The 57,671-nt window shown below is 59.9% G+C and carries 42 protein-coding genes and 2 tRNA genes (2 of these 44 running past the window's edge); 32 read left to right on the top strand and 12 right to left on the bottom strand.

From position 1 onward, the window contains the following. The 3 genes in view from NMA52_RS17015 to NMA52_RS17005 are tightly spaced (at most 29 nt apart) and all read left to right on the top strand, a layout consistent with a single transcriptional unit that may run on beyond the window. On the top strand, positions 1 to 2,492 hold the 3' portion of the coding sequence (locus NMA52_RS17015) for a leucine--tRNA ligase (RefSeq protein WP_254828905.1). Its footprint begins 415 nt before the window's first position; 2,492 of the gene's 2,907 nt are visible here — the last part of the coding sequence; its start codon lies beyond the left edge, outside the window; its stop codon occupies positions 2,490 to 2,492. Continuing rightward, positions 2,489 to 3,067: a hypothetical protein gene (locus NMA52_RS17010; RefSeq protein ID WP_254828904.1), complete on the top strand. Its 579-nt coding sequence runs from the start codon at positions 2,489 to 2,491 to the stop codon at positions 3,065 to 3,067. Before NMA52_RS17015 ends, NMA52_RS17010 begins: the two co-directional genes overlap by 4 nt. Positions 3,068 to 3,096: 29 nt before the next feature. Further along, a complete protein-coding gene (locus NMA52_RS17005) occupies positions 3,097 to 3,597 on the top strand; it encodes an Lrp/AsnC ligand binding domain-containing protein (RefSeq protein ID WP_254828903.1) in 501 nt (166 codons plus the stop codon). An 8-nt stretch (positions 3,598 to 3,605) separates the two neighbouring features. Here NMA52_RS17005 and NMA52_RS17000 read toward each other — a convergent pair whose 3' ends face one another. Beyond that, positions 3,606 to 4,412, bottom strand: coding sequence for a PhzF family phenazine biosynthesis protein (locus tag NMA52_RS17000; RefSeq protein WP_254828902.1), 807 nt, complete (start codon positions 4,410 to 4,412; stop codon positions 3,606 to 3,608). Between the two features lie 186 nt (positions 4,413 to 4,598). Between NMA52_RS17000 and NMA52_RS16995 the strand changes: the two genes are divergently transcribed. The 13 genes from NMA52_RS16995 to NMA52_RS16935 all read left to right on the top strand — a co-directional run bounded on the left by NMA52_RS16995 (position 4,599) and on the right by NMA52_RS16935 (position 20,736). Further along, positions 4,599 to 4,916: a LytTR family DNA-binding domain-containing protein gene (locus tag NMA52_RS16995; protein ID WP_254828901.1), complete on the top strand. Its 318-nt coding sequence runs from the start codon at positions 4,599 to 4,601 to the stop codon at positions 4,914 to 4,916. 45 nt (positions 4,917 to 4,961) lie between these two features. Next, complete coding sequence (locus NMA52_RS16990; protein WP_254828900.1) at positions 4,962 to 5,504, top strand: exonuclease domain-containing protein; 543 nt, start codon at positions 4,962 to 4,964, stop codon at positions 5,502 to 5,504. 137 nt (positions 5,505 to 5,641) lie between these two features. Further along, complete coding sequence (locus NMA52_RS16985; RefSeq protein ID WP_254828899.1) at positions 5,642 to 8,884, top strand: VCBS repeat-containing protein; 3,243 nt, start codon at positions 5,642 to 5,644, stop codon at positions 8,882 to 8,884. A gap of 38 nt (positions 8,885 to 8,922) precedes the next feature. Further along, entirely contained in the window at positions 8,923 to 9,480 is a 558-nt protein-coding gene (locus tag NMA52_RS16980; protein WP_254828898.1) for a hypothetical protein, read from the top strand. 3 nt (positions 9,481 to 9,483) lie between these two features. After that, positions 9,484 to 12,798: a VCBS repeat-containing protein gene (locus NMA52_RS16975; protein ID WP_254828897.1), complete on the top strand. Its 3,315-nt coding sequence runs from the start codon at positions 9,484 to 9,486 to the stop codon at positions 12,796 to 12,798. 38 nt (positions 12,799 to 12,836) lie between these two features. Further along, positions 12,837 to 15,509 carry an FG-GAP-like repeat-containing protein gene (locus NMA52_RS16970; protein ID WP_254828911.1) on the top strand — a complete coding sequence of 891 codons (2,673 nt, stop codon included), beginning with the start codon at positions 12,837 to 12,839 and terminating at the stop codon, positions 15,507 to 15,509. Positions 15,510 to 15,511: 2 nt separating this feature from the next. Continuing rightward, positions 15,512 to 16,729 carry an MFS transporter gene (locus NMA52_RS16965; protein ID WP_254828896.1) on the top strand — a complete coding sequence of 406 codons (1,218 nt, stop codon included), beginning with the start codon at positions 15,512 to 15,514 and terminating at the stop codon, positions 16,727 to 16,729. A gap of 107 nt (positions 16,730 to 16,836) precedes the next feature. Continuing rightward, positions 16,837 to 17,220, top strand: a complete 384-nt coding sequence (locus NMA52_RS16960) for an STAS domain-containing protein (protein ID WP_254828895.1) — start codon at positions 16,837 to 16,839, stop codon at positions 17,218 to 17,220. Between the two features lie 8 nt (positions 17,221 to 17,228). Then, the gene (locus NMA52_RS16955) at positions 17,229 to 18,164 is read left to right on the top strand and encodes a ribonuclease Z (RefSeq protein ID WP_254828894.1); all 936 of its coding nucleotides are present in this window, start codon (positions 17,229 to 17,231) and stop codon (positions 18,162 to 18,164) included. 43 nt (positions 18,165 to 18,207) lie between these two features. Next, positions 18,208 to 18,942 carry a DUF1080 domain-containing protein gene (locus NMA52_RS16950; protein ID WP_254828893.1) on the top strand — a complete coding sequence of 245 codons (735 nt, stop codon included), beginning with the start codon at positions 18,208 to 18,210 and terminating at the stop codon, positions 18,940 to 18,942. 19 nt (positions 18,943 to 18,961) lie between these two features. Beyond that, a complete protein-coding gene (locus NMA52_RS16945; protein ID WP_254828892.1) occupies positions 18,962 to 20,434 on the top strand; it encodes a DASS family sodium-coupled anion symporter in 1,473 nt (490 codons plus the stop codon). A 133-nt stretch (positions 20,435 to 20,567) separates the two neighbouring features. Continuing rightward, a tRNA-Ser gene (locus NMA52_RS16940) sits at positions 20,568 to 20,658 on the top strand. Continuing rightward, a tRNA-Pro gene (locus NMA52_RS16935) sits at positions 20,659 to 20,736 on the top strand. Between the two features lie 49 nt (positions 20,737 to 20,785). Here the strand turns inward: NMA52_RS16935 and NMA52_RS16930 are convergent. Beyond that, positions 20,786 to 23,725, bottom strand: coding sequence for an aminotransferase class III-fold pyridoxal phosphate-dependent enzyme (locus tag NMA52_RS16930; RefSeq protein WP_254828891.1), 2,940 nt, complete (start codon positions 23,723 to 23,725; stop codon positions 20,786 to 20,788). A 2,814-nt stretch (positions 23,726 to 26,539) separates the two neighbouring features. Between NMA52_RS16930 and NMA52_RS19260 the strand changes: the two genes are divergently transcribed. The 3 genes from NMA52_RS19260 to NMA52_RS16915 are packed head-to-tail and all read left to right on the top strand — an operon-like array spanning position 26,540 to position 30,280. After that, a complete protein-coding gene (locus NMA52_RS19260) occupies positions 26,540 to 28,390 on the top strand; it encodes a sensor histidine kinase (protein WP_254828890.1) in 1,851 nt (616 codons plus the stop codon). A gap of 56 nt (positions 28,391 to 28,446) precedes the next feature. Beyond that, complete coding sequence (locus NMA52_RS16920) at positions 28,447 to 29,160, top strand: LytTR family DNA-binding domain-containing protein (protein ID WP_254828889.1); 714 nt, start codon at positions 28,447 to 28,449, stop codon at positions 29,158 to 29,160. Between the two features lie 52 nt (positions 29,161 to 29,212). After that, positions 29,213 to 30,280 (top strand): methyltransferase, encoded by a 1,068-nt coding sequence (locus tag NMA52_RS16915; RefSeq protein ID WP_254828888.1) that lies wholly within the window; start codon positions 29,213 to 29,215, stop codon positions 30,278 to 30,280. Here NMA52_RS16915 and NMA52_RS16910 read toward each other — a convergent pair. Both NMA52_RS16910 and NMA52_RS16905 read right to left on the bottom strand, forming a co-directional pair. Continuing rightward, a complete protein-coding gene (locus tag NMA52_RS16910) occupies positions 30,277 to 30,738 on the bottom strand; it encodes a hypothetical protein (protein ID WP_254828887.1) in 462 nt (153 codons plus the stop codon). The genes NMA52_RS16915 and NMA52_RS16910 overlap by 4 nt on opposite strands. Before the next feature lie 145 nt (positions 30,739 to 30,883). Then, positions 30,884 to 31,393: a hypothetical protein gene (locus tag NMA52_RS16905; protein WP_254828886.1), complete on the bottom strand. Its 510-nt coding sequence runs from the start codon at positions 31,391 to 31,393 to the stop codon at positions 30,884 to 30,886. A gap of 247 nt (positions 31,394 to 31,640) precedes the next feature. On the opposite strand from NMA52_RS16905, the gene NMA52_RS16900 reads away from it, so the two are divergent. Next, positions 31,641 to 32,123, top strand: coding sequence for an ankyrin repeat domain-containing protein (locus NMA52_RS16900; protein WP_254828885.1), 483 nt, complete (start codon positions 31,641 to 31,643; stop codon positions 32,121 to 32,123). On the opposite strand, the gene NMA52_RS16895 is transcribed toward NMA52_RS16900, so the two are convergent. From NMA52_RS16895 to NMA52_RS16880, 4 genes are read right to left on the bottom strand one after another with little or no spacing between them, the layout of a single operon-like run. Further along, entirely contained in the window at positions 32,120 to 33,394 is a 1,275-nt protein-coding gene (locus NMA52_RS16895; protein WP_254828884.1) for a DUF3570 domain-containing protein, read from the bottom strand. The genes NMA52_RS16900 and NMA52_RS16895 overlap by 4 nt on opposite strands. Continuing rightward, a complete protein-coding gene (locus NMA52_RS16890) occupies positions 33,381 to 33,566 on the bottom strand; it encodes a DUF4266 domain-containing protein (protein ID WP_254828883.1) in 186 nt (61 codons plus the stop codon). The genes NMA52_RS16895 and NMA52_RS16890 overlap by 14 nt, the downstream gene beginning before the upstream one ends. Before the next feature lie 19 nt (positions 33,567 to 33,585). Next, positions 33,586 to 34,578 carry an FAD:protein FMN transferase gene (locus tag NMA52_RS16885; protein ID WP_254828882.1) on the bottom strand — a complete coding sequence of 331 codons (993 nt, stop codon included), beginning with the start codon at positions 34,576 to 34,578 and terminating at the stop codon, positions 33,586 to 33,588. After that, on the bottom strand, positions 34,578 to 35,015 hold the full coding sequence (locus tag NMA52_RS16880; protein ID WP_254828881.1) for a thioredoxin family protein: 438 nt from the start codon (positions 35,013 to 35,015) through the stop codon (positions 34,578 to 34,580). Before NMA52_RS16880 ends, NMA52_RS16885 begins: the two co-directional genes overlap by 1 nt. 111 nt (positions 35,016 to 35,126) lie before the next feature. On the opposite strand from NMA52_RS16880, the gene NMA52_RS18915 reads away from it, so the two are divergent. Beyond that, positions 35,127 to 35,258 (top strand): hypothetical protein, encoded by a 132-nt coding sequence (locus NMA52_RS18915; RefSeq protein ID WP_256534348.1) that lies wholly within the window; start codon positions 35,127 to 35,129, stop codon positions 35,256 to 35,258. 12 nt (positions 35,259 to 35,270) lie between these two features. On the opposite strand, the gene NMA52_RS16875 is transcribed toward NMA52_RS18915, so the two are convergent. Next, entirely contained in the window at positions 35,271 to 36,074 is an 804-nt protein-coding gene (locus tag NMA52_RS16875) for an SH3 domain-containing protein (protein ID WP_254828880.1), read from the bottom strand. A gap of 111 nt (positions 36,075 to 36,185) precedes the next feature. Here NMA52_RS16875 and uvrC point away from each other — a divergent pair, with 111 nt between their 5' ends. Continuing rightward, positions 36,186 to 38,024 carry an excinuclease ABC subunit UvrC gene (gene uvrC / locus NMA52_RS16870; protein ID WP_254828879.1) on the top strand — a complete coding sequence of 613 codons (1,839 nt, stop codon included), beginning with the start codon at positions 36,186 to 36,188 and terminating at the stop codon, positions 38,022 to 38,024. 278 nt (positions 38,025 to 38,302) lie between these two features. Then, complete coding sequence (locus NMA52_RS16865) at positions 38,303 to 41,674, top strand: hypothetical protein (RefSeq protein WP_254828878.1); 3,372 nt, start codon at positions 38,303 to 38,305, stop codon at positions 41,672 to 41,674. A 55-nt stretch (positions 41,675 to 41,729) separates the two neighbouring features. Here the strand turns inward: NMA52_RS16865 and NMA52_RS16860 are convergent, their stop codons facing one another. Continuing rightward, complete coding sequence (locus NMA52_RS16860) at positions 41,730 to 42,740, bottom strand: mechanosensitive ion channel family protein (protein ID WP_254828877.1); 1,011 nt, start codon at positions 42,738 to 42,740, stop codon at positions 41,730 to 41,732. A gap of 186 nt (positions 42,741 to 42,926) precedes the next feature. Between NMA52_RS16860 and NMA52_RS16855 the strand changes: the two genes are divergently transcribed. The 9 genes from NMA52_RS16855 (at position 42,927) to NMA52_RS16815 (ending at position 55,964) form a co-directional block, all read left to right on the top strand. Then, positions 42,927 to 46,004 carry a CHRD domain-containing protein gene (locus NMA52_RS16855; protein ID WP_254828876.1) on the top strand — a complete coding sequence of 1,026 codons (3,078 nt, stop codon included), beginning with the start codon at positions 42,927 to 42,929 and terminating at the stop codon, positions 46,002 to 46,004. A gap of 162 nt (positions 46,005 to 46,166) precedes the next feature. Continuing rightward, positions 46,167 to 48,089: a molecular chaperone DnaK gene (gene dnaK, locus NMA52_RS16850; RefSeq protein WP_254828875.1), complete on the top strand. Its 1,923-nt coding sequence runs from the start codon at positions 46,167 to 46,169 to the stop codon at positions 48,087 to 48,089. A 156-nt stretch (positions 48,090 to 48,245) separates the two neighbouring features. Next, entirely contained in the window at positions 48,246 to 49,622 is a 1,377-nt protein-coding gene (locus NMA52_RS16845) for a glycosyl hydrolase (protein ID WP_254828874.1), read from the top strand. An 8-nt stretch (positions 49,623 to 49,630) separates the two neighbouring features. Next, positions 49,631 to 50,452, top strand: a complete 822-nt coding sequence (locus NMA52_RS16840; protein WP_254828873.1) for a sugar phosphate isomerase/epimerase — start codon at positions 49,631 to 49,633, stop codon at positions 50,450 to 50,452. A gap of 22 nt (positions 50,453 to 50,474) precedes the next feature. Further along, positions 50,475 to 51,668, top strand: coding sequence for a Gfo/Idh/MocA family protein (locus NMA52_RS16835; RefSeq protein ID WP_254828872.1), 1,194 nt, complete (start codon positions 50,475 to 50,477; stop codon positions 51,666 to 51,668). Then, positions 51,668 to 52,453, top strand: a complete 786-nt coding sequence (locus NMA52_RS16830; RefSeq protein ID WP_254828871.1) for a 3-ketoacyl-ACP reductase — start codon at positions 51,668 to 51,670, stop codon at positions 52,451 to 52,453. The genes NMA52_RS16835 and NMA52_RS16830 overlap by 1 nt, the downstream gene beginning before the upstream one ends. Before the next feature lie 12 nt (positions 52,454 to 52,465). Beyond that, positions 52,466 to 52,690, top strand: a complete 225-nt coding sequence (locus NMA52_RS16825; RefSeq protein WP_254828870.1) for a hypothetical protein — start codon at positions 52,466 to 52,468, stop codon at positions 52,688 to 52,690. Between the two features lie 6 nt (positions 52,691 to 52,696). Continuing rightward, the gene (locus NMA52_RS16820) at positions 52,697 to 54,118 is read left to right on the top strand and encodes a sodium:solute symporter (RefSeq protein ID WP_254828869.1); all 1,422 of its coding nucleotides are present in this window, start codon (positions 52,697 to 52,699) and stop codon (positions 54,116 to 54,118) included. Between the two features lie 187 nt (positions 54,119 to 54,305). Beyond that, a complete protein-coding gene (locus NMA52_RS16815) occupies positions 54,306 to 55,964 on the top strand; it encodes a hypothetical protein (protein WP_254828868.1) in 1,659 nt (552 codons plus the stop codon). Here NMA52_RS16815 and NMA52_RS16810 read toward each other — a convergent pair. Then, complete coding sequence (locus NMA52_RS16810) at positions 55,939 to 57,072, bottom strand: amine oxidase (RefSeq protein ID WP_254828867.1); 1,134 nt, start codon at positions 57,070 to 57,072, stop codon at positions 55,939 to 55,941. The two genes, NMA52_RS16815 and NMA52_RS16810, sit on opposite strands and share 26 nt — an antisense overlap. Beyond that, positions 57,069 to 57,671, bottom strand: the 3' portion of a protein-coding gene (glf, locus tag NMA52_RS16805) for a UDP-galactopyranose mutase (protein WP_254828866.1). It continues 561 nt past the right edge of the window; the window shows 603 of its 1,164 coding nt (coding positions 562–1,164); its start codon lies beyond the right edge, outside the window; its stop codon occupies positions 57,069 to 57,071. The genes NMA52_RS16810 and glf overlap by 4 nt, the downstream gene beginning before the upstream one ends.

Genomic DNA, 57,671 nt, shown 5'->3' with positions numbered 1-57,671 from the left:
TCGGCCAGGTCTTCGATCACTGGTACGATCGCGACGCCGACCGCGCCCGGCCCATTGCGGAACTAGTCGAGCAACTCAAACAGCGCGGTACGGATGGGTTGAACGCCGCCGAGACGGAAAGCCTGGACGTATCGGCCGAGGATTTCCGCGCGATGAACGAAAAGGAGCGCAGTGATCTCTTGATGAATTACCGGCTCGCCTTTCGCAGCGTCAGCTACGTGAACTGGTGTGAGGCGCTGGGCACCGTGCTGGCGAATGATGAGGTGAAGGACGGACGGAGCGAACGGGGCAATCACCCCGTGGAGCAGCGGCCCATGTTGCAGTGGAGCCTGCGCATCACCGCCTACGCCGAGCGCTTGCTGGCGGGGCTGCAGGAAGTAGACTACAGTGAAGGCCTGAAGGCTCAACAGGTCAACTGGATCGGTAAATCAACCGGTGCCCTGGTTCACTTCGACATTGAGGGTCACGACCATCAGCTCGATATTTTCACCACGCGGCCGGATACGATCTTCGGAGCCACCTTCATGGTCATCGCTCCGGAACTGGAGTTAGTAGACCAACTCACGACACCGGAACAGCGCCAGGAAATCGACGACTACCTCGCCTACGTCGGTCGCCGCAGCGAACTCGATCGGATGAGCGAGAACAAGGTGACGGGTGCCTTCACCGGAGCCTACGCCACCAATCCGCTCAACGGACAGCGACTGCCGATCTACATCGCCGAATACGTGCTCAAGGACTACGGCACCGGTGCGATCATGGCCGTACCCAGCGACGACGATCGGGACAAACGCTTCGCCGAAAAATTTGGCATCGAGATAATCGACGTGGTGGATAAAAGTAACTATCCCGGCGCCACGCTAAAGGATAAACTGGGCATCCTCATCAATTCGGACTTCCTCAACGGAATGGAGGTTCCCGAGGCCATCCTAGCGGCCACCGAACGGATCGAAGCTCTCGGTCGGGGAAAGGCGCAGGTGAACTACCGCATCCGCGACCTGGTCTTCAGCCGGCAGCGGTACTGGGGGGAGCCCTGGCCGATCATTTATGATGAGCACGACGTGCCGCGACTAGTCCCCGTAGAGGATCTGCCGGTTACCCTGCCGGAGATGGAAGATTTCCGGGCCGTCAGTGGGGTTTCTCCCCTGGAGCGGGCGCAGGAGTGGGTGAACACTCCCCTGGGCCGACGGGAGACCGACACCATGCCCGCCACCGCCGGATCGAACTGGTACTACCTCCGCTACATGGATCCCCACAACGACGGGGCGTTCGTGGGGGCGGAGGCCGTCGACTACTGGAAGGACGTGGACCTGTACGTGGGGGGCGCGGAACATGCCGTCAGCCATATTTTGTACAGCCGGCTCATCCACAAATTTCTCTACGATCTCGGACGCGTACCGACCAGCGAACCTTACAAAAAGCTACTGAACCAGGGAATGATCGGCGGACCCATCAGCTACATCCACCTGGGGCTACTATTGACCCAGGACGGTCAGCGCCATCCCATCTGGGTAAGCAGCGACGTGGCGGAGGGTACGCCCCTTACCGTCGATGGCGTCGGGAGTGGTCACCTAGTGCTTGATGAAAGTACCGGCCAACGGCTCACGCCCCTGCGCTTCGTTACCGAAACGTCGGTAAACAACGAGACCAGCTTCCGTCTCTACCACCATTCCGTCGAGGAAGCCCAGCGCATGGAGCACCAGGATGCGGCTTACTTCCGGACCATTCTGCAACAAGCGAATGCCTTTGCCTGGAAAACTGACCGGGAGGGTAAAGCATACCTCGAGCTCAGCGTAGAACAGGGTAAGATGTCTAAGCGCAAGTACAACGCGGTGAACCCCGACGACATTTGCGCGCGATACGGGGCCGACTGCTTCCGTATGTACGAGATGTTTCTGGGGCCGATCGATCAGGCCAAACCGTGGAGCGTTTCGGGCATCGACGGCGTGTTCCGTTTCCTGCGGCGTTACTGGAACCTCTTCGTGGGCGAGGGCGACCGTCTGTCGGTGACGGACGAGGAACCCAGCCGGGAAGAACTTAAGGTGCTGCACACCCTCATTAAGAAAGTGACCGAAGATATTGACAAGCTCAGTTTCAACACCTGCGTGAGTGCCTTCATGGTCGCGACCAACGAACTGATCAAGCTGAAGTGCGGGAAGCGTAAGGTTCTGGAGCCCACCGTCCGGCTGATAGCTCCCTTCGCTCCCCACCTGGCCGAGGAGCTTCACCAGGCACTCGGTGGATCGAACAGCGTGCACCACGCGGACTGGCCGGAAGTCGTGGAGGAGTACCTTAAGGAGGATACTTTCACTTACCCCATCGCCTTTAACGGAAAGACCCGGCTGACGCTGGACATTTCGGCTGACGCGACCAAACAGGACGTGGAAGATGCGGCGCGGGCGGATACGCAGGTGCAGGGATATCTGGAGGGCAAAACCGTGCGGAAGGTTATCGTGGTACCCAGACGGATGGTGAACTTCGTCGTGGGATGAATACCTTCTCGGAGAGCGGTCTGAGCATCATCTTTCCGGAGGACTGGATCGTCCGTAAATTCGATGCGTCCCCTGCCTACCAGAGCGTTAGCGGACGCGGACTGAAGGGGGTGGACTTTCTCTGCCTGTCGCCCGAGGGCGAACTGTGGATGGTAGAAGTCAAGAACTACCGGTCACGGAGCCGTGCCCATAAGGCCAAGCGACGCAACCCGGAGGGCCTCGCCGCCCACGTCGGAAAAAAGTTCTCCGACACGAAGCGACTCATACGAATCGTCAACCGGGCCATGCGCCGCAAGTGGTGGATCGAACTGCAACTCCTGTACTTTCGGTACTTTAAGCGCTCACGGTCCCGGTCCAACTACTGGTTCTGGGCCGAGGCGGAACGCCGGTTGGCCCAACCCCGGAACCTGGTGTGCCTCCTGTGGATGGAAACCCCGGAGCGGGGGAGCAACTTCGAGGAAGCTACCGCCGATGCGCTGGACGAGTGGCTCGAACCGGGTAACCGTCTGAGAATCGGTGAAATCGACCACCCGGGTGATCTGCCGCTACGGGTGACCTTCCTCCCTTCCGAATAGACAAACGACCAGTTAGTAATTCATACCCCATGCCCGCGAAATACGAACTTGACGATCTGGACCGCAAAATACTGGCGTTGCTCATGGAGAACGCCAAACGCCCCTATACGGAATTAGGAGCGCGGCTATTCGTGTCGGGTGGTACCATCCACGTACGCATGAACAAACTCATCGCCGCCGGGGTGGTCAGGGGACAGACCCTCACCGTGGATCACACGCGACTGGGGTACGACGTGTCCGCCTTTCTGGGCATTTATCTGAAGGGTAGCGGATTGTACAATCAGGCGGCGGCCTACCTGAAGGGAATCCAGGAGATCGTTTCGGCCCACTATACGACGGGGGTGTACAGCATCTTCGCGAAGGTAATCTGCCGGGATACTGATCATTTGCGCGACGTACTCCAACGCATTCAGGCCTTCGAGGGCATTCAGCGCACCGAGACTTTCATTTCGTTGGAGGAAACCATCGACCGCCCGGTACAGGTTATTTCCGCCGCGGAGATGGACGAGTTACGCGATCCGTCGGAATAGCTTCCCGGTTATCGGTCGAGAAGGATTTGTCCGGCCAGATAAGTGACCGCCGAACCGCCAATCCGTACTTTCTTTCCTCGGAGTTCGCACCGGAGTTCCCCCCCTCGCTTGGAGAGTTGGCGGGCGGTGAGGGTTTTCTTCTTGAGTCGTTTGGCCCAGTAGGGGGTCAGGACGGTGTGGGCCGAACCGGTAACCGGATCTTCACTGATGCCATAGGCGGGGTAGAAGCAGCGACTTACGAAGTCTACTTCGTCTCCCGGAGCCGTAACGATGAGTCCCCGACGCTTCAGCTTAGCGACGATGTGAAGATTGGGTGCGAGCTTGCGCACCTGACGCTCACTCTCGAGCACGACGAGCAGGTCGTCCTCACCGGCGTAGACCTCCACGGGTTTGATTCCTGCGAGTGCTCCCCGCAGCTTTTTGGACGAGCGTACCTTCTTGGGTTTGTCAGTAGGTAAGGACAGCGTGTAGGCCCCCGCCTCGCCCTGGGGTTGGACCACGAGCGTACCGGCGTGGCGGGTTTTGAAGCGCAACTTTTCCAGGTCTTTCCCGCCGGATCGGTACAGCACGTGGGCGGCCGCCAGGGTGGCGTGACCGCAGAGCCGTACTTCGGTGGTAGGGGTAAACCAACGAATATCGAATTTTCCCTTGCCGCGAATAACGACGAAGGCCGTTTCGGAGAGATTGTTCTCCGCCGCGATCTCCTGCATCAGGGAATCGGACGGGAAATCGGGGACGGGCACCACCGCGGCGGGATTGCCCCCGAAAATTGTACTCGTAAAGGCGTCGACTTGGTAAAGTGGGAGGTTATGCATGTGCGAAAAGAAGAATTTTAACGTTATGGCGGGGTCGGCACAATCCGCAAAAGCCAATTTATCGTATAATAAGCTGGCGATCAGCGTGACTAATTTGGTGACGGCGCGTCCGTAGTTATGTGACCTAATTATTTTGGGCCACAATGAAATAAACCTAAAGTTATGAACTCATTCAATTCACAGCCAATGGATCACCTTTTCCTCCGGGAGGGAACCACCTACATAAAGATCCCGCTGACCGACATCCACTACATCCAGGCCGACGGCAACTACGCCTACATTCAGACCCGCGATAAGCGGTTCGCCGTGAAGCGCAGCTTGGCCACCATCGCCGAGGAACTGGAGGCCGGTGACTTCGTACGCGCCAGCCGGGGATTGCTCGTCAACTTCAGCCAGGTGAATCGGATCAGTTTCGCCGACGGCGTGATCGAGCTGGACGATCACCAACTTAAAATGGGCAAAGCGTACCACGCCGACATCAAAAGTCGCATGCCCCGACTGTAAGCGCTTACTTTTTGAACGTAGCGGGAGGCTACCCGTTCATAGCGTGTGAGATTCATCGTCTATGACATTGAGGCTACCTGCTGGGAAGGCCGCCCCCCCGGAATGGTTCAGGAGACCATCGAAATTGGTGCCTACGAGGTAGATGCTTACGGGCAGGTCGGTGCCGGCTTCAGTAGATTGATCAAACCGATCCTGCATCCGCAACTCAGTCACTTCTGCCGTCGCCTGACGCAAATCGATCAGTCGGACATCAACCGGGCCCGGGATTTTTCCCGCGTCATAACCGCTTTTCAGGACTGGATCGATGTCAACGGTGAGCCCTACATCCTGGCGGCCTGGGGTCGCTTCGACGAACAGCAGCTGCGGCGCGACTGCCGGCTGCACGGCGTATATGACGACTGGCTCGACGCCTCCATCGATCTGAAGGCCCAGTACCGGGAACTGCGGGGCCTGCCCAAAAAACGGGGCCTGGCGTCCGCCGTGCGCCACGAAGGATTTACGTGGAGCGGCGAACAACACCGCGCCCTCGACGATGCCGAGAATACCGTAAAAGTGTTTCGCAAATTGCTGGACGTATGGCGGTATTGAGCTGACGGCCCTACGCCCATGATTATCTTTGTGGTCCCTTGCTGAAAACCTCGACCATATTATTTTCTATCCTGTGTCTAACTTCCTGTCAATCAGAGGTAGAGACACACGTCGGTAGCGATCACCGGTTCTCCTGGATGACCGCCCCCGGCGTGAACATCACCGGCATCGACTTTCGCAACGATCTTGTCTACACCGACGAGCTAAACCCCTACACCTACCGAAATTTTTACAACGGCGGCGGGGTCGGCATCGGGGATTTCGACAACGACGGACTTCCCGACATTTACTTCACGGGAAACCTCGTGGACAACCGCCTGTACCGCAATCTGGGGGATTTTCGCTTCGCGGACGTGACCGACGAGGCGGGGGTCGCCTGTTCCGGTAGTTGGAGTACGGGAGTTGCCGTAGCCGACGTCAACGCGGACGGCTTTCCCGACCTCTACGTCTGTAAAGCCGGGCCGCCCGCAGGCGAAAGCATCGCCGGCATGGCGGGGGTTCGCTACAACGAATTATTCATCAATCAGGGAGACGGCACCTTCGTCGAGTCGGCCCGGAGCTACGGCCTGGACGTTACCGGACTTTCCGTACACGCCGCCTTTTTCGATTACGACGACGACGGCGACCTCGATTGCTACCTCCTCAACAATTCCACCCGGGCCACTACCGGCTATGACCTCGAGGAGGGCCTCCGCGACGTGCCCGACCCGGAGGGGGGGAATAAATTGTTCCGTAACCTGCTGAGCGAAACCGGACAGACCCGGTTCGAGGATGTCACCTCCGCGGCGGGCATTTACTCTTCCCGGATCGGCTTCGGACTCGGCGTGACCGTCGGCGACGTGGATCTCGACGGCCTTCCGGACCTTTTTGTCAGTAACGACTATTTCGAGCGGGATTACCTCTACTACAACAACGGCGACGGAACCTTCCGCGAAGAACTGGTCGATCACCTGCCCGAGATCAGCAAAGGGAGTATGGGAGCCGACCTGGCCGATCTGAACAATGACGGGCTGCCCGAACTATTCGTCACCGAGATGCTTCCCCCGGACGAGCGGCGGTACAAAACGAAGGCGGCCTTCGAAGGGTGGAACCGGTACCAACTGTACCGCGACCGGGGCTACCACCAGCAGTTTTCCCGCAATGTCCTGCAACTCAACCTCGGCAACGGCCACTTCTCCGAAATCGGCCGGCTGGCCGGCGTGGAGGCAACCGACTGGAGCTGGGGCGCCCTGCTCTGTGACCTGGACAACGACGGCAACCGCGACATCTTCGTCGCGAACGGAACGGGCAAGGATCTGCTGGACCAGGATTACATCAACTTCAACGGCAGTCCCGCCGCGGTGCGCCGCATGATTTTCGGGGAGGGTAAGGGCATTACCGAACTGATCGACCAGATTCCCAGCGAGGCCCTACAGAATGCCGTCTTCCGCAACAACGGAAACCTGACCTTTACCGATGTCGCCGCGGAATGGGGGCTGGACCAGCTGACCTTCAGCAACGGCTCCGCCTACGCCGACCTGGACAACGACGGGGACCTGGACCTGGTCGTAAACAACGTGTACGACCGAGCGGGGGTGTACCGTAACAATACGACCGTCCCCTCCCGGATGGTACGTTTACGATCTGACCAGGCCGGCAATCCGAATGCCATCGGCGCGGAAGTCACCGCGAAGGGGGAAGGGGTACTTACCTACACGCAACTGTACCCGATGCGCGGATTTCAGAGTACGGTCGATACCCGCATTCATATCCCCTTCCGTGTAGATAGCATTACGGTACGGTGGCCGGACGGGCTTCGGGAAATCTTTCCGGTCGCACGGGACAGTAGCCGCATTCTGGAACTGCGGCGGGGGAGTGGACGGCGCGCCGGGTCGGCCCCGGAAGATTATCTATCCGACCCGCCCGAGCGCATACAAACGGCGGAGGTAGCCGATCAGCACGGAATCGTCACTACCCGCGAGGACCCCGCCACGGACTTCGACCGCGACCCGCTGCTCTTCCTGGGCATCAATAATGAAGGTCCGGCGCTGGCAACGGCCGACGTGAACGGTGACGGTCGGCCGGATCTGTTTTTGGGCGGCGCGGCCGGGCAGCCCGGACGCCTGCTGATTGCCAACTCCGACGGCACTTACCGTTCCGTAAGCGAGGCGGTCTTCGCCGAAGATGCCGTAGCGGAGAACGTGGATGCGGTATTTTTCGATGCGGATGGCGACGGAGATCCTGACCTTTACATCGCCAACGGCAGCAATCAGTTCGGAGCCGCTTCGGCCGCGCTCTTCGACCATCTCTACCAGAACGAGGGCGGTGACCGGTGGGTAAAGATGCCCTGGATCCTGCCGAGCAGTAAGCGACCCGTGGCCAGCTCCTGCGTCCGCGCCCACGACTTCGACGGCGACGGTGATACCGACCTGTTCGTGGGGGGACGTCTGCGCCCGGGGACCTACGGCGTACCGACGGACAGCTATCTACTCCAGAATCGCGGCGCCGAAGGCTTCCACGCCATCACCGTACCCACGCTGGGTATGGTCACCGATGCCGCCTGGATCGATGTCGACGGCGATGGGAACTCCGAACTGGCCGTAGCGGCCGAGTGGGGGACCTTACGGTACCTGCACTTCGATCAAAAAGGCCAGGTGACCCGTACCGACACGATACCCGGGACGACCGGCCTCTGGCACGCGCTTGCGGTGGCCGACTTTGACGGAGACGGCACTCCGGATCTGGCCGCGGGCAATCACGGACTGAACTCCCGGTTGCGGGCCAGCGCCGATCGCCCGCTGCGTATGTACATCAACGACTTCGACGGAAACGGAAAGGCCGAACAGATCGTGACGCGCTATGCCGAAGATGGACGCTCCTATCCGCTGGTCCTACGCGACGATCTCGTCAAACAGCTACCTGGACTACGCAAATCCGTACCCGGCTACCACGATTACCAGGGCAAGACCATGGGGGAATTATTTCCCCGGGAAATATTGTCGCGCTCGGTAGTCTACGAGGTGACGGAACTACGGTCGCTGATCGTGCTCAACGAAGCCCGGGCACCCAGGATCGTATTCCTGCCCGACGAGGCTCAGCTCGCCCCGCTGTACGCCCTGCAGGCTTTCGGTCCGGCCGGACAACCGAGCGATCTGCTGGCGGGGGGTAACCAAAGCGTCGGGCGACCGGAACTCGGGATCTATGCCGGGGACTTCGGTCTCGTACTCCGTAACCGGGGGGACGGGCACTTCATGGCGGAGGATCCGCGCGGCACCGGTATGTATCTGCGGGGCGACCTGCGTGGAATCGTTGACCTGGGGACGGACGGTAATTCGGCTAGGTCCTTTATCATTGCACGATCCCAGGGTCCGGTGCTTAAACTAAAAGTCGAAACCGAATGAAGCAATATATTCTTATCGCGATTATTACATCCTTTAGTTTGATTGGATGTCAGAAGGTAGATGACTCCCCACTGGGACAGTACCGGCGGGCGGTGGCGGCCGGGCTGGAGGCGGACCCCTCGGGGGGCGAAGCGGTGTTCGGCATTCACCTGGGGGATACGGACCGTGCCTTCTTCGATCGCTGCACCGAGCTGAACCGCCAGCAGATCGTGACCATGGCCGGTGGCGGCAATCTGGTTGGCCACCGACTGGAAAATGACCTCGACCGCCCGGCGAATATGACCTTCCGCCCGGTCTTTACCGAGGAAACCCCGCGCAAGATCGGGGCAATGGACCTGACCTTTATGTACGACGACTGGTCGCCCTGGAACAAGGCCGCCTATACCGACAAACTGCTTCCCGAGGTAGCCGACTACCTGAGCCGGACCCTCGGCGTCAATTTCCTGGAGATCGAGCATCCCCGCCTCAAACGTATGTACGTGCACGTTGACGGGAGCCGGCACGTAGCGGTGTGGGCCGACGACGTAAGCCTGGTCAAGGGAAGGATCACGGATCTGTCGGAACTGGATGCCGACCCACTCGGACTTACCCCCTAACGTATGCATACACTGACGATTCGTTTCATTCAGGCGGGTACGCTGGTGCTGTGCCTGTTAGCGGGATGCAGCGAACCCAGCGTAGAAAACAATGCCCCCCCATGGGATGGCAAGACCCGGTTCGAGGCCCTGCCCCCCGAGGTGTCGGGCGTGGAATTTGCTAATACCCTTGACTTCGATGAGGACTTCAACATCTACACCTACCGCAATTTCTACAACGGAGGCGGCGTAGCCCTCGGCGACGTCAACAACGACGGACTCACGGATATCTACCTAAGCGGCAACCGGGTAGCTAATCGGCTGTTCCTGAACCGGGGCGGAATGAAATTCGAGGACGTCACCGAAGCCGCCGGGGTCGGGGGGCAGGCCGCCTGGAGCACGGGCGTCACCATGGCCGACGTGAATGCCGACGGGTGGCTGGACATTTACGTTTGCAATTCCGGAGATATCGCCGGCGATAACCGCCGCAACGAGCTGTACATCAACCAGCAGGACGGCACCTTCACCGAAGCGGCCGCAGACTACGGACTGGACAACGAGGGGCTCAGCACCCACGGCGTTTTTTTCGATTACGACCGCGACGGTGACCTGGACTTCTACCTGCTCAATAACAGCTACCAAGCCATCGGCTCCTTTAACCTGGAAAAAAACGAGCGCCCGAAGCGTGATTCCGTGGGCGGCGACCGGCTCTACGAAAACCGCGACGGCTACTTTTACGACGTCAGCGAGACCGCGGGCATCTACGGCTCCATCATCGGCTTCGGGCTGGGGGTGACGGTGGGAGACGTCGACCGCGACGGCTGGCCCGATATCTTCGTCAGCAACGACTTCTTCGAGCGCGATTACCTGTACATGAACAACGGCGACGGGACCTTCCGTGAGGTGCTCACCAACGCCATGAGTTCCATCAGCGCCGCCAGTATGGGGGCCGATCTGGCGGACATCAATAACGACGGTTATTCCGAGCTCTTCGTGACCGAGATGCTACCCGCCAGCAACCGGCGAATGAAGGAAGCCACCACCTTCGAAAACTGGAACCGCTACCAGTACAACCTGAAAAACGACTACTTCCACCAGTTCACCCGCAACGTCCTGCAACGGAATAATGGCGACGGGACCTTTACCGAAATCGGGCGGCTCAGCGGAGTGGAAGCCACCGACTGGAGTTGGGGCGCCCTCATCTTCGATATGGACAATGACGGCTACAAGGATATCTACGTCGCCAATGGGATCTACCAGGATCTGACGAACCGCGATTTTCTGGACTACATCGCCGACGATGAGTTCAAGCGCAAGGTGACGGAGTCCGGGGAAGTTGATTTCCGGGTACTGGTGGACGCCATTCCCTCCAATCCAGTGCCCAACGTCGCCTACCGCAACCTGGGGCCCTCCAAAAACTTCCGCTTCGAAAACGTGGCCGCCAGCTGGGGACTCGACCTCCGGGGGTTCACCAACGGGTCGGCCTACGCGGACCTGGATAACGACGGCGACCTCGACCTCGTAGTCAACAACACCAACGCCGCAGCCCTCGTCTACCGCAACCACACGGAAGGGCAGCACTACCTGCAACTGGAGTTTAGAGGAAAGGGCGGCAATACCTTCGGCGTAGGCACCAAGGCGACCGTCGTGGCCGGCGACCGTAAATTTTACCTGGAGTTTATGCCCATGCGGGGCTTCGAGTCCAGCATGCAGTACCGTCTGCACTTCGGACTCGGGGAGATCGCGGTGGTAGACCGGATCGACATCGAGTGGCCCGACGGCAAGCAGTCTTCCATCGTCAGTCCGGCGGTAAACCAGCTCCTCACGGTCGCCGAGGACCAGACGGGAAGTCAGCTGCCGCCGCCCGCCGCACCCACCACACCGCCCCCCCTGATAACCGGGTCCGCCGCGGCGGACGGAATCGACTTCGAGCACCGCGAAAACCGCTACAGCGACTTCGACCGGGACCCCCTGACTTACTTCATGCTCAGCGCCGACGGTCCCGCGCTCTGCTCCGGCGACCTGAACGGAGACGGCCGGCCGGACGTCTACCTCGGAGGCGCGCGCGACCAAGCTGGCGGACTGTTTCTCTCCCGGGGTGATCAATTCGTCCGGGCGGCTGAATCCCTACTGGAGGCCGACCGAACCAGTGAAGACGTCGCCTGTACCTGCTTCGATGCGGACGGCGACGGCGATCTCGATCTGTACGTAGCCAGCGGCAGCAGTGAATTCGGTGCCGCATCCTCGGCGCTCTTCGATCGCCTGTACCTGAACGACGGCAACCGCTGGACGAAGAACGCTCAGATCTTGCCGAGCGCCCGCCAACCGGTGGTCAGCAGTACGGTGGCGGCGCATGACTTCGACGGCGACGGGGATACGGACCTGTTCGTCGGGGCACGGATGCGCCCGGCCCTCTACGGAGCTCCGGCCGACAGCTACCTGCTCGTCAACGACGGTTGGGGTCGTTTCACCGAGCGCCAATTTGAGGCCCTCGGTATGGTCACCGCGGCCGCCTGGGTGGACGTAAGCGGCGATGCCGTCCGCGAACTCGTCGTGGTCGGAGAGTACATGGCCCCCCGGGCGTTTTCCGTGTCCGCCGATTCCATCACGGAGGTCGCGCTGCCGGGTCTGAATGGGCTGATGGGTTGGTACACCGCCCTGGCCACCGCGGATCTGGACGGTGATGGCCGCGAGGACATCATTCTCGGAAACCACGGCCTGAACAGTCGCTTTCGGGCCAGTCCCGAACGGCCCGTCATGATGCACGTAAACGACTTCGACGGCAACGGCACGGCGGAACAGGTCGTGTCCACTTACGAAGACGGCAAGGCATATCCCACGGCCCTGCTCCACGATCTGGTGAAACAGATGCCGGGCTTACGCAAACGATTCCTCAAGTACACCGAGTTCGGAGACAAAACGATGGAGGACATCTTCGGGGCCGAGGCCCTGGACCGGTCCATCTACTACGCCGCTACCGAGCTGCGCTCGCTGGTGATCATGAACCGGGGCGCGGACAGCCTCGAGGTGCGCTACCTTCCCTTCGCCGCCCAGGAGACACCGGTACGGGCAATTCTGGCGGACGATGTGGACGGCGACGGCGATACGGACCTTTTGCTGGGCGGCAACTTCGACTACGTAAAACCGGAGATCGGCCGCTTCGATGCCGGTCGCGGACTACTACTGACGAACGACGGCCGGGGCCACTTTTCCGCGGTCCGCGCACCGGAAAGCGGGATCGACGTCGCGGGGGAAATCCGCGGCATTGCGCGCCTTTCCGGTGGCCGCTACCTGCTGGCCCGCAACAATGCCGTACCCATCATGCTTCGTCGCCGATGAATGCCGGGGGGTACACCATACCCGGTCTGCTGTTGGCCGTGTTACTTGGCACCTGCGCCCCCGCCCCGGAGCAGTCCTACTTCGTGGAACGGACGGACACGGGAGTCGGTAGCGCCAATACGCTGCAGCCGACGGAGTCCCTCAACATCGTCGATTACCTGTACTACTACAACGGTGGGGGTGTAGCCGCAACGGACATCAACGGCGACGGACTCCCGGACCTGTACTTCACGAACAATCAGGCCCCTAACCGCTACTACATCAACGAAGGCAACTGGCGCTTCCGGGACGCTACGGAGGAAGGCGGGGTCGCGGGAGCGGGCAACTGGTCGACCGGAGTAAGCGTAACAGACGTGAATGCCGACGGGCTTCCCGACATCTACGTTTGCAACGTCGGCGGTTACGGAGAGCTGTCCGGGCGCAACGAGCTGTTCGTACAGCATGCGGACGGAAGCTTTACCGACCAAGCAGCGGCTTACGGACTGGATTTCAGCGGATTCAATACCCAGGCTTACTGGTTCGATTACGACCGGGACGGGGACGAGGATATGTACCTGCTGCGCCACTCCGTCCACAATGATGCTACCTACGGCGAGGCGGGCGAGCGCTACCGATCCGATTCTCTCGCGGGCGACCGGCTACTGCGACGTGACGATGACCGTTTTACCGACGTGACCGCCGAGCTGGGCCTGTACTCTTCCAAGATCGGCTACGGACTCAGCGTAGCGATCAGCGACTTCGACGGCAACGGCTATCCGGACATTTACGTCTGCAACGACTTTTCCGAGAACGACTACCTCTACCTGAACCGCGACGGTGAGCGATTTGAGGAACGGATCCGCGAACGGACCGGTCACACCTCCAACTTCAGCATGGGCAGCGACGTGGGTGACCTGGACCGTGACGGCTGGCCCGATCTGGTGACCCTGGACATGCGGCCCGGCGACGAGCGCGTACTGAAGTCGACCGCCAGCGCCGATGCCTACAATGTGTACCGGATCAAACGCCGGTCCGGCTACTACGACCAGCTGCCTCGTAACAACGTACAGTGGAACCGCGGCGGCGGCCATTTCTCGGAGATCGGAGAGCTGAGTGGGTTGGCCGCCACCGACTGGAGCTGGTCGGTGCTCCTCGAAGACTTTAATCTCGACGGCCACCAGGAAGTATTCGTAGCCAACGGCATCGAACGCCGGCCGAACGATCTCGACTATCTGAAATTCATCAGTTCCTCCCTGGCGCGCTCGGCCAGCGATCTGGCGGTAGTGGACCAGATGCCGACCGGCCGCGTGGCGAACCAACTGTTCGTGCGCACCGCCGACCTGGCCTACGCGGAAGCCGACTGGGGGCTTGGGTACGTGGGGAGTTCGACCGGAGCTGCAACGGCCGACCTCGACGGAGACGGGGACCTGGATCTGGTGATAAATAACGTGAACGACACCGCCCGGCTGTACGAAAATACCAGCTGGACGGCCACCACGGCGCCGTATTCCGTCGCCCTGGAGGGTGGGGGAGCGGCCCTTACGCCCTACCGGCGGGGTGACTCCACCGTAGCGGTGCGTATCGACGATCCGCAACTCGTACGGGGGCAGGTGCGCTACGTCTGGCTGCACGCCGACGGTAGCCGGCAGGGCGTGGAGCGAATTGCTCAGCGCGGATTCATGTCGCAATCCACGCCCGGATATCTGGTTCCCATACGTCCCGACCGGGATTCGGTGATTACCCTGTTGCGGTACCCGGCAGGAGAAGGGGCGGTCCGGAGTTACCGCCTGTCCATCGACGACGGTCGGCTGATCGCGCGGGTCGGCGCAGAAATTGCCGAACCGAACGTACTGACCTACAACATCCGCGTAACGGACTCTACGGACCACTGGCCGGACCGGTCCTACACCTTCGACCGCGAACCCCTGCAGCCCTTTGCCGGGGCCGATACGGGCGATAGTACCCTGTTCGTGGAGCTGCCCGACGGCAGTCGCGTGACGGGAGGCATGTGGCAGCCGCTGCGGTACGGTAGCCGGGTGGACGGGGAGTGGCTGTACGAAGAAATTCCGGGCACGGCGGGCTGGTGGCAGTCGCTGAGCCTGATCCAGCGCGATGGGCAGGTGGAAATCATTGCCGGCAACTGGGGACTCAACAGCGCACTGGGAGCTCCCACCGAGGACGAGCCGCTGCGCCTGTACCTTACGGATATCGACGGTAACGGCCGGCTGGATCCCCTCATCACCTACGTGCGCCACGGTGCGGAATACACCCTGGCCGATAAGGATGAACTGGCGCGGCAGTTTCCTTCCTGGCGCAGGAACAATCTGAGTTACGGCGATTTCAGCCGGCGATCCTTCCGGGAAAATTTTCCGGATCTGCGGGAGCCGACCCGCGTGGCTGCTACTCTGGCCCACCTGCGGCTGCGCCGGGATAAGGACGGCGTATGGACGGCTACGGAATTACCCGCGGCCACCCAGATTACTACCCTGAATGAGGCCGTCGCTACCCCCGCGGGCTTACTGCTGGGGGGTAACCGTCTGGAAGTCTTGCCACGCATCGGACGGCAGGATGCAGCTGCTTTGCAGCTGCTGCGCCCCGATGGTTCGGTGAGCTTCGTTGACCTCGGGGGTGACCGCAACCGGCGGGAGGTAACCGCCCTGCGCAGGGTCGGGGAGGGCGGGTGGTGGATTTCGTTGCGTAACGCCCCCGGTGTAGTGGTGACCCTTCCGTAATTTTGCGCGCAAATCGCAACCGCATCGAACGCCCCGCTTCCCTGCTGCGCTCCCGGCTCGCCGTGGCGCTGGCCTTTGCCATCAATGGATTCCTGTACGCGAACTGGACGAGTCGGCTCCCGCGCCTGCAGGAAATCTATGCCATTGACAATGGAGAGACGGGGTTCGTACTGACCGCGCTGGCCCTTGGTGCCCTGGTGGCCATGCCCCTGGCGGGTTTTCTCATCGTGCGGAGCGGAAGTTACCGGCTGTCCGTGGTATCCACCCTGGCCTTCATCGTCACCGTGCCGGCGATGGCCTATATGCCCGGTTACCTGGGGTTACTCGTGGTCATGCCCCTCATCGGGGTGGCTACCGGCGTGATGGACGTGGCGGTCAACGCCCAGGCGGTGGACATCGAACGTCTGTGGGGTAAGCCCATCACCAGTTCCTTCCATGCCTGCTTCTCCGGGGGAATGTTCGTCGGGGCCGGGGTGGCCGCCTTATTCATCTATCTCGGTTTTGATCTGGGACAGCACCTCGTGGCGGTATCGGTCCTCGCCCTTACCGTAGCGATCGGGGCGTTGCCGTACTTTTTACGCGACGACCCGGCCGCGGGAGTCACGGAAAATTTCAACGGCAGTAAATTCAGCACGGCCATCATTCTCCTCGGGCTGGCTTCGCTGTGCACCATGATCGGGGAGGGGTCGATGGCCGACTGGACGCCCCTGTACATGACCCGGGTGACCGGTAGTCCGGAAGCGCTGGCGCCGGTGGGGCAGGCGGCCTTCAGCGGGGCGATGCTGCTGGGGCGGTCGGTAGGGGATTACGTGCGGGCGCGCATAGGATCGCTGGCGGTGGTCCGTCTGGGTGCGTTGCTGGCCCTGGTGGGCGTAAGCGGAGCGATCGTACTGCCGACGGCGGCGGTGAGCATCCTGGGCTTCGGGCTGGTGGGGCTGGGGCTTTCCAACATCGTGCCGGTGGTCTTCAGCGAGGCGAGCAAGGTGCCCGGACTGCGCCCCGGCGTAGGGATCAGTTCGGTAAGCACGATCGGCTATTCGGCCTTTCTGTTCGGTCCACCACTGATCGGCTTCGTGTCCGATTACCAGAATTCGCTCCTGCCCGAGGGCATGATCTTTTTTCCCGGCGTCGCGGGGCTGCGGGTGGGCCTGGGCGTGGTGGCTTTGCTCATGGCCGTACTCCTCGGGCTGGCGGTATTCTACCTACGGGTGGAAGACTGAGGCGGCGGGTACGCGGGAGCCGCGGACGAACACCGATAAGCCGTGGGGTCCGGACTACCTTAGTATTACATACATTTGCGGCGGGGAACAAATAAAATACACCATCAATGAAATTCAGTATTGACAAGCAGGAACGGTACAGCGTAATCAAGCCCGAGGAAGAAAACCTCAACTCGGCCGTTGCCCCCCAGCTTAAATCGGAATTCGTCATTCTGGCCAACGAAGGGATCAATAACCTCATTCTGGACCTGAGCGGCGTCAAGTACGTCGACTCTTCCGGCCTCAGTGCCATCCTGACCGCCCGCCGGCTGTGGAGTAACCTGGGCACCTTCGTCGTTACCGGCGTGGAGCATTCGGCGGTGAAGCGACTCGTCGAAATCAGCAAAGTCGATACCGTACTCACCATCCTGCCCACCATGAGCGAGGCGGTGGACTTCATCTTCATGGAGGAGCTCCAGCGCGATATGCAGGCCGAGCCCGGCGAGGAGTAGCTCCCCGGGTGCGCTTCGAAGTAACGATCCTCGGCTCCAACGGAGCGGTACCGACCGCCGACCGCCACGCCTCCGGTCACTTCCTACGCTCCGAAACCACCGACGTACTGATCGACTGCGGTGAAGGCACGCAGATGCAACTGCAGGCCGCGGGCTACGGACTCGGGCGTCTTGACCTGATCCTGATCACCCACCTTCACGGGGATCACTACTTCGGACTGCCCGGCCTGCTCACCAGTCTTGCCCTGACCGGCCGTACGGCCCCCCTGCGGATCGTAAGTCCGCCAGGTCTGCGGGCAAAGCTCGCGCCTCTCCTGGAACTCGATCGCTGGAAGTTGCCCTTTCCCCTGACCTTCACGGAACACGCGGCTACCGAAGCCGGTCCGCTCACCACCACCGGGGAGCTGGAGGTGATCAGCTTTCCCCTGCGGCACCGGGTTCCCACCAATGGGTACCTGATCCGGGAACGGGTGCGGGAGCCCAACATCCTGCGCGAACAGATAGAACGATACGGGATTCCCTGGCAGCAGATCGCCGCGATCAAGGCCGGCGGTGACTTTACTACGCCGGGGGGCAGGGTAGTGCCCAACGCCGAGCTTACGGCTCCCGCGGCCCCGCCCCGCTCCTACGCCTACTGCTCCGATACGCTCCACTTTCCCGAACTGGCCGACTACGTCCGACAGGTCGATCTGCTGTACCACGAGGCTACCTTTCTGCACGACCTGGTCGCCGAGGCCCACGCCAAGGGACACTCCACCGCCCGGGAAGCCGCCGAAACCGCCCGGGATGCTCACGTCGGAACCCTGCTGCTCGGACACTACAGTTCCCGCTACCGGGGAGTTGAAGGACACGAAGCCGAGGCCCGTAGTGTATTTCCGCGTTCCTACGCCGTCCGGGACCTCCAGCGGTACGCCGTTCCGTTCGTCGCGCGCGGCCGGGAATAAGTGCGCGCCTTGCATTAACTTGGCCGGCCTAATAAATCTGATTATGCGTAACCTCTTCATTCTGTTCTGCCTCTGCCTGACGGGCACCGCCGCCTGCCAGATCACTGATCCTAAAGCCACCGAATTCTACGAGCCCGTGCCCCCCAAGGTCAAACCCGGTGCCACATTGGGTGATCCTCCCGCCGACGCGATCGTACTGTTGGGAGAAGGGGCCGATCTGAGTGAATGGAAATCCGCTAAGTCGGACGGTAACGCCGAGTGGACCAAGGAAGGCAACGCGATCGTGGTTAAACCCGGCAGCGGCGACATCATGACCCGGCGCAAGTTCGGCGATATGCAGCTGCACGTCGAATGGCGCTCGCCGAGCGAGCCGGACAAGGAAGGACAGGGCCGCGGAAACAGCGGCATCTTTCTGCAGAACCGCTACGAGGTGCAGGTGCTGGAAAGCGAAGGCAGCGACACCTATACCAACGGACAGGCCGGTTCGATCTACAAGCAGTCGCCGCCCCTGGTCAACGCCCTGAAGCCCCAGGGAGAGTGGCAGAGCTACGACATCATCTACGACGCCCCGGAATTCAATAAGGACGGCATGCTGATCCGCCCCGGTTACGTCACCGTACTGATGAATGGCGTGGTGGTGCAGAACCACACGGAGATCAAGGGAACGACCGAGTACATCGGCCTTCCCCGCAACATCGCTCACGGCGACGACGTGATCAAGCTGCAGGACCACGGTAACCTGGTGGCCTACCGCAACATCTGGGTGCGCGAGCTGTAGGCTCCCTCCCCAAGCGCTTATGACCACCAGACGTGTCGGACTGTTACTCGGTCCCCTGCTGTTTATCCTGATCCAGCTGTTTTTCCACCCCGCCGGCTTACCGACGGGTGGTACGGCGCTGCTGGCGGCGACGGCGTGGATGGCCGCCTGGTGGATTACGGAAGCCGTCCCCATCGCAGTCACGGCGCTGCTGCCCATCATTCTCTTCCCCCTCACCGGCGGCATGGAGCTGGAACCCACTACGGCGGCTTACGGGCACCGGTATGTCTTTCTGTTTCTGGGCGGATTCCTCATCGCCATGGCCATTGAAAAGTGGAATCTGCACCGCCGGATCGCGCTGGGCATCATTGCCTTCATCGGTACGAACGTGCGGATGATCATTTTGGGAGCCATGGTGGCTACCGCCCTGCTCTCCATGTGGATCTCCAATACGGCTACTTCGGTGATGATGCTGCCGATCGCGACGGCCATCGTCGCCCAGCTGCGGGACGACCCGGCCACGCCGGAGATCGACGAGAACGACGAATTCGGCAAGGCTTTCATGCTGGCCGTCGCGTACAGTGCATCGATCGGTGGAATGGCCACGCTGATCGGTACGCCCGTGAACCTAGTGTTCGCCGGCGTGGTGCGGGAAACCTTCGGGGTGGAGATCAGCTTCGCCCAGTGGTTCATGATCGGATTCCCGGTATCCATGGTGCTTCTTGTGCTATGCTGGTGGTACCTCACGCGGGTGGCCTTCACCTTCGAACGCCGCACCTTTTCGGGGGGGCGCGAGGAGGTGCGCCGGCAGCAGCAATCCCTGGGGCCCCTCTCGCGGGAGGAGAAGAAAGTATTGATCGTGTTCGCGGTGACCGCCCTGGCCTGGATATTCCGTACGAGCGTGCTGCAGGCTTTCATCCCCGGACTCGACGATCCGATCATCGCGATGGCGGGTGGGATCGCGTTGTTCATCATCCCGGGAGACCGGCCCGGGCGTGCGCTGCTGGAGTGGTCGGAGGCGGTGCGCCTGCCGTGGGGGATCATCCTGCTCCTGGGGGGAGGCTTCGCCCTGGCGGCGGGATTTTCGGCCAGCGGACTGGCGGACTTTATCGGGGCCACCCTGACCATTCCCGAAGGTGTCGGCCTGCTCGTAGTGATCCTCATCATCACGGCCGCCGTTAATTTTCTCACCGAGATTACCAGCAACGTAGCGACCACTTCGATGCTGATGCCCGTGTTTGCCGCGGCCGCCCTGCCGTTGGGGATTCATCCCTACGCGCTGATGGTGCCGGCGACCCTGGCGGCCACCTGTGCCTTCATGCTGCCGGTAGCTACGCCCCCCAATGCCGTCGTCTTCGGATCGGGCTACCTGACGATCCCGGACATGGCGCGCGCGGGGCTCTGGCTGAATCTGCTGTCCGTAGCCGTCATCGCGCTCTTCTGCTACTTCCTTCTCCCCCTGCTGTGGGGCTACGATCCGAACATCGTCCCGGAATGGGTCGTGCCGGGCTAGGTGAAAAGGGGCGGGAAAAAATCTCCGGCAATGCTTTCGTAACCGAACTATCCAGCGTAAATTTGCGTCGCTTTAGCACCAACGGCAGCCGATTCCCTTAGGGGTTTATGATGGTCGTTGCGAGCAAAAACCCGGAGACGTGGGTGAGTGGCTGAAACCACCGGTTTGCTAAATCGACGTACCCTAACAGGGTACCGCGGGTTCGAATCCCGCCGTCTCCGCCACGGGGCATAGCGCAGTCCGGTTAGCGTGCCTGCTTTGGGAGCAGGAGGCCCCAGGTTCGAATCCTGGTGCCCCGACCAGGAAAGGAAAGGGATGATCACTAGCAGTGATCATCCCTTCTTTTTTTGCCTAGTCTCTCCACTGCGTACCGTCTTCCTGCAGCACGCGATTCAGGTATTCGGTCAGTTGGTCGGCATTATCCTGCGTAAAGCACAGGGGTGGTTTGAGCTTAAGGACGTTCTCGTGGGGGCCGTCAGTACTCATCAGGAAGCCCAGCTCGCGCATGCGCTCCTTCAGGTAGTTGGCCTGCGGGGTCGCGGGAGCAAGGTCCGGGCCACACAGCTCAAATCCCAGGAACAGGCCCGGTCCCCGTACGTCGGCGATGAGCGGGAAATCGGTCCGCAGAGAGTTTAGCCGTCCGCTCAGGTAGGCACCGGTACGCCGCGCGTTGTCCTGCAGACCTTCGTCGTCGATCACAGTCAGCACGGCGAGTCCTACGGCACTGCTCACGGGGTTCCCTCCGAAAGTATTGAAGTATTCCATGCCGTTGGCGAATGCCTCCGCTACGGCTTCCGTACAGACTACGGCGGCGAGGGGGTGACCGTTGCCGAGGGGCTTGCCGATGGTGACGATGTCCGGTACTACTTCCTGGAGCTCGAAGGCCCAGTAGTGGGTACCTACCCGGCCGAGTCCTGTCTGCACCTCATCGGCGATGCATACGCCGCCGTTCGCACGCACGTGGGCGTACACCCCTTGCAGGTATCCGGGCGGAAGGGGGATCTGTCCGCCGCAGCTGAGAATGGCTTCCGCGATGAAGGATGCGCGGTGGCGGGGGAGGTGGGGAGCCGGGTCCAGGTGACGACCGCGCAGGGCATCGGGCATAGGCAACAGCGTGGTCGTGGGGGGTTGTCCGCTACCGCCCCGCCGGGCAAATTTGTAACTGCTCACCTCGATGGTGCGGTTTGAATTGCCGTGGTACCCCATTTCCATCGCCAGGGTGTCACGGGTGCCGGTCACCGCTTCCGCCATCCGTAGCGAGAGCTCGTTGGCTTCGCTACCCGAATTGACGAAGTGTACGACGGAAAGTTTATCCGGAAGGGTCGCGCGCAGGCGATCGGCAAACTCCAGAACGGTGGCGTGCAGGTAACGGCTGTTGGTGTTGAGAACGGCCATTTGCCGCTGTCCCGCCTCCACCACCCGGGGGTGTTCGTGACCTACGTGCGCCACGTTGTTCACCGTATCCAGGTACCGCCGGCCCGTGTGATCGAATAAGTACTGTTGGGAGCCGCGCAGGATGTGAAGCGGACGGCGGTACGACAGGCTTAGGCTGTACCCTAAACGCGATTCTCGTCGGGATAGAAGCTGCGGTACCGGGTCGGGCGGCGGGCTCTCGGCGGGAACGCTTAGGGGGAGGAGGGAGCGGGGGTCCGGACAGATACCCAGCCAGATATCCGCCTCCTCGGGGTAAGCGACGCCGGGAAAATTCGTGCCGTAGTCATAGGTATCGAGCAGAACCTGAAAGTGGAGGTGAGGCGGCCAGCCGCCGTTTGTTTCTCTGCCACCAATGGTAGCTATCGCTTGCCCTGCCCGTACCCGCGTCCCCGCCCGAAGATTCTCGTCGATCGGGCCCAGATGGCCGTAGAGGGTATAGAAGGTCAGGTCAGGGGTGGGGTCGTGGCGTAAAATGAGGGTGTTTCCGTAGCCGCCGACGGTAGTGTCTGTGCCTACGTCATGTACGGTGGCGTCCAGTGGAGCTACGATCGTGGCTCCCGCGCGGGGCGACCAGCAGTCTAGTCCCAGGTGTACGCTCCGCCAACGGGGGCCGTCATTCCCGGTTCCCTGAAAATCATCCGTAGTGTATACGGGGCGGGTCTCCCCGTAACCACCGATGGCGAAGTCCGCTTCCCGGTCTTCCAGGTGACGGCGGACCAGGGTAGAAAATTTGTTGGGTTCCGCGTAATTGCGAGTAAGCCCGAGCGTAGGGCTGCCGACACCCAGATCGATGGAAACCATGGTGGAGTCCCGCAACGGAAGTAATGCCAGCGGATTGGCCGTACGAGCCCAAGCCGCGTAGGCGGACGCTCGCGGATGGGGGGCAATTCCCGCGGCATGGCGGAAATGAGCAGTGGCCAATGCGGGAGGGAGAGTACGCAGATAGTGCAATAAGGTCCACGCCGGCGCCTCGGAAACCGATAGGTATGGATTGTCGGGGTGAGCGTGACGGTTTTCGGCTGCGGCGGTGACCGTCAGCAGTAAGCGTGCGGCGATAAGATCGTACAGTACCCCCAGTTCGGATTCGGTGACGGGGAATTCCGTCCGGAATCCCGCGATGACCATCCGCATCGAATCTAGGGGATCGGCCTGCTGCATTCCCGCATATGCGCAGGCGATGGCCAGCTCACAAATGGTAGCGGTGTAGACGGCATCGCCGAAGTCGATGACGCCGCTCACCCGACCGTCGCGCACCAGCAGGTTGTGCTCGTGGGCATCATTATAATTTACGGAGCGGCGGAGGCCGGCGGTATCCAGCAACTCTTGTCTGTCGAAGAAATACTCCGCCAGCATTTTCTCACTATTGCTAAGATATTGTAGCAGGGGACGGGCCGTTGGTGCCCTCACGGGATCCCACTTGTAGGGACGGTGGGCGTACGGGTGATCGAAATCCGCCAGCGCCGCACAAAGCCTGCCGGAGGTGGCTCCCCACGATTGCCACAGGGCGGGGGTACGCGGCTTCACCTCGTCGAGTATGCGTCCGTCGACCCAGGCGTGTAATCGTACCTGCCGGTTGCCGTCCGGTGTCGGTAGCGACATTTCTTCGACGATGGCGGGGATTTGGAAGGGGAGGCTTGACGCACGGAGGTGGTTCAGGATCGCGCGCTGAAAATCCACGGCGGCGGGGTCGGCTCCGGGGGGACTTATTTTCAGTACGTAGGGCATACCATCCGTTGCGACTACCCGGTAGTTTTGATCCACTTCTCCGGGTAGGGACCGGGCCTCGGCAGTGGCTGGGGGGGAGAAAGGGATGGTAAATCGGGCGAGGAGGTCCGCCGGGAGGGAGGTTGCTGACATGCGGCTAACATACGAAAGGGGGACTCTCAGGTAAGCTACCTACCCGGACAAAAGCACTTTTCGGCGCGGAAATCCAGGGGAATGTGGAAAAAAATGACGGTTCAGAACACGACGGTGGTCAATCAGAACATGAGGGGGTGTAAACGCTACATTATGCCAGCCGTGACCCTATGTTTGTTCCATAATCATGTGAAAGCGGTGAGCGGTTTAAATGTAAACGCGGTACGTTTTGACTGACGATAGAATTATAATCCCATTTTAGCTTGACGTTGTGAGAGACGTGATTTTTTGAGAGAAGACGATAATTGAACAGCACACTTACGGGATTCGACATCAATATAACCATGGGATACTGACATTTCAGTATTCATTCAAGAACTAATTGTTGGTGCGATCTTATGAACCCGGCCCATAACGTGGCCGGGTTTTTTTATGCCCCCAAGTGCCGGAAGCGTGTCGCCCTTGTCGACAAGGGCCGGCAGTCGTTGGCAAAATAATTCACCAGTGGAGTATACCAGGACAGGTCCGTTTCCGTTCGGAACATGCTCGCGGTAGTCTAGAACATCGGCCGGCGTGATTGCCGGGTTCGGTGTCCACTTGCCGTATCTATGCCGTCGCGTAACTCATGTTAATAACCTAAATACCCAGTTTTGATTGAAGATGCAGTGTTTCACCGGTGAGTCCGGTGAACAGTAACCTACGGTAGGGGTGCTCCCGCTGTCGGTGACCGACTGTTTAGCAGCTGACCCGACGCGTCGAATCTACTCCTTACACCAAACTCCGGAAAGACAATTTCCGTACGAACCCATCAAGACCTGAGCATTCCGTGCTCGGGTCTTTTTGTGTGTGCGGCACTCACCGCTTGCGGGCCACAGTCCGGTTGGGAAGGGAGTCATCGCCCGAAAATACCATTCAGAACATCTGCGGTGCCGTTAAGAACAAGGCCCTGCCCGGAGCAAATTTATTGGCTGCTTACCGCATTATATCCCCGACATCTATAACGAACGTTGTGAGAGACGTTGACTAATTCTTTTATTTTTTGCATGTATCCCGCTGACCGTTGTGAGAGACGTAAGCATATATCAAATTACATATAGAGGAGCGCGGTATCCACCGAATTGACGTCCGGCGAATAACCCACCCTCTACGAACAAGCTTTTACTGTAGTATAACGAGCCCGGCGCGCCTGCGACCGGGCTTTTTTTGTATCTGGCTAGCTTTCAGTCAGTTGAGCGTACGTAATCGTAAAGAGGAGCGGGAACATTGCCGTTCAGAACACGGATCGGGCCATTGAGAACAAGAAGGTAATTAATTGAAATTTCTCTCTCCGGCAATACATTATCCCTCCGACATCTGTAACGAACGTTGTGAGAGACGTTGATTTTATATTGTATTTAATTCGTTAAGCCTACCGTTGTGAGAGACGTAAGCTCATTTTCTACTCATCCGGTTTAGTGTACCGTATCGATCGGCTGATTCCCGATCTGCCTCGCGCACTCACCATGAACAAAGCGCTAACCGTGATGTAGTAAGCCCGGCACGAAAGTGACCGGGCTTTTTTTTAACTGTCTGAATTTCAGCAATATATACTGGAACTATCCGGATCAGGAGCGGCACATACCGTTCAGAACACGGAGCGCGCTGTTAAGAACATGACCCGTCGGAAAGTCAATTTTCTCAAATTCGGGGCATTATCTATGTGACATCAGCAACGAACACGGTGCTACAGCACGCAAAGATCTTAACTACCGTTTTCTGGAATTGTAATCCCAAGTATTGTTTTACGTTGTGAGAGACGTTTGTTCGACCTAAATAATTTGTGTTCACGAAGCTACACCAGACCTAATACCGTGTAGACCCCTACTGGGGGAGCAGGGTGACAAGATTTAAATGTTGGTGTGATTTTACAAACCCGGCCACCTTGGTGGTCGGGTTTTCTTTTGGTCGGCCCGGTCGGCCTCGCCCTACCCGCTGACCGCTCGGTGCCCGAAAATTACCATTCAGAACACAAACCGTACCGTTCAGAACAAGAAGGGTTAAGGTCAAACTTCGACGGTAGCTCGCCGCATTCTTTCTACAACAAAGATGGCCGCGGTATTTGTCAATTGACTGGGTACCGTAAGTCCCGATCACCAACAGTTTCCCTGTATGTACTCAAGTATTCGATAAGAGATCACTGACCTTCGCACCAATTTATATACGCCACCACCAACATTCTTGCACGCAGGCGTGATCGGCAAGAACGACAACATGGACCTGGTGAGCGTTCCACGGACCCGGCATTCAGCGGCCGGGTTTTCCTGAATTTTGATGATACACTCCGACATTTTTACACCACGGTGTGGACCCCAAGGGCCTACGACTGTACCTTATTCAGAACACAAGCCACCCCGTTCAGAACATAGCTTCGGCATTGTTGGAAGAGGCACTTCCGAAGGCCCTACATTTAGTATATGCAAAGAGGGGATGGACCGGAATTTGCGCCCTGGCCACGGAGGAAAAAGGACCCCGGCGAGGCGACGCAGGAACAATTTCGGTCCGAGTAATATCCGTACTAACCCGTCAGCCGCCCGCATGGGTGCCGACGGCCGGCTGGATGCATACGATTCATTTCCCCGATCAAGCCCATACGGAGAGACCATAACGGGCCGGCCAATGTCCGCTCCCTAAGCTTATCGTCTCTCAGTTTAGTCGCCTGGCTAGCGGCATTATCATTTTGGATGGTGGATGCGACGGTGTCCGCCACCCTTTTGTTCCATCACCGAATCCGCAGGCCGTATCTTGTGCTGTCTGCGTCACGAAATACTGACTATCGTGTTTTCCCTTATTAATCCGAGAAACTGGCTGATGCTGATGCTGCTGTTGCTGGTTTCTGTAACGGCGCAGTCGCAGACGGAAGCGATGTGGCGGCAACTCCTCCGGGCCGAGGAGCTCATTACCGCTTCGCGCAACGATACGGCAATCTACCTTCTGAATAATCTGCTCACGTCGCTCGACGACGAGGACCCCCGTCACCGGGCTTTTGCGCTGCGCGTGAATCTGGAGCGATCCCAGGCGCTCACCAAACAACGTGCCTACCCAACTGCAACCGCGGAGCTCCTGCGCCTGATCGACGCGGCAAACTCCATGGGGGAGCACCACATAGAAGCCGAGGCGGCGATCGGAATGGCCTACATCCTGCAGCGGCAGGACAGCCCGGAGGAATGCCTTGCCTACCTCAAACACGCCGAGCGACTCATCCAGGACCACGCCCTACACAACCTCAACGCCCGGCTCTGGAACCGAACCTCCGCCTATCACTACCGCTACGGAGACCCCGAGGTCGCGCTACGGCTCGCAAACCGTGCCGTCATCGTAGCCCGGGAACAGGACGACCGCCATCAACTGGCTCTGGGACACTACATCATCAGTTTACTGAAGCGGACGAGCAATCCGCGATCCAGCGAACAACATCTGACCAAAGCGGCCGAATATTACCGCAACACGGGTAGTATGGTAGACTATTTGGTCATGACCCTGGCCCTCAACCGCTTGCAACTCGACCGGGGAAAGATCGAGCAGGCGCTGGTGTCGAACGATTCGGCCATGGTATACGCATCACGCGTGGAGGACCGGGACAGCACCTACGCCAGTCGTGTCTACGAGTACCGCGCGGAACTGATGCGCCACATGAATGAGCCCGACTCTGCGTGGCACTACCTGACCATGGCCCACAACTCCGAATTGCAGCACCTCAGACGCGTCAACGACGAACGGGCGGTGGAGATCGAGGCTCGTTACCTAAACGAAAAGAACAGCCAGCTCATCGCGGAACAGGAGCGGATGCTGCTGGAGGAGCGCAACCGTCTCATGACCCTGCTCGGCATTGCTCTGGTCAGCATCGCCGGCCTCGCGCTGCTAGGCTACTTCTACACCCGGCTTAAGCGTGCCAAGACCGCGCTGGAGGAGCAGTACCTCATCGAACAGGAGAACGAAGAGCTGACGCAGTCCCTTACGAAGCAGAAGATCCTACAGGGGGAAGTGCACCACCGGGTCAAGAATAACTTGCAGGTCATCATCGGCCTGCTGGAGTTGCAAACGCAGGAGTTAGCCGATCCCCACGCCCGGGCGTGTCTGGAAGCCATGTCCGGTCGCATCTTCAGCATGGCCGCCGTCCACGAGACCCTCTACCAGGATGGGCGCGGCGGCGAAATTGATTTTGAACTGTATACCCGCAAGATCTGTCAGCACTTCAGCCAGCTCTACTCCCTGCCGAACGGTTGTGAGTTCTACATCGAGATCAAGGACTACTGGTTCAATCTGGAGACGGCCATTCCCCTCGGTACCGTGCTCAACGAGCTGCTGACCAACAGCTTCAAGTACGGCGTCCCGCAGGACGGACCGCTACGGATCTCCATCGACATGGTGAAAATCGACGACGAAATCTGCCTGACCTACCACGACAACGGCCCGGGATTCCCCGAAGGCGCCCTCGCCGAACGGGAGGGTGGCCTCGGGACCTACCTGCTCAATGGTATGAGCCGTCAGCTGCGCGGGCGGATGGAATCCCTGAACGATGAAGGGGCTCTCACCCGTGTTTACTTCAAACGTAAAAACCAGTCCGCACTTCCCAAACGTAATAAAAAGAGAATGAAGCGGAAGCGCGTCGCCAACGGCACGGTTTAGTTTTAGGTGCGATTGGCGTACATTCGCAAAGTCGCACCATTTAGTATTATACTCTCATGACATCTGAATCCGCCACTCCCGGCTATCGGGTCCTCGTGCTCGAGGATGAGTTCATCATTGCCGATAGCATCGAAAGGAACCTGCGTCGCAACGGTCACACCGTCACCGGAAAACCCATTTCGTACGAGGAAGCCGTCGAACTATACGAGGCCGACCGCCCGGATTTGGCGCTGATCGACGTACGGCTCAGTGGCGAACTTACCGGCATCGACTTTGCCCACTATCTCAACGAACAGCCCGACCCGATCCCCTTCGTCTACCTGACTTCGCAGATGGACGGCCATACGCTCGACCTCGCTAAGGAGACCTTCCCGGCGGGCTACCTTAGTAAGCCGGTTCAGATCCCTTCGCTTCTCTCCACGATCACGGTGGCCATGCACAACCACCAGTCGGATACGGGCGCGGCCGAAACCGTCACGCTGCGGGACGGTCGCGAAACCCACGTGCTCGATACCTCCACCATCACGTATCTCGAGGCCGACCACGTCTACCTGAAGCTTCATCTGGTCGATCGCGCCCCCCTGGTCCTGCGTAGTTCACTCAGCGATCTGCTGCACCAACTGCCCGATACTGATTTCGTGCAGACCCACCGCAGTTACGCGGTTAACCTGAAATCGGTCACCCGCTACAACAAGGATCGCCTCCATATCGGTAGCGACGAAATTCCCATCAGCCGCTCCCGCCGGCAGGAGGTCTTCGCCCGCCTCTGATCGCTAACCAAAAGTGCGAACATTTACCGTCACCGGACCTTGGTTGATGGAAATGAATGGACTACACCGCTATCCCCCCACCAGCGACCACTCGCTGCAGGTGGTCAGTGCCGCCGATGAGTTACTGTTGGCGTGGGCACAGGAGCAACCCCCCGCCCGCCGGGGCACCATAGTCGCCCACGACCGCTTCGGTGTACTGGCCCTGGGCGCACCCGCTCCAACGCACTTTTTGGCGACCTTTCACAGTCAGGAAGAAGCCCTGCGTCGCAATGCTTCCGCGGACCGGTACCCTCAAGTGTATTCGCTGTTCGACACGCTCCCCGACGTCGACCGGGCGCTCATGCGCATTCCCAAGTCCGTTGACCTTTTCGAGGTATACCTGTCGCGGTTGGCCGCCCAGGTAACCGGTGAGCTTACCGTAGCCGCGGGATTTATGACCCGGCACTTCACTCCCCGCTGGCTGGAGGTTGCCAACCGCTACGCCGCGGCGGTGACCCAAACCCGGGCACGGAAAAAGGCCCGGCTGCTTCTTATGCAAGAGTTCAGGCCGGCGGGTCCGCAGGTGCCGTGGAGTGAAGTAAGCTATGCCGGCAAAACCTACCGACAGTATCACGGCGTATTTTCCGCCAAGCATATCGATTACGCTACCCAGTTCTTACTCGGCGAGTGGGATTCATTCGCGGCCACCCTCCCCCCGCCGGCCCACATTCTGGATGTAGCCTGCGGGAACGGGGTCATTGGCGACCAATTACTCGGCCGCTATCCGGACGCGCGCCTGACGGCAACCGACGATAGCCGCCTGGCGGTGGAAAGCGCTCGCCTGAATCTGCCCACCGGTCGATCCCGGGTGTTGTACGATCACACCCTGGGGGAGATCGGCGACGGGAGTGTAGATCTGGTGGTTACCAATCCCCCCTTTCATTTTGGTTACGAGAATAATCTGGACGTCAGCCTGGGCTTATTCCAACAAGCCCGGAGAGTACTAAGGGTAGGGGGGCAGCTGATCGTGGTCGCCAATCGCCACCTCAATTACCGTACCCATCTGGAGCGTTGGTACGGCGTGGATACGGTGAGACAGAACGAGAAGTATGTCATTTACCGTTGTGATCGCCGGCGCTAGCCAAAGGATTTATAGTCCGTCAAGTAAGATAAATTGGCCCCGAAATCCGGAGTACGGCCCCGCGCAACCTGCCACCGCCACCGCCAGAGGGTTCCGAAACTGAGGGTCCAGAGGCGTCGGCAGGCCTCGAGATAGCGAAGCACGGCGGAGCGTTGTCCGTACGCCAGAAGTTTATCGGCCAGGAGCATGTTGGGCCCCAGGAGCTTGATCTGGGGAGACCCCGGCGTACGCGCCGAATGGAGCAGATAGTCCGTCGCTCGGTCCACCCGATCGTGCTCCAGTTCGATAAGCCCTAACATGGTATTTGCCTGGTGAATCGCGTTGCCGTAGTGAGCACTGTCGCGGTTCCTTTCGGCCGCCGCCAGGTAGTCGATCGCCATTCGGCTGACGGCCAGATAGTCGCGGCGGGCGTAGGCCTGCAGCAGGCGACGCCCCAGAAGAACGAGTTCATTTTCCATGGCAAGCTTGGTTTGCACGCATCATGCAGCAACAACGCAACCTAAATTGGAAATGGTACTCCCCACCGTAAAATATTCCGTAGGATAACGCTTCCGTAATGCGTATTGCGAGTACTGTCCGCCCGACGGCCTATTTAATTCGGGATTATCCGAAAGATTTAGGATCGAGCAGGTGACTCAGGTTAGCTCCGAAATCGGGTACCCGTCCGCTGCGAATGGCAACTTTCCACAACCACAGGCGGCCGAAGCTCAATTTCCAGAACTTGCCGCAGCGGTCCAGATACCGCAGCACGGCCCGGGTACGACCGGCCACGAGCAATTTCTGCGCGAGGAGCATGTTCGGGCCGAAACCGCGGAGCTGGGAAGAGCCCGGCGTGCTGGCCGCGGCATTCAGGTACTCTACCGCGTGATCGATCCGGTTCTCCTCCAGGGCCAGTAGGCCGAGAATGGTGTTGGCCTGGTGAACCGCGTTGCCGAAGGAGTTACCGTGGGGGTTAGCCTGCGCCAACCGGAGGTATTCCCGGGCCTGGAAACGGACCGTATCGGCGTCGTTGCAGCGAAAGGAGCGGAGCAGAAGATCGCCCCGGCGTACGAGGCACTGACCCGCAATAGCGGGGTCCGGTCGGGTAGGGACCGGCATGGAAAATACGTTCATGAGAGACAGACTTACCCCTTAATCGTATACACTACCCGGCCTGGTGTGCCCGGATATAATCTTAACACATATCCGTACCTAATGACCAGGAAATTTTCGTGATTCGACGTGGTAAGCTGATTGGGAGCCGGGATTTCTGGTGAAGTCCGCTCCCGCGTCCCCGCCCCATAGCGGCGCTACACACGCACGTCTGCATCCCTTTCCGTAGCGCCGCTAACTTTTGCCCTCTCTCCGACCTTATGTAGCCATGAATCCATCCGAACAATTCTTTGCCGCTATCCGCAACGGCGATGTAGCCGAAGTCAAGGATATGCTCGCCCGCCAGCCCGAGCTGCAGCACGCCCGCGACCAACGCGGTTCCACTCCGCTGGTGCTGGCCACCTACCTGGAGAACCTGGACACTACCCGTGCACTGGTGGAAGCCGGTGCCGATCCGGATACTAAAGACGGTACCGGCAATACTCCCCTGATGGGCGTTTGCTTCAAGGGTAATCTGGCGATCGCACGCTACCTGCTGGAACGGGGAGCAAACCCTTCCGTCCGGAATGCCACGGGGGGGACCGCACTGACGTTTGCCGCCATGTTCAATCGCCCCGAACTGGTCGAATTGCTGCTCGAACACGGCGCCGATCCGGGAGTGCGCGATCAGCGGGGACTTTCGGCGGCCGATTACGCCCGCGAGCAGGGACTCGAAGATCTTACCGCCCGCCTGGAAACCGCGCGGAATTAGTCGTTGACGATCTTGACGCCGAACGACACTTGGTTGGCCCGTAGTCCATTGTCGCGCCGGTAGGCACTCAGGTTTAGGTCCAGGCTCTTGAAGCCCCAGCCCAGCAAACGCCACCGGGTCAGGATGTCGGTGTACGAAAGCCCCAGGCTATACTGGTTTGCCACGAATTGCGCGAGGTCGTAGTCGGAGGTATAGTGGAGGTCGGTCGAAAGGTGCAGGTTGAAGGGAGCGAAGTAGTCGGCCGCCGACTGCCGGTAGTACCGGTAGGCCGGTCGCAGGGTAAACTGGCCACTGATCTTCACCGGCACTTCCAGGTTCAGCGTGTGGGAGGTCACCCCCCAGTCGTCGGTGTAAAAGCGGTAGAACGTTCTGACGACGATCCGCTCGTTTACGTAGGCGTGCAGGCGTCCGCCCAGGGCCAATTTATTGCGGTCGTGGGGCAAACGCTCGATGTCGTCGGCCAGGGGGAAGTTGCCCGTGAACCGATCCTCGCGGTCGGCGAAGTAGACCCGCTGAAAGGGGGTGGAGAGTAATCCTGACTGGCGGACCAGATCCAGGGACAGCATTCCCTGCAGATTACGGGAAAGGATCTGGGAGACGTTCAGCCCTACGTTATAACTGTCGCGATTGCTGCGGTCGAGGAGGTCGGAACCGTCCCGGAGCTCGACGGGATAGATCAGCGTCCAGTTGTCCAGGTAGGCATTGACCCGCAGGCCCACTTCCGTATTCTTTTCGTTGAATAGTCGGGTGATGCCGCCCCCGAAGCCGAAGGAGCGGTAGTCATATTCATTGGAGCCCGAGACGTTCACGGTCCACACCGTATTGCGGTCGTCCGAGCTGTGGGCGTAGCTCAGCACCCCGTTGATCCACACGTCTTCCCGGGAGGCCCCCGTAGAGGCCTGGAAAGGGTCGGCGACGCCCCCGTTGCCGTCGAAGGGGTTTACGTTGCTGGAGGAGGCGGAGGTGTAGGCCGATACGCCGACGTTGGCGGTGAGTACGTCGTCGTCGTTGAGGGGTACGGCCAGGATCACGGTGGGGTGGACGTCGGTCAGTTCCTCCGTTCCTCTCCCCCCAGTCACGGCGGCGTTACTGCCTTCCTGCCGGTAGTAGCTTCCCAGAATCTGCAATTCGGCACCTTCCAGTACCCGTTTCTTGTAAACGCTATTTTCCGGCGTAACCGTTTGGGCGGGAACGCAGGAGCCCAGTAGAAGCCCGAATAGCAACATTTGCCGGCGGAGCCCTCCGACGAAGATTCGCTTAATTGCAGCCACAGCCCCCGCCGGTTTTACCGCCGTTCGCGCCGGAAGCCGCCTCCCGGTAGCTCTGGAAATCGGCCTGTTGTACTTCGGTGGACGTGGGGTTCAGGACCATATCCGGATCGCTCAGACGCACCATCTCGAAGCCCCTCACCGTCGTACAGGAAGCAAGAACGATACCCAGCATAACCACGGAGATCGAGGCCCTAATGATCGCTACGGGGCTTTTCCAGCGTGATTCCATCGGTAGTGTGGACTTGGTTTTCCCGGTCGACGATAACGAGTTCGACTCCGGGGAGTTGGTTGATGAAGTGAAGGCCTACGTCGACCCCCATAACGAAGACGGCCGTTGCCAGAGCATCGGCCAGTTCCGCCCGCGGGGCGAGTACGGTCGCACTCACGATGCCCGTGCCCGGATAACCCGTGCGGGGGTCGATGATGTGGGCGTAGCGGACGCCGTCGAAGGTAGCGAATTTCTCGTAGCTGCCCGAAGTGACTACCGCGCCGTCGACGACCGGCAGCCAGGCAAAGGCCCGTGCCCGGTTCAGGGGATTCGTGATGGCTACCCGCCAGTCCTGGCCGTCCGGTTGCCGCCCCCAGGCCGTCAGATCACCCGAAGCGTTGATGATGCCGGCCGTAACCCCGGCGGCTTCCAACAGGGCGCGCGCCCGGTCCGCCGCGTAGCCCTTTCCGATGGCCCCGAAACCGATCTTCATTCCGCGTTCCGGAAGAAAGACACTGGCGGCGGCCGAATCGAGCCGTAGGCGCCGGTAGCCTACGCGTGCCACCGAGGCTTGCACGGCCGCACTGTCCGGTAAACTGGTCATCGAGCCATCGAATTGCCAAAGTGAGTCGACCGAGGCGTAGCTGATGTCGAAGGCTCCGTCGGTCAGTCGGGAAATGGCGTTAGCCCGTTCGATCAAATCGAAAAGTTCGTGATCAACCACCACCGGGCCCTTTCCGGCCGCTTGGTTCACGGTACTGGTCTGTGAGGCGGGGTCCCAACTGGAGATCAGCCGTTCGATGCGGCGGACCTCGCCGACGGCCAGGTCGAGATAGCGCTCCCCCGCCGGTGCATCGTCCGCGACGACGGTGAAGTCGAAACGGCACCCCATCAGTCGTTCTACCCGGTGATAGGCCCGGGTCTGGGCATTAGCAGCGTACGAAAAAATTGCAACTAGTATGATCCACCAGGGCATCAGTGGACCATTTGGCGCAGTGCGGCGAGATACTCCGCGGGCGCGACTTTTTGGTAGCCGGTCCGTCCACGCACCTCTCCCGCCGGGGTCAGTACCATGACGAGTGGAAAGCTGCCCCCCGGATTGTAGCGCTCGGCCAGTGAGGCATTGCGGTCGGCCAGGGCGGTGGATAGTTGGTTGGCGCGCTTGCGGGGAAAGTCGGCGCGGTAGAACACGAAGTCTGCATCGGCCTCGGTCTGGAAGGTCGCATCCTGCCATATCTCCCGCTCGAGTTTGATGCAGGGCGCGCACCAGTCGGAACCCGAAAAGACGAGTACCAGATGTTTGCCTTTCTCCTCCGCGAGGCGTTGGGCGGCCGCGTAATCGGGCGACCAGAACTGGGCGGCGGCGTTTGCCAGGCAGGCGAGTACAATCAGAACGGTGAGCAAAATCTTCATACGACTGGAACGTGGCGTTTATCGTTTCGACGCACGGACTTAGGGAAGGCCGCGGACAAAGAGCGACCTTTTCCCCTTCCGGGCTGTTGATCCCATAAAATAACGGACGTCATGCCCTTTCTCGCATTCCCACAAATTCTCGGGGGAACCGGTCCGGTTGCCTACCTCGTGCTGGCCGGAATCATAGCCCTGGTGGTGGCCCTCATCGTGGTCTTTTACCGCCTGCTGCAACAGGAGCCCTGAAGCAAAGGCATCCTACTGATTCACCGGCTTCCGGGTTTCCCAGGGTCCGGAGGCCATTTCCGGCCGGGCGTTGAGCTGCAGGAAATGTTTGGTCATGGCTTGGGTGCGCCGGTGTTGCAGGGGCGGATCGGTGGTCAGGTCGGTGACGATCTCGACCAGCACCAGGTCCGGATCCGTCTGAAAGCGCAGATTGCGGGTCTTGAGGGTATGTCCGCTCGTATCACTCAGGGTATAGTCGTGTTCGTAGCCATACTCACCAGTTTCGGTTCGCCGGACCGTTAGTTGACGGTCGCCCTTTTCGTACACCCGGATGATGCTCACGGCGTCGCCTCCGCTGGTTTCTTCCTCGGATAGTTTACGCCATTCGTTCAGGTCGAAGCGCCCGAACCTGGGAAAATCCACTTCGTTTTCGCTTCGTTGTCCGGTGCCCTTGGCTTGTCCCCGTCGCTGCACCGCACCGCCGAACACCCAGCCCTGCTGACCGTCCGTCGTCCGTACCCGGAGCCAGGGTTCGGTGAAGGCGATACCGCGCAGCACGATGGTTTCCTCCTCCGCGGAAGCTTCCCCCGTGTAGGCCAGGGGCGTACCCTGACTGACCTGAACCAGGATCTGGGCGTCCCTTTCCGCCCTGGCCCTGATGAATAGTCCATCGACCCAGGCTTCCAGCGTATCGCCCGCGACGAGGGCTGGCGGAATGGGCTCGGTGGACACGATGAAGGGTTGATCGCCCACCGAAGCGGTGGCCTCTTCCGTGTCCGGACCTCCACAGGTAAGCAGGGTGAACGAGCAAAGGCAAGCCAGTAACAAGCGGACCATAGGCGTCGAAATACTTTAATTTGCCGCAAAGCTAAAGCGGGGAGGGGGAAGTCCGCGCGTATCCCCGTCGCGGAAGCTAAACCGTCGGCGGTGGGGGGCGGTTCCTAAGCCATGACGACCGAAGATTTTAAACGTATTGCCGACACGGTGCCCCGGCAACCGGGGGTATACCGCTTCATCGGCCCCGACGATACCATACTGTACGTAGGTAAGGCCAAGACCCTCCGCAATCGGGTCGCCAGCTACTTCGGCGACCGCAAAGACCGCCTGAACCGCACCCGGGTCATGGTCAAAAACGCCGCCCGCCTGGAATTTACCATCGTCGAGTCGGAAGCCGACGCACTGCTGCTCGAAAACGCGCTGATCAAGACCCATCAGCCCCGCTACAACATCAACCTGAAGGACGATAAGAACTACAGCTACATCTGCATTAAAAACGAGCGCTTTCCACGAGTTTTTATCACCCGGCAGGTATGGCGCGACGGCAGCTACTACTTCGGGCCCTACACCAGTAAGAACCGCCTGAAGATCATTCTCGACCTGGTCAAAACGCTCTTCCCCTTACGTACCTGCAACCTCAACCTATCGCCCGAGAACATCGCAGCGGGTAAGTTCAAGGTCTGCCTGGAATACCACATCAAGAACTGCGAAGGACCCTGTGTAGGGGAGGAATCGGAGGAGGACTATAACGAAAAGATCGAGCAGGTCAAAAATATCCTGAAGGGCAATTTCGCGGAGGTCAAGCGCCACTTCCAGGCGGAAATGGAGGAACTGGCGGAAAACCTGGAATTCGAACGCGCCCAGCAGATCGCCGACAAGCTGAAGGCCTTCGAAAGCTACCAGAGCAAGTCCACCATCGTATCGACCAGCATCCGCGACCTCGACGTGTTCGGACTGGCCATGGACGAAAAGGAAGCCTACCTGAACTACATCAAGATCGTCAACGGGGCGGTGATCCACACCCATACCCAGGAGATCGAAATGAACCTCGACGACGACGAGGAATCGCTGCTCAGCTACGCCATCCCCGAGCTCCGCGACCGCTTCAACAGCATCGCGCCCGAGATCATCCTCAACCACGATCTCGAACTAGGGGCCGTGGAGGCCAGCGTTACCGTTCCGAAGATCGGCGACAAGAAAAAGCTGCTGGACCTCAGCGAAAAGAACGCAAAGTACATGCTCCTACAGCGCAAGAAGCAACGCATCAGCAATGCCAACCGACAGACGCCCGCCGAACGCATTCTCCGGCAGTTGCAGTCGGACCTGCAGATGGACGAGCTGCCCATGCACATCGAATGTTTCGATAACTCCAATATTCAGGGAAGTAATCCGGCCAGTGCCTGCGTCGTATTCAAGAACGCCAAGCCGAGCAAGAAGGACTACCGCCACTACAACATCAAAACGGTTGTGGGACCCGACGATTTTGCCAGTATGCAGGAAGTAGTTCACCGGCGCTACCGCCGCCTGCTCGATGAAGGCGAACCACTGCCCCAGCTCGTGATCATCGACGGGGGCAAGGGTCAGTTGAGTCACGCCATGGAAAGCATCGACCTACTCGGGCTGCGGGGCAAGATGACCGTGGTCGGCATCGCGAAGCGACTGGAGGAGATCTACTTCCCGGACGATGCCGTGCCGCTCCACATTAATAAGAAAAGCGAGTCGCTGCGCCTCATCCAGCAGTGCCGCGACGAGGCTCACCGCTTCAGTCTCCGCCATCACCGCAATAAGCGCAGCATCGGCATGATGCAGACCGAACTGACCAACATTCCCGGGGTGGGGGAGAAGACCGTCCAGAAACTCATCGCCCATTTTGGAAGTACGAAGAAGGTCAAGAATGCGCTCGCCAGCGAGATCGCCGAAGTGACAAATCTGAGCACCGCCAAGAAGATCATGGACTACTTCCGCCGTCAGGAGGTGGCTGCGGGTGAGGTGCCGCGGGATCGGGGGTAGGGGGGAGTCTTTTAGTAGATTAGGGTTTTAGTCCTTTAGTAGTATGGTAGGATGGTAGGGTAGTAGTATGGTCGGATGGTCGGATGGTCAGATGGTAATGTGGTAGGGGGGATGACAGGTTGGGAAATGGGTCCGTGGGAGGAATCTTCTTTCATTTAAGAATCTTGGGTTGCGGCGTGCTGGACTTTAAGTGATATGGATGATTAGGTCGGCAACGTATGTTGTTGTAACATATAAAAGCCTATATTATCGACTAGTCACTCACGAATACCCACACTATGCGACCGTTAAATACCTTTGCCACCCTTGCCGGCTTGTGCCTCCTGGGGCTATTCTTACTGCCTACCGTACTTCAATCGCAGCTTCCGGCGGAGGATCCGCTGGCGGGCCTGCGCACGGTCATTCAGGAGCAGGAAGTCTTTTTGTTCTACGCCCAGGAAGGGCAAGACGATCAGACCCGGACGATCACCTACGGGGTGGACGGTAATGCGACCACGGTACTCCAGGACGATCAGCGAACCAGTCCGCCACCTTCCCTGGACGGGGGGACCGATATTGCCACGGGCTACCTGCTCGGGCAGGAGTACGGCGCCGGGGTAGTGTACAGCTACCGTTCGGACCAGGGTTCGGTGGGGCGGGCAACCATCTCCGTCGCGCTCGACCGGAAACTCGGCAGCGACGTCAGTGATTCCGGGCTGACGGGATTCAGTCAGCAGTTGGGTGAACTGTATACCGTCAATCTCAATAGAGTCCGGCCCCGTACCGAATTAACCATCGGCAAGTTTGGCCCTTCGGAAGCGGAAGGCCTCAGCGTAGTCTATACGGGGAGCGACCAACGGATACACGTCGAATACTTCGACATCGAGGCGGCAAGCGGGCAACTCAGTAGTGTTCTCCGGGATGCCTACCAGACGGAAATAGTGGATATGACCCCCTCGGGCAGCCTCGTTCAGATGGTCGACGCCACCGCCGCCGACGTCGATCTCGACGGCCGCGACGAGTTATTGCTCGTGTACTGGGACGACCAGGAAGCGGTGCTGGAAATCCTTGAGTTTTCGGATACGGGCGAGATACGGCAGCGATCACGTACGGTCGTGTTCGACAATACTTTCAACCACTGCATCAATGCCGCTGATAGCCCCTTCGATTTTCAGTACCTCAGCGTAAAAATCGAAGCGGGTGATTTCGTGCCGGAATTTCCCGGGGAGGAATTCGTTGTCGGCCTGATTTTTAACGCTCCGTGCTGTGAATCCGGCTCCAACGAAGGCCTTTACCTCCTGCCCCTGCGGGAAAAGGACGGTCAAGTCAACGTACCCAATTGGTGCGCCCGGAATGGTGAGCGCCACTATTACGGCAACTCCGGAGCCCGGGACCGGGACGACGCCAACCCCCTGGATCTGGCGGCGGGCGACCTGGACGGCGACCTGGACGACGAGCTGGTGATGGCGAGCATCAGTGTCCGAATCTTTAATCTGGAAAAAGGAGGAGTGAGCGATCCGGAGGGACTTACGATCCGGCAAACGACCAGCTTTAGTCCTACGAGCAACTGGGATACCCGGGGGCAGGTGCTGGACAACTTTCTGGCGGTCGGCAATCTGGATCAACTCCGCGGGGGCGGCGACAGTGACTTCCGCGCCGACATCGTGGTGGCCGGCCAACGGGAGATAGACGACGATTTCGGGAGCCTGGACCGACAGGAACTCGAGCTCCAGGTGTACCGCCTCGCGAGCGATGCCAATTTGCAGTCGCCGCCCCGGCGCGACGTCAGGCTGGAAAATCTGTTCCCCCTCTCCGGAAATCTGCCGATCCGGCGATTCGGTCTGGCGGTGGGAGATGCCGATGGCGGTAGTATTCAGTTGGGGACCCCTACCCGTACCCGGGTGAGCAAGGTGCTCAATCCTCTCGTCCTGTTGAATGCCCCACCCACTCATTTCGACGTCTTCGGGTCCACGGTTTACGACGTCAGCAACCTGTACGGAAGCGATGCGCCGCCCCCGAATATCAATCACTTCAACGCCGAGTACGTCGAACTGACCGACGACCAACAGGGTTTTGAAACCCAGTTTACCTCCGACTACGCACTGGCCGTTAACGCGGAGGCCGGCCTCTCCCTGGGGGGCTTCAGTATGGGCGCCAACTTTTCGCGGAAGTACGGAGAGCGATTCTCAAAGGTGGAAAGCGCGGCTACCACCGTAACCCTGAAAGAACGTCGGACGGCCTTGCTGGACGATGAGTTATCGGCCTACCTCATCGATTTTGATGTATACGAATACCCGATCGTAGAGGCGGGCAATTCGGGATCGGCCCTCACTCACGTCGTGGTGACCGTGCCGGGTACCCCGCAAAAATCTTTCGTTGGTGCACGTAGCCAAACCATTGATTACGTGGTCGATCACCGCCACGGAAACGTATTTTCCTATCCGGCGGCCATTGCCGAAATGACGCCCGTGCGGGGGCAGGTCTACAGCTTCTCCGGGCAGGAGGTCAGCAAGACTTCGGGGTTCGAATCGAACTTCGCCATCGCCCGTGAAGAAGCGGTAGGGGAAGGCGTCGAGGAAGAGGTGACAACCTCCACGACGGTAGGCGGCAGCATCGGCGGCACCTTCAAGGGCTTCGGACTCAAAGTTTCCACGGAGTCCACCTACGGCAGCTCGGAACTTGAAAACCGCACATCCTCCTACCGCAAGGACGTTACTATGGAGGGCTTCTTCGGACAGGGCGAGCAGAGTACGATTCCGGGAGATTACCCCTACACGGTAATTCCGACTACCTACTGGGACGGTAACGGTTCGCTGGTGCTGGACTACGCCGTTCAGCTCAAAAACGTCGGATTCTGGAATGCCTTCTACGCCGGCTACGACCCCGCTTTCCTGGTCCTCGAACCCCACAAACCGGAAAAGGGACTGGAAAATCCGGATGGGTACAACGAGGCGGATCGCTACCGCAGCCGCGACATCCGGTTCGTGAATATTCCGAGCGCGGGCGAATCCACTACGGTCAAAACCCGGATTTACAATTACGGCTTTTCCGAGGTCGCCTTCAACCCCGGCTTGGAGGTTTGCCTGTATTACCTGGATCCGGAGTCCATGACCAGTTTACAGCCCATTTCCTGTCAGACCGTAACCCAGACCCTCAACGGCCGTCTGGACGGCCGGGACGTGATCGAACTGTCCTTCGACTGGGACATTCCCGAGGACCTGGGCGCCCAGGCGCAGGTGGTGGCTATTATCGATCCCGCTGATGAATACCCCGACGAGGTGCACGACTATCCCGAGGGCAATGGAATATCCAACAACGTGGCCTGGACCTGCATCTTCCTGCCCGACTGTACGCTGCCACCCTCCCAGGACGTGTATTTCGGGGGGAATTCCACCGCCCTGCGTGGCCACACCGTGCTTCCGGACGGACTACTCGTCGGTCCGAACCCCATGGGGACCCACGGATGGATTCAGATACCAGAGGCCCTGGCCGGTGACGTGGAGGCGCGTCTTTACGACCCCCTGGGTCGCCAGGTCCGGCAGTGGGATTTCGAGAATCTTTCCGCCACCGATCGCACCTTGCTCACTCTGGGCACTCTACCTACCGCCAGTTACACCCTGGTGGTCAACAACCGGACGACTACGGCCAGGACGATCGTAGTGGTTCGCTGACTACGGTAGCCGGCAGGTCATTGCGGGCGGGGACGCAGGAGCAAGTGTATACGGGTCAAGCGGACTCGTCGGAATCATCCTTTGCGGCCTCGGTGACTTTCCAGCGGGGCTTGGGGGCTTCGCCTTCCCGGGGAACGGGCCAGCCCTCGCGCTGCTGGCTACGGTCGCCGTCCACCGCTTCGGTTTGGTCGTGCAGCAGGTTTACGTGGGTTTCGTAGGGCATATCGATTTTAGCTTCGTCGAGCGCAAGCTTGATGGCGGTTAGGACGCGGTCGTGCACCTGAACGACATTGGCGCGCTGGCTGTCCGTCCACCAACGCACCCTGATCGCTACCCAACTCGCGGCAAGGTCCCAGGTGAGTACATCGATGTTCTTTTCGCGATCAACGCCGTCCACCTTCCTGACGGCTTTCCGGATTACGTCGGTGGCCTGGTGGATGTCGTCGCCGTATCCGACGCCCACATCGTACTCCGAGCGGATAAGCTTGTTGGCCGTTTTGACGCGCACGGCGTTCGTGTACACGTCGCTATTGGGGACGATGGCGCGTTCGTTGTTGTACAGATTGATAATGGTGGCCCGCGTTTCGATGCGTTCCACGGTGCCTTCGTAGCCGTTTACTACGATCTGGTCGCCGATGTTGAAGGGCTGCCGCAGCAGGATCAGCAATCCGGCGAGCCAGTTCTGCAGAATGTCCTTGAAGGCGAAGCCGATGGCTACGGAACTGACGCCCAGACCCGCGATAAGGTCGCCGGGGTTTAGGGTCGGGACCACGATGGTCGCCGCGATGAGGAAGCCGAAGAGATAGATTACCCACTTGATGAACCCGCCGGCAACCCGGCCGAGGTTCTCCCGATTCTTGTCCGCCGTTCGTCGCTCGAACGCGCGGGCGACGAAACGGGCCACGAAGATGAAAATGAACAGTACGACGATGCCGACCAGAATATTGGGGACGAGCCGGATGAGTCCATCCACCCAGCTGTCGATTTTTTCAAGGATAGCTCCGGGATTTACATCGATCTGTTCGGGTACGTCATTGGCGGTCGTGTCCTGGGGTTGCGGCAGCATGGGGGGGAATTTGTGGTTCGGAAGATAAAGGATGCCCGGGGGGGATATGTTCCATTTCGGTAACCTGACTGCGCTAGGTTCGCTAAGCCAGATAAAACGTTCGGCATACTGCCGTCAACAATCCCTATCTTGATACACCGCTGCCCGGCGATGAACGACGGAGCGACCATAACCAACCCAATCACTATGCAACACCTACCCACTACCCTCCTATTCTTTATATGTTCCCTCCTCCTCGCCACCGTGCCTGTAGCGGCGCAAATACCCGCCTCCGGCACCGCCCTGCTGAGTGGCCAGCAGGAAGTACTGCCCGTGGCGACGGCCGCCACCGGTTCCGTCCGGGTAGAGTTCGCCGCCGTTGGTTCCGAAGATCTGCGCGTCACGGTTTCCGGCTCCTTTGAAAATCTGAGTTCACCGGTAGCCACCGAGGTGAATGGCGGTGCCCACCTGCACATCGGGTACCCCGGTCGGAACGGGGGCGTCGTAATTCCCCTGTCCCTCTCGCTGGCGGAGGATTCGCTGAGCGCGACGCTCACGGCTGAATCGAACGTCTACACCGTCGCGCTGGAGGATCTTGCCGGACTCGATCCGGGCGAACTGTACGTCAACGTGCATTCCCAAAACTACCCCGGCGGGGAGTTGCGGGGAGCGGTGCTCCGGGACGAGTACACCCACTACTTCACCAATTTGCTGGGAAGCAACGAAGTTCCTTCCGTTATGTCGGAGGCCGCCGGCGCTTTGCTCTTTCAGGTGGACGAGGAGGAGAACGAGATGATCGTAACCGGCTCCTTTAACGACCTCAGCGATACCCTGGCGACCAGCATTAGCGGCGGGGTGCACCTTCACTTCGGACTCCCCGGACAGAACGGTCCGGTACGGATTTCCCTGACGCCCACCCTGGACGAAGATCGACGGAGCGGGACCTTCCGCGCGAGCGACAACACGATTGAGATCACCGAAGAGCAGATGGAGGCGCTCCGCGACGGTCGGGTGTACGCCAATGTGCACAGCGGTGCCTATCCGGGAGGCGAACTCCGGGGACAGGTACTGCCGCCGGCCGACGCGATCCTGCGTGGGCACCTCGCGGGAGCCAACGAGTGGCCTGTGGTCACGAGTACCGGCTCCGGACAGGTGCTGGCCCACCTGAGCGGTACCACCCTCCGCGTGGTAGGTAGTTTCGCGGAAATTACCAGCCCCGTGGCTACCACCATCGGCGGGGGAGCTCACTTACACCCCGGGATGGCCGGAATGAACGGCCCCGTGGCCTTTCCGTTGACGTTGGCCCTCAACGAGGATTCCCTGGGCGGGGTATTCTCCCTGGTCGACAATGAATACGAGCTGTCGGAAGCCCAGCGCACCCAACTCCTGGACCGGGGCATGTACCTCAACATACACACCGAAGCTCACCGTTCCGGGGAGCTTCGGGGGCAAATGCTCCCCGAAAGTCAGGCCGTCTTCACGGCGTTCCTGAACGGTAATCAGGAGGTACCCGCCGTCTCCACCACCGGTCGCGGACTGGTGAAGGTGGAAAAAATGGGAAGCCGGATGACGGTGACCGGCAGCTTCACGGAACTGATGAGCGACCTTAACCGGGCCATCGCCAACGGTGCCCATCTGCACGCCGGGTATCCGGGACAAAACGGACCGGTAATCTACCGACTGGCCGCCGACGTAGCGGAGGGTGACGGGCCGGCGGGGGTCTTTATGCCCGCCCATAACACTTTCACCCTCTCCGGTGGCCGCGCGGACACACTGAACGATCGCTTCTTCTACGCGAACATCCACTCCCTCGATCACCCGGGAGGTGAGATCCGCGGCAACCTTCTGGCGGAAGCGGAGAGCTACTTCCTGGCTCCCCTGTCCGGAGCGAGCGAGCCGGTAGGCGTACCGACCGATGCCCACGGGCTGGTGGCGGCCGAGGTGACCGACTCGACCGTGATCCTGGTGGGCAGTTTTGCCGACCTCGACAGCGACTTCGCCGCCGACGTGGCCGGCGGCATGCACCTGCACCAGGCGATTGCGGGAAGTAACGGGGGGATCTTAACGGCGATCAACACCGAGATTGAAGACGACAACCGGAGCGGAGAGATCCTGGCGGACAGCAACCGGCTATCCCTCACCACCGCCGGTCTGGAGGCCATGCTCGACCGCCGCATATACGCCAACGTTCATACGGCCGCCTACCGGGGCGGAGCGATTCGCGGGCAGCTCCTCCCACTGGCCGGAAGTTACTTCCACACCACCTTCTCCGGCGTTAACGAGCCGGGCTACGTAGAAACGAGCGCCCGCGGCGGACTGAAGCTGGAATTGATCGATAGTACGCTCAGGATTTCCGGCAGCGTCACGATGCTGGAGGGGGACTTCGATGCTTCCGTGGCCGGCGGGGCACACCTCCACCTGGCACCCGCCGGGGAGAACGGACCCATTGAAATGGGACTGAACGCCGATCCCGCGGACGACCTGAAGTCGGCAACCTTCGTGGTCGATAGCAACACCTTCGTCCTTACGACCGAACAGCTTGATGATCTTCGCGCCGGCCTGCTCTACGCGAACGTGCATACGACGATGGTTCGCAGCGGGGAGGCCCGCGGCCAGCTGCTGGTGGAACCGAACTTCGCTCCGGCCGCCTCGGACATATTGTCTCCGGCCGAAGCCGATAGCCTGGACATTTCCGGCGATACGAATCAGACCTTCGAAGCCACCTTCACTTCCGCGATGGACGCGGATGGCGACACCGTCGTGTACATTTGGCAGTTAGCCACGGACGAGGCATTTACCAACTTGGTTTACGCCGCGAACACGGGGCGGGACACTTCCTTCTCCGCGAGCTACGGGGCGCTGGACACGCTCCTGGCTCAAGCGGGCGTCGAGAACGACTCGGCCACGACGCTCTACCACCGCGTACTCACGAGCGACGGCAGCAACCACCGGCCCGGCGCGGCGGCTACCATCATCCTGACCCGCGACGGGATCGTCGGAACGCGCGATTACCGCCCGGCGGGATTCGCGGCCAGCGCCTTCCCCAATCCGGTGACGGTGGGAGAAGCCATAAACTACGAAGTGACGACCCGTCAGGCCTTCCGGGGTACGGTGCAAGTGCATAATCAACTCGGACAGCTACGCACGCAGCTGGCGGTCGAATCGACTCCCGGGGGGCAGCGCTATCGCGTGGCGACCGACGGGTATCCGGCCGGAACCTACTTCCTTACCCTGCGGGATACTGGTGGTCACCTCATCGACGTATTGCGGGTGATCGTCCGCTGACGAATATTTGATCGCGTACTGACATTTTGGCAACCCAAACGGCAATACCGCGCGTTTGGGCTTGCCAACTTGCCCGGCTCCCGCGGCCCCGCCCCCCTGGCACGGTGGTTGCACAATACGGGCCGACAACCATGTCAGTAACATCTATTAATAAATATTCGTATGAGCAAGATTATCGGAATTGACTTAGGTACGACCAACTCATGCGTGGCGGTAATGGAGGGCAACGAGCCCACCGTGATCTATAACGACGAAGGGCGCAACACCACTCCCTCCATCGTGGCTTTTCTGGATGCCGGAGAACGCAAGATCGGTGAGCCGGCGAAGCGCCAGGCCATTACCAACCCCACGCGGACGGTCGCATCCATTAAGCGGTACATGGGACAGCGCTTCGATGAAGTGAAGTCGGAAGTGGACCGCAGCGCCTATAAAGTAGTGAAGGGCGACAACGGACTGGCCCAGGTAGAGATCGACGGACGTAAATACACGCCCCAGGAGATCAGCGCCATGGTGCTGCAAAAAATGAAGAAGATCGCCGAGGACTTCCTCGGACAGGAAGTGACGGAAGCCGTCGTGACGGTACCCGCCTACTTCAACGACTCCCAGCGTCAGGCCACCAAGGAGGCCGGTGAAGTCGCCGGACTTAACGTGCGACGGATCATCAACGAGCCCACGGCTGCGGCCCTGGCCTACGGACTGGACAAGCGGAGTAAGGACATGACCATCGCGGTATACGACCTCGGTGGCGGTACTTTCGACATCTCGATCCTGGATCTGGGAGAGGGCGTGTTTGAGGTGAAATCCACCAACGGTGACACCCACCTCGGTGGTGACGACTTCGACCGGGTACTGATCGACTTCCTCGCCGACGAGTTCAAGAAGCAGGAGAATATGGACCTGAAGAAGGATCCCATGGCCCTGCAGCGCCTCAAGGAAGCCGCCGAGAAGGCTAAGATCGAGCTGTCCAGCACGACCGAGACCGAAGTGAACCTGCCGTATATCACCGCCGTCGACGGCGTACCCAAGCACCTGGTCGTCAAGATCAGCCGCGCTAAGTTCGAGCAGCTCGCCGACGAGCTGGTCCAGCGTACGCTCAAGCCCTGTGAGAAGGCCATGAACGATGCCGGCATCAGCAAGGACGAGATCGACGAGGTAATTCTCGTAGGTGGTTCCACCCGTATCCCTGCCATTCAGGAGGCCGTCGAGAAGTTCTTCGGCAAGAAGGCCAACAAGAGTGTAAACCCCGATGAAGTGGTTGCCGTAGGCGCCGCCATCCAGGGAGGTGTACTGAGCGGTGACGTTCAGGACGTACTGCTCCTCGACGTAACGCCCCTGAGCCTCGGTATCGAGACCATGGGCGGCGTATTCGACACCGTGATCGAGTCCAACAGCACGATCCCCGTGAAGAAATCCAAGGTGTACTCCACCGCCAGCGACAACCAGCCCAGCGTGGAAATTCACGTCCTGCAGGGTGCCCGTCAGATGGCCAAGGATAACCGCCCCATCGGTCGCTTCGTACTGAGCGACATTCCCCCCGCCCCCCGCGGCGTACCCCAGATCGAGGTGACCTTCGATATGGACGCCAACGGTATCCTCAGCGTAACCGCCAAGGATAAGGGCACCGGTAAGGAACAGTCGATCAAGATTGAAGCCGGTACCGGACTTAACAAGGAGGACATCGAGCGCATGAAGGCCGAAGCCGCCGCCAACGAGGAAGCCGACAAGGCCGCCCGCGAGCGCGTGGAGAAGCTGAACGGTGCCGACCAGCTGGTCTTCCAGACCGAGAAGCAACTCAAGGAGTTTGGCGAAAAGATTCCCGCCGAGAAGAAGACGGCGATCGAAACGAGCCTGAACGACCTGCGGGAAGCCCACAAAGCGGAAGACATCGCGAAGATCGATGCCGCCACGGAATCGCTCACGGCCGCCTGGAACGCCGCCAGCCAGGATATGTACCAGGCACAGCAGGACGGTAATCCTACCGCCGACGCCGGAGCCGGAGCCGAAGGCAACGCCCAGGGAGATGCCGGTGCTAAGGGCGCCGACGATGTCCAGGACGTCGAATTCGAGGAAGTGGAAGGGAAGTAAGCCCCGAAGTTTCCGTTAGCCGAAACATTTAAGCCCCCCGATTCACGGATCGGGGGGCTTTTGTTTTTCCGGGAGTGCATTTAATCCAAATCAAATACGGTAAAACGAAAGATTTACCCACCAATTGCTATTTTAGCCCCTCACTCACCGACGTTCATGCACACCAACACCAACCTGCGCCTCGAAGACCTACGGGGCAAAATGGACAATTTCTGGGACCATTCTGGAAAGAAGATTACCTCCATAGAGAATAACTACGACGACCGGCAGGGCACCCCCGTATTTACGGCCGCCGGACGGTACACGACCCGGGGTTGGACGGAGTGGACTCAGGGATTTCAGTACGGATCGGCGATCCTGCAGTTCGACGCCACGGGCGACGTGCGGTTTCTGGACTACGGACGGGCGGGTACGGTCGACCGCATGGCCAGCCACGTGAGCCACTTCGGCGTTCACGATCACGGATTCAATAATGTAAGTACCTACGGCAATCTGCTGCGACTGATGCGACAGGGCAAACTTCCCCGCAACGACTGGGAGAAGCACTTCTACGAAATGGCCCTCAAACTCAGCGGCGCGGTGCAGGCCCGCCGGTGGACGGACACCGCGGACGGGGGTGGGTACCTCTATTCCTTCAACGGGCCGCATTCCCTCTTCGTGGATACCATCCGCACGGTGCGGGCCCTGGTCGTCAGCCACGAACTGGGTCACGAGCTTATGAGCGACAACGACCGCACTACGAGCTTGCTCGAGCGCGCTGTCCAACACGGTCTGGCAACGGCCCGCTATGCCGTGTATTACGGAGAGGGCCGCGACAGTTACGACGAATGGGGACGTACCGCCCACGAGAGCATCTTCAACACCAACGACGGCAATTTCCGCTGCCCGAACGCCCAGCAAGGCTTCTCGGGCTTCACGACCTGGACCCGCGGCCTCGCCTGGGCCATGCTCGGTTTTCCGGAGCAGCTGGAGTATTTGTCCGGACTCGACGACACGGCGCTGGAACCCTTCGGAGGTTTTGCCGAGGTCGAAGCGGTGTACCTGCGCGCCGCCCGGGCCACCTGCGACTTCTACCTCGCCCATACCGCCGAGGACGGTATTCCGTACTGGGACACCGGTGCTCCCAAACTGCACCGCCTGGGCGACTATACCGCGAAGCCCGCGGACCCCTACAACGCCTTCGAGCCGGTGGACAGTTCCGCCGCCGCGATCGGTGCTCAAGGCTTACTCCGACTGGGCCGCTACCTGGAATCGCGGGATCCGGAAGCCGGTAAAACCTACTTTCAGGCGGGCTTAACCGTGCTGAATACTTTACTGGACGAGCCTTACCTCAGTACCGACGATGATCATCAGGGGCTGATCCTGCACTCCATTTACCACCGCCCGAACGGATGGGATTACGTGCCCGACGGCGCGAAGATCCCCTACGGCGAGTCGAGTATGTGGGGAGATTACCACGCCCGGGAAGCCGTGCTGTACGCCGGTAAGTTGCTGGAAGGCCGGGATTACCACTTTTTCGATTGCGTACGTTAACCGCCGCCATGCCCAGAACCCTCTCCGACCTCTGCGTACACACGATCACGACCAAACCCTGGTCGCTGGAGACCGCCGTGGAAAAGTATGCCGTCGCCGGCATCCGGGGGATCAGCGTGTGGCAGGACGCGGCCGAAGCCGTAGGGTTTGCCCGGGCGGGGCGGATCCTCGCCGATTCCCCCCTGGAGGTGGTGAGCTACGTTCGCGGGGGCTTCTTCCCCCACAGCAGCGCGGAAAAACGGGCCCGGGCGCTCGATGACAACCGTCGCCTCATTGACGAAGCCGCAACGATTGGCGCGCCGCTGCTGGTGCTGGTCTGTGGTGCCGAGCCGCAACAGTCACTGAGCGAAAGCCGCCGGCAGATTCAGGCGGGCATAGAATCCCTGATCGACCATGCTTCCGACCAGAACGTGCGCCTGGCGATCGAGCCGCTGCATCCCATGTACGCCGATACCCGGTCGGCCATCAACTCGCTCGGACAGGCCAACGACATGACCGAATCCATCGACCACCCACAAGTAGGTATTGCCGTCGATGTGTATCACCTCTGGTGGGACGACCAGCTGGAAGGGGAGATCTTGCGGTGCGGGAACCACGACAATCTCTACGCCTTCCACATCTGCGACTGGAAGGTGCCGACGACGGATATGCTGCTGGACCGCGGACTGATGGGGGAGGGGTGCATCGACGTCCCCCTCATCCGCTCCTGGGTTCAGGCCGCCGGGTTCCGGGGGTACCACGAGGTGGAGATCTTTTCGAACGAATACTGGGCCCTGGATCAGGATGTATTCCTCGATCGCATCACCGAAGCCTACCGCAATCATAGCTGACCACATCCCATTACTAATAATCATGCACCAAACAACACCCCAAACTTCCCCGACCTCCGCACCCCCCGACCGCCATACGCTCGGCATCATCATGAACGGGGTAACGGGCCGGATGGGTACGAACCAACACCTGCTGCGTTCCATCGTCGCCATACGCGAACAGGGTGGGGTAGCCCTCCCCGACGGAAGCACGATCTACCCCGAACCCATCCTGGTCGGCCGCAACGCCACCAAACTGGCGGCGCTCTGCGAACGTACCGGAATCGACCGGATGACGACGGATCTGGAGGAAGCCCTGGCCGACGACTTCTACCAAATCTACTTCGACGCGCAGATCACCGGCCGCCGGTATGCCGCCGTGAAGCGGGCCATTGCGGCCGGCAAACATATATACTGCGAGAAACCTACGGGCACCACCACCGAGGAGGCACTCGACCTGTACCGACTGGCCAGGGCGGCCGGAGTAAAACACGGCGTGGTACAGGATAAGCTCTGGCTCCCGGGACTGCGTAAGCTCAAACGGCTGATGGAAGCGGATTTTTTCGGGGATATCCTCAGCGTCCGGGGCGACTTCGGCTACTGGGTATTCGAGGGAAGCTCGATCCCGGCCCAACGACCCAGTTGGAATTACCGTAAAGAGGACGACGGGGGCATCATGGTCGATATGCTGTGCCACTGGCGCTACGTGCTCGACAATCTTTTCGGGAAGGTGGAGAGTGTATTCTGCCTCGGGGCCACCCACATTCCCGAACGCATCGACGAGCGGGGTAAAGCTTACCGGGCCACGGCCGACGACGCGGCCTATGCGGTGTTCGAGCTCGCCGGCGGGGTAGTGGCCCAGTTCAATTCCAGCTGGGTGACCCGCGTGCGCCGGGACGATCTGCTGACCATTCAGGTAGATGGCTCCCGCGGTTCCGCCGTTGCCGGACTACGCGAATGTCACGTGCAGCACTACGGCAACACTCCCAAGCCGGTCTGGAATCCGGATGTCCCTCAGCCCATCGACTTTTACGGAGACTGGTCGCGCGTACCCGAACAGGAAGCCTACGACAACGCCTTCAAGGTGCAGTGGGAATTATTCTTACAACACGTGGTCCTGGATACGCCCTTTCCGAATGACCTCCTCGAAGGAGCCAAGGGCGTACAGTTGGCGGAACTCGGGCTGCGCAGCTGGGAGCAGCGCTGTATGCTCACCGTCGAAGACCTCGAAGCCTGATGGCCGCGACGAACACCCCGACGGCCTTCGTTACCGGAGGCAGCCGGGGGATCGGACTGGGGGTCGTTCAGGCCCTCATCGACGCCGGTTACGCGGTAGCCTTCAACGGCGTGCGCCCGGAAGCCGCGGTTGCCGAACTCCTTACCGAGTTACGATCCTCGAGCAGACAAGATGTCATCTACGTGGCGGGAGACATCGGGGATTCCGCGGACCGCCACCGCATGGTGGACGAAGTGTATGCCCGCTTCGGGTACCTGAACGTGCTGATCAATAACGCCGGGGTGGCACCCCGGGAGCGCTCCGATCTGCTCGAGGTGAGCGAGGAGAGCTACGAACGGGTGGTCGGCATCAATCTTCAGGGCACCTTCTTTCTGACCCAGGCCATCGCGCGCCGCATGGTGGCCGACCGCCAGTCCGACGACACCTTCACGGCCTACATCATCAACGTCGGATCCATCTCCGCCACCGTAGCCAGCATCAATCGTGGCCAGTACTGCATCTCCAAGGCCGGCCTGGGCATGATGACCCAGCTCTTCGCCACCCGACTGGCGCCCGAGGGCATTCCGGTGTACGAGTTGCGGCCCGGCATTATCCGCACCGACATGACCAGCGCGGTGGCCGAGAAATACGACAAACTAATCGCCGAAGGACTAATGCTGCAGCCCCGCTGGGGATATCCGGAGGACGTGGGGCGGGCCGTAAAGGCGCTGGTTGATGGCGCGTTCGCCTATTCCACCGGACAGGTCATCATGATCGACGGGGGGCTCACCGTATCCAGATTGTAAAGTCTACCGACCATGGAAAGCCAAAGAAACAACCATACCGCGTGGAGGATTTGCTGTACGCTGGCGGTGGTCATCCTGTGTCTCGCCTTCTCCCCGCTATTCATTCCCGCCGGGCAACACGCCCCCCTGCTCCTGGGGCTGCCCTACGCGCTCTGGACGGGCATCGCGCTCTGCGTGCTTATGGTGGTCATTACTTACGTAGCCACCCTCGTCCACCCGGGCAATACTTCACGCTAATCGATCATGCTGCAGTCACTCCTCATCGTCGGATGTATTTACCTCGCGCTCCTGATCGGCGTATCCGTATGGCAACGTCGACTGCGCACCAACAGCAAGGATTACTTCCTGGCCGGGGGGAGTCTGCCGACCGTGCTGGGACTGTTCACCTTCGCCGCCACGCTGTTCAGTACGTTTACCCTCCTCGGGATGCCGGATTTGTTTCGGGTGCACGGGATTGGGGCCTGGCACTTTCTGGCCGTGAGCGACATGGCCCTGATCTTCGGCGTGATCTGGATCGGCTACCACTTCCGGAAGGTGGCCCTCAAACAGGGGTTCTGGGGGATGGCCGGCTTTCTCAACCAACGGTACGGCAACCGGCTGGCGGGCGGGGTAGCCTTCTTCGGCGTATTCGTTTTCCTCATTCCGTATGTAGCCATCCAGATTAAGGGAGTATCGGATTTCGTGGCCCACGCCTTTCCGGACCTGCTTCCGGGGTGGGGCTGGTCGGTGCTCATGGTCGCGGTCATGTTGCTGTACAGCGAGCTCGGGGGGCTCAAAGCCATCGTGTACAACGACGCCATTCAGGGCCTCGTACTCCTCGTGGTGATCTGGATCGTCGGGATCAGTTGCGTTCGCGAGGTAGGTGGCCTGGAGGCGGGTTACGCCAGCCTCATCGAACGCCAACCGGCGCTGGCGAGCGTGCCCGGACCGCGGGGACTGTTTACGCCCCAGTTTCTTATCGGCTCCATGGTCGCGATTCTGCTGATCCCCTTCACCCAGCCGCAGGTCAGCATCCGACTGGCCATTATGCGCGATAACCGCTCCATGTACCGCATGGCCGTCGGGGTGGGCACCTTCGCCATTCTCGTTATTCTACCTACAGCCTTCATCGGCCTGTACGGATCCCTACGGTACCCCGAGCTTACGGCTTTTGAGTTTCTTACCCAGGCACTCATTCACGACCAACCCGCGACCCTGGCGGCCTTCGTGCTCATCGGATTACTGGCCGCGGCGATCAGCACCGCCGATTCTCAGATATTCGCCCTCGGTACCGAGTTGCGTTCCATCCTGAACATTCAGGATGACCGCCGCCTGACCCGCATCACCAAGATCGGGATCGGTGTATTCGCCCTCATTGCCCTGGCCTTTAGTGTCGTGAGCAGCGACCAACTGGCGCTGTTGGCCCGGACCAGTTTCGCGGGGACCTCCTTACTGGCTCCGCTGATCTTCGTGGCCGTTTTCGGGCGGCGCGGCGCGGGGAGCCGGCTGTTACCCCTCGTCACGCTGGCCGGTATTCTCGTATTCGTCGGTTCCCTGTTCGGATGGATTCCCGAGCATCTGCTGGGCTTACGCCTTGATCTGCTGCTCCTCGTGTTGCTGGCCCTGGTAGCGGTGGGCATCGGCTTGCTCGACGAAGGAGAGGAGGAAGCGGCGCAAACAAACTGAGTGATCCGGCGGAAAAATCGTTGGGGAACCGATCTAATCCGGGAATCCCTTAAATTATGTTGTCGTCCGGTTAAGGGACCTCCGTTCCGGACAATCCCGCGTCAAATGCATCGTTTTCGCTGCGCCGAGGCGGCTATACTCACCGCGTAACCGATCGGCCAACAAACGATCAGGCACACCATCATCTATGTTCAGCAACAACTACTTCACCCACACATCACTACTTCCTTTCCGTCCAGTCATTGCACGATCGTTCGGTAAACTGGTATTTATTCCCATTCTTCTACTACTGGGCCTACCGGGCCTGCAGGCGCAAAACAAAACGTTCAATGAAGCCGGTAAGGTGGTGATCGACGTCCGGCAACCCTCCCCCCGCTTGGTCAACTTCCGCCACGGTACCCGCATCGACAGCGTGTACGGACTGCAGGACGGTGCGTACACCACTACCATCGAAGGGACGTCTATTCTACGGGTACCCGCCGAGAATATTGGGCAGGTGATTCTTTACGTACGGCTGATCGGGTCGGCGGATACGAGCATCTTCGTCGACAATCCGAAACTGAAGGGCAGCATCACCATCCTACCGGTATCCGGCGGCAAGGAAGTGGAGGCCGCCCGGGCTGTGTATCACTTCGGCGGCGCGGACACTTACCGTCAGATCTACTATCTGAGCCAAACGATCGGAGTAGATGAGGTAGTGGTCACCTTCGAATCGATGGCCGGCTTTTTCATTCTTTCCCGGGCCGAGATCATTCCCTACACGCCCTACGGCATCGACAATATTCGGAACCAACAACAGTACGACAGTCAGTTGAGCTCAAAACCCGACCGCTACGCCACCCTGCGCGCCGGTTACACCGAAGAGCTGAAACGGATCGAGAGTTACCACAAGGTGTTGCGGGAACTGATCGGCCGGGAAGAAAGCGCCGGTCTGGCGCGGCTGAAGACTCAGGGCTACAACCCCTTCGGCTCGCCGGAATTTCAGCAGTACTTCAACCAGCTGCTCGAAAAAGCGGACGCGGCCGAGCGCGCCGAACTTACCCAGGTCCGCCGCGACATCAGTCAATTCAATTTCGAGGAGATCGCGCTGACCGTCGACAACCTCTTACTCGGCGGTAAATTCTCTACCCTCATCGGTTTGATGGGTAATGCCTTTTCCGGGGGGATGTCACTCGCCGATAGCCGCGGACGTACCCAGAACATAATGGAACTGAACGGTACTCACTACTTCCGCGACGACCGTGGCACGAAAATCAAACTCGAAGCGATCGAGGATGAGGAGGTACTGCGTAGGATCGAGGAGCTCTCCACGAAGAACAAGCAGTTCCAGCAGTACATCTCCATTCTCCAGCAATTCATGGGACAGGATCTCGATCTCCAGAATAAGATCAACCAGGACATCCTCGTTGCCCGCACCCTGATGGGTGAGTTGGAGAAAGTACAGTGGCAGCTTCTCGACGACATCACCGACCGCCCCCGTAAGGAGTTCATCGCCGATAACACGATCAACTACACCGCCTCCTACGACGCCATCGTTCAGGACTTTCCCGATCTGAATGCCGCCTCCCTCGACTTCCTCGACCAGCAGGAAGTGCGGATGCAGTCTATCCGCAGCGAACTACGGGACATCCGTACGAAGTACCAGCGACTACTGGGCAACCTGAAAACGCACTACGATAATCTCTACCAGGACTATCCCCAGGACCGGCTGGCTGCCTTCCAGTCCCTGAACTTACTCCCGGTAAGTCTCGGAGAGTCGTGGAACGATAATCAGCGCCAGATCATCGCTCGCTATAAGGAAAGTTCCCTGTTGCATATGCTCAACGGTGCGTTGTCGGGTCAGTAACCAGGTCCGACACCGATTGGTAAAGCATCTCGTACGCCTGCAGCGTGGGGTGATGGGGAATGCGATCCCCCCGTTCGTTCAGATCGAATAGTCCGCAGTTGGAATAGCTGGTCAGATCGTCCCAGTCGGGTCGGTCCACGACCGGATAGATGCACACTCCCCAGAATTGATCCGTCCGCTCCACGACCCGCTCAATGTCGCCCGCAATTTCCGTTAGCCACCGCGGCCGATCGTCACCGAAGTGGCCGGTTTCCGATAGGAAAAAGGGGCGGTGGTAGCGTTGGTGTGCGTGGAGCAGCATTTCGTAGAGGGGAACCCGGCGGGGAATCGTTTCCGGCCAGGGTAGGGGGACCACCCCATCTTCCCACTGGCCGTTGTAGTAATAATTGAACCCCAGGATGTCGAGGTATTCTTCCTTCCCTCCAAGGTCGGGGCACATACGACCGGCGATGATGTCCATGGCCTGAAACTGATCGTTGTTGAGGTTGGCAACGTGGGCCGGACTGGAATGCTCGGTGGGGTGTACCCGAATGAGGGGTTCGACGGTGAGTATCCGACAGGTGGGGTCGGTCTCCCGCAAGACCCGGATTGCGGCAATGGCCGCCCGGCACAGGTGCCACTTGATGTCCCACCCCGAATGGGTGGCGAAGGGTACCGTGCCGCGCATGTCGCCGGAGTGCCACGACAAAAAGCTGATCTCGTTAATGGGTACTACGAAAAGGGTATCGTTCACCAATTTGCGGTGGTACTGAGCGAAGGCCCGACAGAGGGCCGTGAAGCGGTCCACGAAGCGCGGATGGGTGGGCATCAGATCATCGGGGTAGCCAAAGTGGCACAGGTCCCAAATGATCTGAATACCCTGACGGTGGGCCGCCCGGATGCGGTTTCCTACCTCCGAAAAGTCAAATTCGTAAGGGCGAACCTCGACCGCCGACCAGCAGATACCCTCGCGCACGGTGTGCATCGACAAGCGGGTGAGCAGGGCGTAGTCCGCCTCGGCCCGGAGGTCATGCTGGGTCTCCCGCAATAAATTGATACGGTCCCCGGAGCGGTTGACGTGGTCGGCACACTCAAAACCACCCATGAGGAAGGAGCGAAAGGGATTCACCCGGCGACGGCCTTTGCTCGCATAGTCGCCGGCGCGGCAGTAGCCGGCGTAGGCTCGAGTTCGGAGAACAGGTCCAGGGCTGCCTTGAAGGCCTGGTCCATATTGAAGTACTTGTAGTTGGCGAGGCGACCGACGAAGTATACGTCCTGCAGCGCCTCCGCTTCCCGCCGGTATCGCTCGTAAATCTCCTGATTGCGAGCATTAGGTACCGGGTAGTAAGGATCCCCCTCATCGGTGGTGTACTCCTTAACGATGGTGGTCACCTGTGGTCCCGTCTGGTTTCCGAAGTGGCGGTACTCGACGATGCGGGTGTAGTCAACTTCCCGTCCCGGATAGTTGATCACGGAATTTTCCTGAAACTGTTCCCGGTCAACGGTTTCGGATACGAAGTTGATAGACCGATACTCCAGCTTTTCGTTGAGGCTGTGCTTAAACTCGAAGAAGCGATCGATGGGTCCCGTATAGAATAATTTTTCGGGGCGGCCGATCTCATCCTTCACGTCGAAGTAGTCCGTATTCAGCCGCACGGTAATGTTCGGGTGGTCGAGCAGAGCGGCGAAAAGGCGGGTGTAGCCCCCCCGGGGGAGCGCCTGGTACCG

This window comes from Lewinella sp. JB7, from assembly GCF_024297185.1.
Taxonomy (GTDB): domain Bacteria; phylum Bacteroidota; class Bacteroidia; order Chitinophagales; family Saprospiraceae; genus Neolewinella.
The sequence above is the reverse complement of the archived record's forward strand: the minus strand, read 5'-3'. Positions and strand labels throughout refer to the sequence as shown.

Excerpts from the sequence above, each read along its gene's own strand:
- NMA52_RS17010 (WP_254828904.1), top strand. The coding sequence starts at position 2,489 with ATGAATACCTTCTCGGAGAGCGGTCTGAGCATCATCTTTCCGGAGGAC.
- NMA52_RS17005 (WP_254828903.1), top strand. The coding sequence starts at position 3,097 with ATGCCCGCGAAATACGAACTTGACGATCTGGACCGCAAAATACTGGCG.
- NMA52_RS17000 (WP_254828902.1), bottom strand. The coding sequence starts at position 4,412 with ATGCATAACCTCCCACTTTACCAAGTCGACGCCTTTACGAGTACAATT.
- NMA52_RS16995 (WP_254828901.1), top strand. The coding sequence starts at position 4,599 with ATGGATCACCTTTTCCTCCGGGAGGGAACCACCTACATAAAGATCCCG.
- NMA52_RS16985 (WP_254828899.1), top strand. The coding sequence starts at position 5,642 with ATGACCGCCCCCGGCGTGAACATCACCGGCATCGACTTTCGCAACGAT.
- NMA52_RS16975 (WP_254828897.1), top strand. The coding sequence starts at position 9,484 with ATGCATACACTGACGATTCGTTTCATTCAGGCGGGTACGCTGGTGCTG.
- NMA52_RS16960 (WP_254828895.1), top strand. The coding sequence starts at position 16,837 with ATGAAATTCAGTATTGACAAGCAGGAACGGTACAGCGTAATCAAGCCC.
- NMA52_RS16950 (WP_254828893.1), top strand. The coding sequence starts at position 18,208 with ATGCGTAACCTCTTCATTCTGTTCTGCCTCTGCCTGACGGGCACCGCC.
- NMA52_RS16945 (WP_254828892.1), top strand. The coding sequence starts at position 18,962 with ATGACCACCAGACGTGTCGGACTGTTACTCGGTCCCCTGCTGTTTATC.
- NMA52_RS16930 (WP_254828891.1), bottom strand. The coding sequence starts at position 23,725 with ATGTCAGCAACCTCCCTCCCGGCGGACCTCCTCGCCCGATTTACCATC.
- NMA52_RS16920 (WP_254828889.1), top strand. The coding sequence starts at position 28,447 with ATGACATCTGAATCCGCCACTCCCGGCTATCGGGTCCTCGTGCTCGAG.
- NMA52_RS16915 (WP_254828888.1), top strand. The coding sequence starts at position 29,213 with ATGAATGGACTACACCGCTATCCCCCCACCAGCGACCACTCGCTGCAG.
- NMA52_RS16910 (WP_254828887.1), bottom strand. The coding sequence starts at position 30,738 with ATGGAAAATGAACTCGTTCTTCTGGGGCGTCGCCTGCTGCAGGCCTAC.
- NMA52_RS16905 (WP_254828886.1), bottom strand. The coding sequence starts at position 31,393 with ATGAACGTATTTTCCATGCCGGTCCCTACCCGACCGGACCCCGCTATT.
- NMA52_RS16900 (WP_254828885.1), top strand. The coding sequence starts at position 31,641 with ATGAATCCATCCGAACAATTCTTTGCCGCTATCCGCAACGGCGATGTA.
- NMA52_RS16890 (WP_254828883.1), bottom strand. The coding sequence starts at position 33,566 with ATGCTGGGTATCGTTCTTGCTTCCTGTACGACGGTGAGGGGCTTCGAG.
- NMA52_RS16885 (WP_254828882.1), bottom strand. The coding sequence starts at position 34,578 with ATGCCCTGGTGGATCATACTAGTTGCAATTTTTTCGTACGCTGCTAAT.
- NMA52_RS16880 (WP_254828881.1), bottom strand. The coding sequence starts at position 35,015 with ATGAAGATTTTGCTCACCGTTCTGATTGTACTCGCCTGCCTGGCAAAC.
- NMA52_RS18915 (WP_256534348.1), top strand. The coding sequence starts at position 35,127 with ATGCCCTTTCTCGCATTCCCACAAATTCTCGGGGGAACCGGTCCGGTT.
- NMA52_RS16875 (WP_254828880.1), bottom strand. The coding sequence starts at position 36,074 with ATGGTCCGCTTGTTACTGGCTTGCCTTTGCTCGTTCACCCTGCTTACC.
- uvrC (WP_254828879.1), top strand. The coding sequence starts at position 36,186 with ATGACGACCGAAGATTTTAAACGTATTGCCGACACGGTGCCCCGGCAA.
- NMA52_RS16865 (WP_254828878.1), top strand. The coding sequence starts at position 38,303 with ATGCGACCGTTAAATACCTTTGCCACCCTTGCCGGCTTGTGCCTCCTG.
- NMA52_RS16860 (WP_254828877.1), bottom strand. The coding sequence starts at position 42,740 with ATGCTGCCGCAACCCCAGGACACGACCGCCAATGACGTACCCGAACAG.
- NMA52_RS16855 (WP_254828876.1), top strand. The coding sequence starts at position 42,927 with ATGCAACACCTACCCACTACCCTCCTATTCTTTATATGTTCCCTCCTC.
- dnaK (WP_254828875.1), top strand. The coding sequence starts at position 46,167 with ATGAGCAAGATTATCGGAATTGACTTAGGTACGACCAACTCATGCGTG.
- NMA52_RS16845 (WP_254828874.1), top strand. The coding sequence starts at position 48,246 with ATGCACACCAACACCAACCTGCGCCTCGAAGACCTACGGGGCAAAATG.
- NMA52_RS16840 (WP_254828873.1), top strand. The coding sequence starts at position 49,631 with ATGCCCAGAACCCTCTCCGACCTCTGCGTACACACGATCACGACCAAA.
- NMA52_RS16835 (WP_254828872.1), top strand. The coding sequence starts at position 50,475 with ATGCACCAAACAACACCCCAAACTTCCCCGACCTCCGCACCCCCCGAC.
- NMA52_RS16830 (WP_254828871.1), top strand. The coding sequence starts at position 51,668 with ATGGCCGCGACGAACACCCCGACGGCCTTCGTTACCGGAGGCAGCCGG.
- NMA52_RS16825 (WP_254828870.1), top strand. The coding sequence starts at position 52,466 with ATGGAAAGCCAAAGAAACAACCATACCGCGTGGAGGATTTGCTGTACG.
- NMA52_RS16820 (WP_254828869.1), top strand. The coding sequence starts at position 52,697 with ATGCTGCAGTCACTCCTCATCGTCGGATGTATTTACCTCGCGCTCCTG.
- NMA52_RS16815 (WP_254828868.1), top strand. The coding sequence starts at position 54,306 with ATGTTCAGCAACAACTACTTCACCCACACATCACTACTTCCTTTCCGT.